This window comes from Bacillus sp. JJ1533 (assembly GCF_036965045.1).
Taxonomy (GTDB): Bacteria; Bacillota; Bacilli; order Bacillales; family Bacillaceae_L; genus Ferdinandcohnia.
The window spans coordinates 1-57,671 of sequence record NZ_JBALOV010000007.1 but is presented as its reverse complement, the minus strand read 5'-3'; the positions used below and the strand labels follow the sequence as shown (position 1 = coordinate 57,671).

The following is a 57,671-nucleotide window of genomic DNA, read 5'->3' as shown; positions in this document are numbered from 1 at the left end:
ATTATTAAGCTCGACCACTGATTGTGGTTCAATGAACAATGTTGCACCTGATGAAGATTGGTCATGTACGATACCACCATATGTTCCGCGGTATTCTTGTTTTACTGGGATCACATAACGATCATTACGAATCGTAATAATCGCATCCGAGAGTGTTTTTTGAGCGGATGATGAACGAATTATATGCTCAAGCTTTTCCCTAATTCTCGCTTCACTACTGCGGAGCTGCACACGGATTCCACGTAATTTGTCACTCGCACCATCTAGTACAACTCCATTATCATCAATACAGTTTTTTATTTTTTGTTCAAGTTCAAATAATGGAGTAATGCTTGTGATCAGTTCCCCTAGTATTGGTAGAAGAATATCATCCTCAATCATGCCTTCAATAAATTTCTTCATTTGCCGGCCAGCATAAATAGTGCCTGCAATATCTAATAGCTCCATCGTGTTTAGAGCTCCACCAATGCTAGCACGTTTAATAGAAGCTCTGATATCTGTTAAACCACCTAGTGGAACATTCCCTTTTAATCGCAATACCTTAGCAGCTTCATCTGTTTGTTCCTGTAGAAAAATAACCTCTTCTACATCTGTAGATGGTGTCATTTTATCTACTTTTTCTCTTCCCAATGAAGAGGAGACATGTTGCTTGAGCTGCTCCTTTACTTTATCAAACTCTAGTACTTTTAAAACTCGTGGTTGCATGCTGTAACTCCCTTCTTGCACCAACTGCTATTAACATAAAGGATTCTTATAAATTCTAAAAATTTCGTTTTAAATAAGCGATTAGTTCATCTTTATCCCATGTATTAATGACATTTTCCTTTTTAATCCACCCTTTTATTGCAGCTGAAACGCCATAGCCCATATCCTCTAGCATGTCCATATTATGCGCATCTGTGTTAATGACCAGCTTTACACCCTTTTCTTGGGCCTTTTTAATATATTCTGAAGAAAGGTCCAATCTATTCAAATTTGCATTTAATTCTAAAGCCGTATTCGTTTCCTTTGCTAGTTCAATTAACATATCTACATCAACGTCATAGCCTTTTCTGCGCCCGATGATCCTTCCTGTAGGGTGTGCAATGATATCGACATGTAGATTTTCTAAAGCCGTTTTTAAGCGCTCCATAATTTTTTCTCTAGGCTGTGAGAAGCTAGAATGAATGGATGCAATCACTACATCAACTTCCCTAATGATCTCGTCATCATAATCAAGTCTACCATCTGGCAGGATATCCATTTCAACACCGGTAAATATCGTGAAATCATCATATTTTTCATTTAATCGTTTAATTTCTTTGTGTTGTTCTAGTAAACGCTCTGGTGTAAGTCCGTTTGCCACACGTAAGTATTGGGAATGGTCTGTAATCGCCATATAGCGATAGCCTTTTTCCCTGCATGCCTCCACCATCTCTTCGATTGTATAGGCACCATCACTCCAAGATGTATGCAAATGGAGGTCACCTTGTATATCTTCGAGGTGAATATGTTCAATTTTCTGTTGGAATGCTTCTACTTCAGAGCCATCCTCTCTAAGCTCTGGTGGGATGAAGGTAAGACCAAAATAGTGATAAAATTCCTCTTCTGATTCAAATGTTTTTATTTCACCCGTTTCACTGTTTTCAACACCATACTCACTAATTTTTTCACCACGTTCTTTTGCTAATTGTCTCATTCTCACATTATGTTCTTTGCTTCCCGTAAAATGATGAAGGGTGGTTGCAAACTCATGGGGTTTCACAAGACGAAAATCGACTGAAATGTCATAGCTGTAAGAAATTTGCACAGAAACCTTTGTATCGCCACTTGCAATGATTCCATTTATCCCGTTTAATTGTAAAAGCTGTTCCCTTACTTTTTCAGGATCATTGGTTGCAATAATAAAATCAAGATCTTTTATTGTTTCTCTCATACGGCGGAGACTGCCGGCACGTGAGAATGTCACGATTCCTTCCATCGCACGAAGCTGTTCCTCGATTTCTTCAGCAAGTGCAAGCATTAATGCAATCGGCAGGCGATCTGGTCGTTTGCCATATTCCTCAATAGAAGCGAGTATTTTTTCTTCTGTTTTCTTTCCGAAACCTGCTAAATTTTGAATTTTTTCATTTAGGCATGCTTGTTTTAGCATTTCCATATCCTCAATACCTAGTTCTTGATAAAGCTTAGCTATTTTTTTACCACCTAGGCCCGGCAAATTAAGTAAAGGGATGAGGCCTTCTGGTACTTTTTCTTTTAATTCATTTAATACGGTTGATTCTCCTGTTTCGATATATTCTGTAATCACCGCTCCTGTACCCTTGCCGATGCCAGGTAATGCCGTGAAATCCTCGATTGTCGATAAGCTTCGTTCATCATTTTCCAGGGCTGCTGCTGCTTTTCGAAAGGCTGATATTTTAAATGGGTTGTCCCCTTTTAATTCCATATAAATTGCAATTGTTTCTAAAAGACGGATTACATCCTTTTTATTAATTGTCATAGTTACCACCTACCTATATTCCATACGTTTATCTATCCAAAATGATACAGATTTTTTGCAAAAAAGTCACTAATTGTGGGTTTCCTTGTCTAGTTCATAAAAAAAACTTCTCTATAAGAGAGAAGTTAGATCCACATTTCCTTAATTTTACCGGTAAAGAATGGTGTATGTTGGACAATCATTTTAGCCATAAATGAATCATTGAGATTCGATTGAACAACTTCTACCGGAAGTAGTGCGCCGATATAAAGCACGATAAATACAATTAAGTACACTTCAACAAAGCCTAGTAAACCGCCACCCAAACCATTGATTTGTTTTAAAATTGGTAGATTTGCAAGGAAATCAAGCATTGAACCAATGATTTGCCATAGAAACTTTGTTGCAAAGAAAATAATGGCAAAGGCAATGGCACGGTAATAAGCTGTTTCTAAATTTGTACCCTCAAATAAAAACCTCATTGTTTCAGCGTCACCGAATGTTGGATAGGGTATCCATAATATTAATTTTGGCATAAGTTCATCATAATAGAGGTACGCAACGATAAATGCAACAATAAATCCAGTAAGATGAACGATTTGAAGGATAAATCCTCTTCTTAAACCTATTAAGAATCCCATTACAAGGATGATTATTAAGACTAAATCGAACATATCACGTCAATCCTTTTCATTTTTTGCTTGTTCTAAACGTTTTTCAAGCTCTTCATATTCTTCTTTTAATTTTAAATGTTCATGAACAATATTAACCGCTGTTAATACTGCTAATTTATTAATATCAAGTGTAGAATTTTTACTGCTTATTTCTCTCATTTTATCATCAACAATTGAGGCCACAAGGCGTATATGGCTTGTGCTCTCAGAACCGATAATCGAATATTGCTGCCCATATATATCTACAGTTGTTCTTGTTTTTTGTGGCTGTGACAAGTAGTTGGCCTCCATTCTAGTCAATCCTATTGATAATAATACCATGAACACGATATTTATGGAAAGAAATCTCAACAAACGTTATGATAGAATATGTAGATTTTAATCTAATTTTAAGTAGGGGTTGTTATTTTTGTCTAATGCTGTATTAAAATGTACCCTAAAAACGATTGAAAAGATGAAGACGCATTATAAAAGTCAATTGCAGGATAAAATTCCACAGGGTGGAGTATTTGTTGCCAAACTTCCAAGCTGTACCATTACAGCATATAAGTCTGGGAAAGTATTGTTTCAAGGTAATAGCGCTACAAGCGAAGCCCAAAAATGGGGTAACTCGGAAGTGACAACTACTACTTCTACAAGGAAACCTGTTCCAAAAAATAGCGGCTTACCACCTAATATCGGAACCTTATCAATGATCGGTTCTGATGAAGTTGGGACTGGTGATTATTTTGGCCCAATGACAGTCGTTGCTGCTTATGTTTCTAGTGATAAATTTGCTTTATTGAAGGAACTTGGGGTAAAGGATTCAAAAGATCTTAATGACAAACAAATTTGTGAGATAGCTGAATCGATTATTCATGTGATTCCATATAGCCTATTAATTTTACATAATGAAAAATACAATGAGCTTCAAGCAAAAGGTATGACTCAAGGAAAAATGAAGGCATTGTTACATAATCAGGCAATTGGGCATGTACTAAGAAAAATTGCTCCCGCTGCTCCAGATGGTATTTTAATCGATCAATTTGCTGTTCCTGATGTGTATTTTAAGCATTTATCTGGTCAAAAAGAAATCATTAAGGATCATGTATATTTCAGTACGAAGGCAGAAGGTGTCCATCTTTCAGTTGCTGCTGCCTCAATCATAGCCAGATATGCTTTCATTAAAGAGTTTGACAAGCTAAGTGAAGAGGCTGGACTTGAATTAAAAAAAGGTGCTGGAGCGCAAGTGGATGTAGTTGCAGCTAAACTTATCAAAAAGCTAGGAATAGGAGCGCTACGCCATTTTACTAAGCTTCATTTTGCCAATACAGAAAAGGCAAAGAAAATAGCTGGAATCTAAACAGGAGTGGGCAAAAGCCCACTCCATTTTTTTATGAACGCAATGTTGCATTGAATTTTTCAGCAACAGCTTTTAAGACTTTATCATGCGCTTTCGTTACTTCTTCCTCAGTTAAGGTGCGATCAGGATCAAAATACTTGATTGAGTATGCAACTGACTTTTTACCAGGTTCCATACGCTCTCCTTCATAAAGGTCAAAGATTGTAACATCGCGAAGTAGCTTACCACCTGCTTCAATAATAACTTGCTTCATGTCACCTGCAGCCACTGATTGATCTACAACAAGTGCAATGTCACGAGTCATAGACGGGAATCGTGGAATTGGTTGATAAAGGATTTCTTCTACATCTGCTTCCAGTACATCCTTCAATGATAATTCCGCCACATAAGTTGGCGTTAAATCTAAGTCCTTTTGGATAGTTGGATGAACTTGACCAATAAATCCAATTTCTTTGTTATCTAATAACACGGCAGCTGTACGTCCAGGATGCATCCCTTCCACTCTTGCTTGTAGGAATGATGTTCGGTTTTCAAGACCTAGCTTTTCAAAAAGTCCTTCTAAAATTCCTTTTACCACATAGAAGTCTACTGCTTTTTTCTCTCCTTGCCATGTTGGTGATAACCATGAACCAGTAAGAGCAATCGCTAAGTGTTCCTTTTCGTCTGGCAGTTCTTGGTTCGGTCTGGTAATGAATACAGAGCCCGTTTCATAAGTTGCTACACTATCAATTTGACGTGCAAGATCATGTGACACAACCTCTAATAAGTGTGGAAGTACGCTTAATCTTAATAGACTACGTTCCTCACTCATCGGCATAGCCAAACGAATTGGCTCACTTCGTTCGAGCGCATATCTATTTACTTTTTCAGCACTTGTAAGTGAATATGTGATGCTTTGATATAATCCAACACCCTCTAAATATCTTCTTACTATGCGGCGCTTTGCTTGGTAATTCGTTAATCTGCCAGGATTTGATTCTCCAACTGGAAGAGTTGTTGGTAATTCATCATATCCATATAAACGTGCTACTTCCTCGATTAGATCTTCTTCAATTGTAATGTCCGGTCTGCGAGTCGGTACAGTAACAAGGAATTTGTCGTTATCAACAGTAAATGAGAATTTTAGATTTGTGAAAATCTCTTCTACTGTTTCTTTTGAAATGGCAGTTCCTAGTACTTTGTTGATTCTCTCAAGTGTTACGGAAACATTCACAGGTTGAATGTCAAGATTGTCGACTGCAACTGCACCATCAAGAACAACACCGCCTGCAAGCTCAGCCATAAGCTCAGCCGCACGGTCTGCAGCTTCTCGAGTGCGGTTTGGATCAATTCCTTTTTCAAAACGAGCACTAGCTTCACTTCGTAAACCATGATCTTTAGATGACCTACGAATTGTGCTGCCTGTAAAATAAGCAGACTCGATTAATACAGTTGTTGTGTCGTTTTTTACTTCAGAATTTGCTCCACCCATTACACCCGCAAGTGCCACTGGAACTGTTCCATTAGTAATTACAAGATGCTCATTGGTCAAGGTACGCTCTGCATTATCTAATGTCGTAATCTTTTCTCCGTTATTCGCACGTCTTATGAGAATTTCTTTAGAATCTAGACGATCATAGTCAAACGCGTGTAATGGTTGACCATATTCTAATAAAATATAATTTGTAATATCGACAACATTATTATGAGGACGGATTCCTTCTGCCATCAGACGTGTTTGAAGCCATAATGGGGATGGACCTATTTTTACGTCCTTCACTACTCGTGCTACATATAATGGATTGTCTTCTTTGGCTTCTACTGAAATTGAAATATAGTCTTCTGCTTTTTCCTCTGAAGTTGTCACTTTGGGTTGTGGGAGTTTTACGTCTTTTCCTAAAATAGCCGCAACCTCATAAGCAACCCCCATCATACTCATAGCATCAGCACGATTAGGTGTTAATCCTAACTCAAGAACTTTATCATCAAGATTTAATTGAGTAATAGCGTCTGTTCCTGGCTCAACATCATGTGGGAAAACAAAGATTCCTTCCGCATATTCCTTTGAAACAAGCTTTGATTCAAAACCGAGTTCTTGTAGAGAACAAATCATCCCATTTGATTCTTCGCCACGAAGCTTTGCCTTTTTGATTTTAAAATTACCCGGTAAGACAGCCCCTACCTTTGCGACTACGACCTTCTGGCCTTTAGCAACGTTTGGTGCACCGCAAATAATTTGAACAGGCTCATCTTCACCTAGATCAACAAGACATTTATTTAATTTGTCGGCATTTGGATGCTGCTCACATTCTAATACGTGACCTACGACAATCCCGCTAATGCCTTCTCCTAAATGATCGACACCTTCTACTTCAATTCCGCTTCTCGTAATTTTTTCTGCTAATTCTTCTGCTGTTACTCCTGATAAATCAACGTATTCCTGTAACCATTTATATGAAACAAACATTGTCTTATTCCCTCCTTAAGCCCGATTAAATTGTTTGATGAAACGATTATCATTCGTGTATAAATGACGAATATCATCAATACCATATTTCAACATTGCAATACGCTCTGGGCCCATACCGAACGCAAATCCTGTATATTTCTTTGAATCAAAACCTGACATTTCAAGTACATTAGGGTGAACCATACCAGCACCTAAGATTTCAATCCAACCTGTTTTCTTACATACATTACAGCCATCCCCTCCACACTTAAAGCAAGAGATATCCATCTCTACGGAAGGCTCAGTGAATGGGAAAAAGCTTGGGCGCAGACGGATTTCACGGTCCTCTCCAAACATCTTTTTCGCAAATGCATTTAACGTCCCCTTAAGATCACTCATACGAATGTTCTCATCAACAACCAATCCTTCAATTTGTGTGAATTGGTGAGAGTGTGTCGCATCGTCGTTATCACGGCGGTACACTTTACCTGGACAGATAATTTTTACAGGGCCTTTCCCTTCATGTTTTTCCATTGTTCTCGCTTGAACTGGAGATGTTTGAGTACGAAGGAGAATATCCTCTGTAATATAAAATGAATCCTGCATATCCCTTGCTGGGTGATCTTTCGGTAAATTTAATGCTTCGAAATTGTAATAATCCTTTTCAACTTCAGGTCCTTCCGCAATGGAATAACCCATTCCGAGGAACAAATCTTCAATTTCTTCAATAACCTTCGTAAGTGGATGTGGTCCACCTACTTTAATCGGTCTTCCTGGAAGTGTGACATCGATTGTTTCAGATGCTAATTTTTTTTCAACTTCGGCTTTTTCGAGTAGTTCTTGTCTTGCCGTTAATTTTTCAGTGATTTGCTCTCTGACTTCATTAACAAGTGCCCCCATTTTAGGACGCTCTTCGGCTGATAGCTTGCCCATTCCTCTAAGTACTTCTGTAATAGGACCTTTTTTACCTAAATAAGCAACACGAATATCATTTAATTCTTTAAGATTCGTTGCAGCTTCAACTTTTGCAAGAGCTTCCTCTTTCAGCTCAAGTAATCTTTCTTGCATTAATAATTCCTCCTTTTTCTTAGAAAAGCCCAAGGCGCCCGGGTTGAGGAACATCGACTAATTACCGCCACGTCCTGTGGCGAACGTCGATGTCAGCACTTCCTGTGCAAGTCAAGCACAAGACGAGCACTGACAGAAGGCGCTTTTTGCCTTTAGAAGTGATTGGCTTGTAACCTCGAGCCGATGGCGCCTGGAGCTAGACATTAAGACAAAATAAAAAACCTCCATCCCAAAAAAGGGACGAGGTTTAGATTCGCGGTACCACCCTTGTTAACAATTACAAATTCATAATTGCTCACTTCGTTTCGATAACGGCAAATGCCGGTACACCTTTACGTCCTTGCTCAGACGGTCCAAGTGCCAACTCAAGAGGTGAATTCACTTTCTTCTTCTATAAAAATGCTTGCAGTCACGGCATTTTCTCCCTGAATAGTGAGTGGAAAGTTACTGGTCTCTATCATTGTTTTTTACTATATGTAAATGCATATAAATTATATTATACGTATCTTCGAGGTGCAAATCAAACCCATTTTAATTCTTTTTACTTAAAAAGGGGAGATAGAGAATAAAAAACATGATTAATGCGACTACTTCTAAGGATAAGATATACCACGGGTATGGACCAAGAAAGTCGATTAGGCTCGGGTTCATTGGTTTTCGGGCAAGAAACATATAGTTTCCACCTGTTGCTTTGTTAACGAAAAAAACGATGAATGCAATGACATTCAATGCTGCAAATGCCTTCCAAATCGACTTCAAAGTCGGTCTATAATTCTCGTACCAAAGCATGTATAAGCTTGATAAAATAATCGCGATATGGGCTAGGAAAAAGTGAAAATAACGATAATGCGGAAAGTCATAGGCAAGCTCCGGAGTAAGCATCGCTTGAAGGGCACCACCTATGCCTAAAAAATAGGTCACTTCAAATAATAAATAACTTCGCGTGATAAGCATGATGATACTTAAAAACAATGAAATTGAGCAAAGCTGAAATGGCAGGGAATCAATCGGATCCCATACTCCCGTATTCACGTACCAAAGATAAAGGGATAACTCACTAATTAATAGAAATATCGCGATTGTATAGCGAATAACCGAATTTCCTTTTTTGACTCTTGCCCTAAAAAGAAATAACAGAACACCCGAGACGATAAGCAGGCCAAACATCACAACATGCGAAAAAGATAACCAATGAAACGGTTCACCTATAATCGAACCCCCAAAATAGTCGTTTATTTTACTCCCCCCTATTTAACGCAAATGATAAAGTAAAATCCCCGCTGCTACAGCAACATTTAATGACTCGCTTTTTCCGTAGATTGGGATATAGAGATTTTGATCGGTTTTCTCTAATAATTCAGGGTCTACCCCATTTCCTTCATTTCCGACCAGTATAGCAAAGGAATCCTGCACAGAAGCCTGTTTATAGTCAACTGCATTTTTTAAAGATGTTCCGTAAACTTTAATTCCACTTCGCTTAAGTTGATCAATCATTTCATGTAAATTTGCTTTTATTATAGGTATATGAAAAATCGATCCCTGTGTCGAACGAATCACCTTCGAATTGTAGACATCAACGCTTCCTTCACCAACGATCACAGCATCGATGCCAGCTGCATCTGCAGTCCGAATCATGGTTCCAAGATTACCAGGGTCCTGGACTGCATCTACTAATAATACCTTCGAAACCATTCCGCCTTCCTGAACAGTATACTGTTCACAAATAGCAGCAACTCCCTGTGAGGTATCCGTATCACTTATTTCCTTCATTATTTTTTCGGTCACAATCGTAATCGATAAATGATCTATATTCCAGATTGATGGGATGTCTATTGTTTCACTTATGATTAATTCTCTTATATTAACATTACTTTTTAGAGCCTCTTCGACTAAATGAAATCCCTCAATCAGGAAGGTTCCCATTTTATCACGTTCTTTTTTGGTATGTAGTTTTTTCCATTGTTTGATTTGGGGATTTTTATTTGATTCAATTCGCTTCAAGTTACTAATTGCTCCTTTTTGCTAATTCTTTTTTCCATTATATCCTAACGAAGATACATAAAAAAGGCAGATAGCGTAAAAGATACTAAAGAAAAGTTACATAGGAAAGGTGTGCATGTGAATGAACTTGAACTTAAGACACGCTGTTAAGCACAATGTCTCTGGAAATTCTCAAGCTGAATTAGAAGATACAATCGTAGATGCGATTCAAAGCGGTGAAGAAAAAATGCTCCCGGGATTAGGAGTATTGTTTGAGGTGATTTGGCAAAATGCAAGCGAAGAGGAAAAACAAGAGATGCTCACAACATTAGAGCAAGGATTAAAGCAATAAAAGAAGAAAAGCCGATGACTTGGACTTACGAATCATCGGCTTTTTATTATCAATCAAATTTAATTTTATTAACTGTCTCTTCATCTAGACGTTTAATCACTTCTGCAATAAGTTTCACGGCATTTTCATAATCATCACGGTGAAGAATACCAGCATGTGAATGAATATAGCGCGTTGCGATTGTAATCGCTAACGCTGGGACACCTTCAAGTGAAATGTGGATGGATCCTGCATCTGTTCCACCACCAGCAATTGCATCAAATTGATATGGAATACTTAGTTCATCTGCTACTTCCACAACAAAGTCCCGCAATCCTTTATGTGAAACCATAGAAGCATCATATAAAATGATTTGTGGACCCTCGCCCATTTTACTTAACGCTTCTTTTTCAGAAATACCAGGAGTATCACCGGCAATTCCAACATCAACAGCTATTGCAATATCAGGCTTGATCACTGTTGCAGCCGTTTTTGCACCGCGAAGCCCCACTTCCTCTTGAACGGAACCTACGCCATAAACAATGTTTGGATGCTCTTCATTTTTTAAATATTTTAATACATCAATTGCTATCGCACAGCCAATCCGGTTATCCCATGCTTTTGCCAGTAGCATTTTTTCATTATTCATCACCGTGAATTCAAAATACGGTACGACTTGATCACCCGGTTTTACACCGAATTCAAGGGCTTGCTCCCTACTCGCTGCACCAATATCAATGAACATATCTTTGATTTCAACAGGCTTCTTCCGTGCATCAGCAGATAAAATATGTGGAGGTTTTGAACCAATTACACCTGTAATATCTCCTTTACTTGTAACAACGGTTACTCGTTGCGCAAGCATTACCTGTGACCACCAACCTCCAACCGTTTGGAATCGTAAAAATCCTTTTTCATCAATTTGTGTTACCATGAAGCCAACCTCATCTAAATGCCCAGAAATCATGATCTTTGGACCAGTTGCATTGCCTTCCTTTTTCGCGATTAAACTTCCTAAACCATCGTACAAAATTTCATCAGAATATGGAGCTATGTATTTTTTCATGACTTCACGAGGCTCTCGTTCATTACCGGGAATTCCTTTTGCATCGGTAAGATCTTTTAGCATCGTTAGTGTTTCATCAAGCTTTGTCATCAGTAAACCACCTAACTTTCGTGAATTTGACTATTTCATTATACAGAAAATAGTGGTAATGGAGCAATTTTCTGGGGAATTATTTGGTCCCGCTTGACCCAAATCCACCTTCTCCTCTTTCTGAAGCAGCCACTTCATCAACCTGAAGCAAATTCACCTGAGCCACTGGTGCAACCACCATTTGTGCAATCCTCATTTGTTTTTCCACGAGAAATTCTTGTTTCCCATGATTAATTAAAATAACCGCAATTTCTCCACGGTAGCCTTCGTCAATTGTACCTGGACTATTTAAGACTGTTACCGAATGTTTAAGTGCTAGTCCACTTCTTGGTCGTACTTGTGCTTCTGTTCCTGGTGGTAATTCAATTTTGATACCCGTTTTGATTAATTCAGCCTCACCTGGTTTAATTAATTTTTCTTCTGCAGAAAATAAATCTAAACCTGCATCACCAGGATTCGCTTGCAATGGAAGCCTAGCATCCTTGTTTAGTAACATTACCTTCAAATTGTATGTCATATAAATATCCTCCTCTAGAAAAAAATTATAACAAATTTAAAATAACTTGAAACCTTTTGTCGGGGTTACTCGTATATGTTGGCAGATTGAAAATGGAGGGAGCCCTCTTATGTTTGTTTTACTTATTCGTTTTGTCATCTTACTTCTAATTATTTTCTTATTATATCGGATTTTTAAGTACGTACTAAATCCAAAGAGGAAGCTTGAGCTCGCTCAAGACAAAAAAGAATTCTACTTACTTGATGACATCACAAATGTCCATAAAAATTTTTTATTAACGTATAAGGGAGTTTTATTTGAAGGAGAAAAATATTTAGGATCTACGAAGAAATCATTTGAGGTTGTCTCTATTTTTGTATGGGCCAAAACTGATAATTTAAAGGGATTAACCTATACGGATTTCCAATACATTGAACGTAGAATTAAAGAATTTTATCCAGATTCAAAAATTGATTGGAAAAGTCCAATAAAGGAATTAATAAAGGAAAACAGTCGCGAGCGGTAAACTCACGACTGTTTTTTCATTGATAAGACCTGCCTGCTTTCGGGTTGAAAAATTCATGCCATTTGATAATGACTTGTTTTTCTCTTAGTAGATAGAACAAAAGGGTGAGTGCAAGGAGTATTGCAAGAATTACAGTCGTAGAAAATTCACGAATAAATTGACCAAAAACAGTGTATAGAAGGGCTACTGGGATATTCGTATGAAAAGAGGCTTTGGCATATTCTCGAAAATTTCTAGTGACATCAAGGATGCACAATGATAAAAGATGAAAATTAATAAAAGGAATAAGTCGTAGAATTGCAATTTGACCAATAGTGAAATTCACTTTTTCACCCAACCATTTTTGCTTGAGTGTATTAATTTTTTTGGACAGTCTCGGAACTTGCCTGTATAAAAAATAAAAAAGAATGCTGAGTATCGTTAATCCAAGTATAGAATAGATTGTGCCGAATACAGAACCGAATAAAATCCCCCCGACGATACATATAACAGGAACTGGTATGAAAAAGAAAGGACGGATCAGATGTATCGCTATAAAAATGATGGGGGCAAGCAGTCCAGTGGATTCAATAAAAACGAACAGCAGTGTCATCGTATCATCCAAATGTACAACTCACCTCTTTCGATTAGAACCTAAGAAAAGTGCTATTTAAACATATACAATCGTACAAGTAGTTATGACAAGTGACCCAAAATATATATGTAGAGGCCAATTGTAAGTACAGTAAGTATAGGTAGAAGAATCACAAATTGCATATGCTTTGTCTTATGTCGAAATTGCTTCATTCCAACAGTTGCTCCAAGAGCTCCGCCTAAAAGGGCGACAACCCAAATATGTTTTTCAGAAATACGCCATTTGTTGTTTCTTGCCCTGTTTTTATCGATGTACATGAGTAGGAAACCGTACGCATTTAGAAGTACAAAGATTAAAATAATATAAGTCATCATTATTCCCCCATAGTTAACTAAAAAAGGTTACTCTCATTTTACAATGGGAGTAACCTTTTTACCTACACTTATTTGCTTAGGTTGTTTTTTGCTACAGTTGCTAATTCTGCGAATGCCTTTTCATCGCTAACAGCAAGGTCAGCAAGCATTTTGCGGTTTACTTCGATACCAGCTACTTTAAGTCCGTGCATTAAACGGCTGTAAGATAGACCATTCATACGAGCAGCTGCATTGATACGAGTAATCCATAGCTTACGGAAGTCGCGTTTCTTTTGACGACGGTCACGGTAAGCATACATTAATGATTTCATTACTTGTTGATTTGCAACTTTATATAAAGTGTGTTTTGAACCGAAATAACCTTTAGCTAATTTTAATACCTTTTTACGACGTTTGCGTGTAACAGTTCCGCCTTTTACTCTTGGCATTTTGTTTCCCTCCTAGAATCTATATCAATCAATCAACGATTATTTAATGTTGTCTAACATGTGGCGAATACGTTTGAAATCGCCTTTGCTTACTAGTGAAGCTTTACGAAGCTTACGCTTTTGCTTTTGAGATTTATTTCCGAATAAGTGGCTTGTATATGCATGTGAACGTTTAAGCTTTCCAGATCCTGTTTTCTTAAAACGTTTTGCAGATCCACGGTGTGTTTTCATTTTTGGCATAGGGAGTTCCTCCTCAATTCATTACTTTTCGATTTTAGGTGCTAGTACTAAAAACATACTTCTTCCATCCATTTTCGGGTGGGATTCAATAGTAGCTACTTCAGCACAAGCTTTAGAAAAACGATCTAAAACACGTTGACCGATTTCTTTATGTGTAATCGCACGACCTTTAAAGCGAATAGATGCTTTAACCTTGTCACCTTTTTCAAGGAATTTAATTGCGTTACGAAGCTTTGTATTAAAATCATGCTCATCAATTGTCGGACTAAGTCTAACTTCCTTAATATTGATAACCTTTTGGTTTTTACGAGCTTCTTTTTCTTTCTTTTGTTGCTCAAATCGGAATTTACCGTAGTCCATAATACGGCATACAGGTGGTTTCGCGTTAGGTGCAACCAATACAAGATCAAGATTTGCTCTAGCAGCAATTTCTAATGCTTCACTTTTGGATTTAATTCCTAGCTGATCACCATTTTGACCAATCAAACGAACCTCACGGGCACGAATGCCATCGTTTACCATCATGTCTTTGCTAATAATTAGCCACCTCCAAGGTTTTTTAACTTACTCTGACTAGCCTCAGCGCCCGGCAAGACGCTTTAAGCCTTTCAAATGAATGCCTCGTTTGAAATCTTGCGCATTTTACAGATTTGAGACAAATAAAAAAGTGTGAATGCATACACACCCACACCATTACAATTCATTTACATACGAATGATTAATGAACGTAAGACCTACCAACTGCAATTTGCGTCAATCAGGTGAGAAGCGGGTGCTTCTACTTTCTCAAACAAGTATTCAATTACCTTAGAAAGTATAACATTTACGATGGTATCTGTCAAACGGTGCATGACTAGAATAACACAACGAAATTTATTCTAGCATGCACTTTTATGTTTGACAAGCACTTTTTACTTTTTAACTTCCTGTAAAATATTTGCAAGGAATGTATCGAAAGACATTGTCTCAGATTTCTGTTCGCCATAACGGCGTACATTCACTCCTTTTTCCCCCACTTCATTGTCCCCTACAATAAGCATAAATGGAACTTTTTGCATCTGAGCTTCACGAATTTTATAGCCGATTTTTTCATCACGATCGTCTATTTCTACGCGTAGACCTTCAGCTTGAAGTTTCTCTTGAACGCTCTTCGCATATTCTAAATGAACGTCTGGAGAAACCGGGATCACTTGAACTTGAATAGGTGCTAACCAAGTTGGGAATGCTCCCTTATATTCTTCGATTAAATAGGCAACAAAACGTTCCATTGTTGAAACTACACCACGGTGAATGACAACTGGACGATGCTGTTTTCCATCTTCACCGATATAAGTTAAATCAAAGCGCTCTGGTAATAAGAAGTCTAGTTGAACAGTTGAAAGAGTTTCATCTTTTCCAAGTGCTGTACGAACTTGAACATCAAGTTTCGGACCATAGAATGCTGCTTCACCTTCGGCTTCAAAATAATCGAGACCAAGGTCATCCATAGCAGCCTTTAACATAGATTGTGCTTTTTCCCACATGGCATCATCATCAAAGTACTTTTCAGTATCAGCTGGGTCGCGATAAGATAGACGGAAGCTGTAGTCTTGAATATCAAAGTCCTTATATACTTCTAGAATAAGGTTGACCACGCGTTTAAATTCTTCTTGAATTTGATCTGGACGAACAAAGATATGCGCATCATTTAGAGTCATTCCTCTAACACGTTGAAGACCAGATAATGCCCCACTCATTTCATATCGGTGCATGGTTCCTAATTCAGCGATGCGGATAGGAAGCTTGCGATAGCTGTGAATGCCATTTTTATAAATCATCATGTGATGTGGGCAGTTCATTGGGCGAAGCACAAGCTCTTCATTGTCCATTTCCATTACCGGGAACATGTCGTCTTGATAATGGTCCCAGTGACCAGAAGTTTTATAAAGATCGACATTCGCTAGGACAGGTGTATACACATGGTCATAACCTAATCTAACTTCTTTATCCACGATATAGCGTTCGATGACACGACGAATTGTGGCACCTTTAGGAAGCCATAATGGCAAGCCTTGACCCACTTTTTGCGAGTTTGTAAACAGGCTAAGTTCCTTACCTAATTTACGGTGATCTCGTTCTTTTGCTTCTTCAAGAAAATGAAGGTGTTCTTCAAGGTCAGCCTTTTTGAAGAATGCAGTTCCATAAATACGTTGAAGCATCTTATTGTCGCTGTCACCACGCCAGTATGCACCAGCAATACTTAATAGCTTAAATTCTTTAATTTTTCCTGTAGAAGGAACATGAACACCGCGGCAGAGGTCAAAGAATTCACCTTGTTCGTAAATAGTTAATGTATCTCCTTCTGGAATATCTTGAATCAGCTCAAGCTTAAGCTCGTCACCAATCTCTTCATATCTTCGAATCGCATCATCTCGCGAAACCTCAACACGGTGAATTTCAAGATTTTCATTGACAATTTTCTTCATTTCTTTTTCAATTATCGGCAAATCTTCAGGTGTTAATGACTTTTCCATATCAATATCATAGTAGAAGCCATTTTCAATAACTGGCCCCACTCCAAGCTTGACGTCTTTATAAAGACGTTTAATCGCTTGAGCCATTAAGTGAGCTGTACTGTGTCGCATAATCTCTAATGCTGCGTCAGTATCTTGGGTAATGATTGCAATATCACCATCTTCATGGATTTCAGTTCGCAAATCGATTTCTTTGCCATTAAATTTACCAGCAATCGACTTTTTCTTTAGTCCTGGGCTGATTGAGCCTGCAATTTCTTCTGTTGTTGTACCTTTTGGAAACTCCTTCACTGCTCCGTCTGGGAATGTAATTTTTACTACATCTGACATCAGTTTTCAACTCCCTTTTTTAATAAAAATAAAAAATACCCGTCCCTATAAAAAGGGACGAGTATTTATATTAAATATCGTGGTTCCACCCAAGTTCCCATGCTAGACTTAAGTCTATTCATGGCTCAAGAAATAAATAACGGTTAACCCGTCAGTAATTACTGCTTCGATAAACAAAGGTTCACTACTGAAGTTTAGAGGTGGTAAAAGTATCATTCGTGTTAGGAAGCTTCCAGCCTTGTCTTCCCTCTCTGAAAACCGTAATCATACAATCGTGTCCTCATCATAACTTTTAAATTATTGACTACTCATTATATGAGTATTTGTAATATGTAGGTATTATAGTCTTAATTAAAAGTTAAATCAAGGGCACTTTACATAATTTAAATTTTTTTTGCTTTTAAGCGTCTATTTTCAAAGGATTTCTTTGTGTAAATCGTGACATTTTCTAAAAAAATATTATGAATGGTTTGGATCATTCCATTGTCAATCTGATCCGTGTAAATTGAAATAGATTTTGGTGCAATCGACACTAAGGGTGCCAAAACAGCAGAATCAATGTACATTGGCTGGTGCAAAATTAATTTTCGGTCGATAAATTTAAAAAGCTCATCTCGCTTAATTTCAGTAAACGTGTCATTAAAAAAATAAAATTGCTCGTCATGTAAAATATGTAATTGGTCTAACTTCGGTTCACGCTTTTCTCGAAATTCTCGCAATCCCTGGATAAATGTTTGATACTCCTGCTCCAGCTTGTACTCATCAATAGCTGACTCAACAATTTGGAGCAGTGCCTCATTATACGAACGCATGCGAAACTTTAAAAACGATTCGAATGAAAAAGAAATAGGAGTTTTCAGGAAATCATGAAGTGCTTCTGCAATCAATTGCTCCCGTGGAACGACTTCCTGCACCGCAGGAATATCGGGGTTATTCCCATCCATTAATGCTTTTGTAATTTCCAAAATTTGTTTCTTCTCCTCGTAATCGGTAAAGTAAAATAAGTTTTCAATATAATGGAGAATCCAATGATCCTCTTTGTTTTTGATAATGAATTCGGTCATCACAGGAATGATTACGACCTGAATCACATATTGTATTTTTTTCGATGTGAAAACAGATACCACATTTTCTTCCTCATTTACAACCTCTATGTAATCTATAGAAAGAGCTTTTGCCTTTTTAAGCAAGCCCTCATACATGTTTTGTGCATCTGTTATTTCTTGAAAATGCATTTCAATCAAGCTAGTCCCCCCCTAATAGCCAATACCATTACCCTGTTAAATGTATATGGCAAGTAGGACAACTTTAGAATATAAAAAAATAGCTATCCCTTTTTTGAGATAGCTATTTATTCAGTAGCGACGGTTTTTTCCTTTAAGTTCAACTGGTTTCGCTAAATATTTAATTCGTTCCATAATTCTAGCTGCTTTTACTTTTTCCTCTTCACCACGCTGTGTATAAGATAAGTGGTGTTCGAGACCTTTAAAATCAAAATTTGAAGTAAAGAAGGTTGGCAGGTTTTCAAGCATACGATATTGGAGAATACTTCCAAGAATATCATCTCGCATCCAGCTGGACATGGATTCTGCTCCAATATCATCAAGCATTAAGACTGGCACCTTTTTAACTGCATCAATTTTTGAATTGATGGATTGATCCTGTAAGGATCCCTTCAACTCCCTCATGAATTCTGGTACATACACCAGCATTGATGCTACCTTTTTTTGGGCCAAACCATTTGCTAAGGCTCCTAGAAAATAAGTTTTTCCAATTCCAAATGAACCGTGCAAGTATAGTCCTTGCATCCGTTTACCAGGCTCATAATGATCAAGAAATTCTTGAATTAACAAAATGGCATCAGAACGCCCCTCATCAAATTCAATGGATGCAAGGGAAGCATCTAGAATATCCTTTGGCACATACATACTTTTAATTAATGATTTATACTTAACTTGTTCATCATACATGACCTTTTTCGGACATCTTTCATAGCTTAAATCAATTGCATTTCCTTTAAGTTCAAGATGAGGATGATATCCCTTGAGCATATTTTTACATGTATCAAGGCTTTCACATTTCGAACATTCCTTGCTTTGGTTAATATACTCGTAGAGTTTCACAAGACTTCTATTAATCGTATCATTCGAGATTTCGTCTTGATGGTCATTTATAAAGTCCCTTACCTCAGGATGATTCAATACTTCATGCTTAATTTGTTCATAGCGCTGCTGAAAGCCAGTATTATTTGATAGATTTTTTAAAGAATCCTGAATCGGCTTCATCTTTTCACCCCCACCTTAATTGTTACTTTTTTTCAGCCTTTCCTCAAATAACCGTTTCTTTTCTTCAAACAATGGATCATGTGTTTCCTCAGGTTTTGAATTTTCTATATTTGATCCTTCTTCTTCTTGCTTTAACCAATCAGGCAATAATTCTTTACGAATCGGCTGCCTTTTATATTTATTTGCTTTTTTATCAGCAGTCCAATTATGCTTCTTCGCTGTTTCCATTGCCTCTTTTACGGTCTTAATATTCAAACGCGCCCAGTTGCTAGCGATGGTTTCAATATAGGACTTCGTAAGTCTCATATCCGATTTTAACATGACATAATACAACAGTACATTCACAACACCCGGAAGAAGGTTTTGCCGGAACATGACCTCTTCAATGATTTTTAATTCCGAAACAGACGGCTGCGCCCCTCCAGATACATCAATTAGAAACTCTTTTGGTGAGATTCTTTCAAGTTTTTGAATTAACTCCTCTTCTTTTGTTTGCGGAATTTTATTTACCATCGTTTGATTTGGTAATGGTTGAACTTTTTCCGTTAGTGTAGGTAATTCATTGCCTGTTTCAAACTGATACCAGTCCCTTGAAGCCCTTCGCAACTTCTCAATATCAATTTTTTCATTTGGGTCAAGAGCACTCATGACAATCCCCTGCATGTCAATTGGATCAATTCCGTAGAGGAAGGAAAGCTTTGTGATTGCTTCCTTGACTCTAGGGGTAATCGATTTTTTAGGGATCATCACCTCTGAAATCCCTGCAAAGAACAGCTCAAAATTAAAACGTTCATTTTCAATGAAAAGCTTTTTCTCTTCATTTCGGTCCATGAATTCTGTATTTTTATCCCGTTCTAGATTTTGATTCATTTCATCACTAATCGTGGAAATCATTTGCGAGACTCTAACTGATTCAAAAACTTCACTGAAGGCTTTTGTAATAGGTTTGTACGAATCCAAATCTACTTCATTATCGGAAAAGAACTGTTTAAGTTTAAAGAATTTACTCTTACCAAGCCGGTTATATAAGTAAACGTTGAGTACACCATCCGTAAAAAAAGCTCTCGGTGAAAGAGGTGATTGTAGCTCGTAGATAAAACTTCTTGTATCCTCATCAGACTTCACGAATGTTTTTAAAAGGCCGATGCCTTCAAGCTTTAATCGTTCTTGATAAATCTCTTCTAAATTCGTTTGAAGAAGTGCCATTAACGTATAATGGGTGCTTTCCTCACTCCAAAGTCGGTTTTGCTCCAACTCACTCCACAGGGTCATATAAAGACTGAAGGCTTTCATTCCAATTAGAGGCTGGTATAGCAATGATATAATTTTCCGATCATAGTCATGTAAAAGGTCTGCAGCATGAACCATATAGCGATCAACTGGTACTAATTCCTTCCAATGCTCCATTTCATCAATGCCTTCCATTTCTTTATCATTTCTCTCTTATAGTTAAAAAAAGAGCTTAAAAAGATTCTTAAGCCCTTAGCGTTCCCGTTTAATTAATTCTTTTAATTCATCAATAAAAACATTTATATCTTTAAACTGGCGGTACACGGAAGCAAAGCGGACATATGCCACTTCATCCACTTTCGCCAAATGATTCATTACATACTCACCAATAATATCACTTTGCACTTCTGCAATCCCTTGACTACGAAGTTCCTTTTCAACCTCATGGGTGATATCCTCTAACTGCTTTAAGGAAACTGGACGTTTTTCACAAGCTTTAATAAGCCCACGCAGCATTTTTTCTCTGCTAAATTCCTCACGTGTTCCTTCTTTTTTAACAACAATTAAGGGGATTTCTTCCACTTTCTCGAATGTTGTAAAACGGTATTGGCATTTTTCACATTCGCGTCTTCTACGGATTGAACGACTATCATCAACTGGACGTGAATCCAATACTCTTGTTCCATTATGATGACAAGTTGGGCATCTCATTGGTAACAACTCCCTTCCGAGGAGATCTCTATGTATTTATCTTATAAGAAAGATTTTTAGAGGACAAGGGTTTTTACTCACAAATCATGATTCTCCCTTTCCAATTAGCGGAAGCTCTTTATCTAAGTGTTTGTATAAATTCGTAATTACCTTTCGGCTATAGCCAAAGTCAATTGGTAACAATAATGTTTCCGTTGTAACTGCAAAATCAATGGCTGTCTCAAATGGCCTAACGGAAACAATGGTTGCTACAACAAAGGCTTTTCTTCCTTTTTTAACTGAGATGCTCATTTCTCCGCGTTCTTCAGAAACAGAATTGAGATGGTATCCATCTAAATTGTTAATCACTTTCTTGACGGCTTCAATCGCTTTTTTGTTTGTAGTTTTATAATAATGACTTCTTAACAGCTCGTCCGAGTGTTTATCTCTCGTTTCACTATGATTCGTAAAAAACGTTTGCAATCCCAAATTTCCCACTCCTTATGTAAAATCTTTATTATTAAAAAATGATAGTAGTTAATGATGTAAAAAAAGAGGTGTAATTTATACACCTCTTTCTATTTTAGTTGATTCGTATTTATTTTTAAAGTACTTTAACTTGTGCTGGCTTTACTTGCACTGGGCCCATGCCCCTTGGGAGTTCAATGTTCTCGCGTGTTTGAGCACCAAGAGCCTCTGCAATATGGTCTGCAGCAATGTTTGGATCTAAATCTCCACAGGTGTAAACATCAATACTTGCGTATCCATGTTCAGGAAAACTGTGGATGGTTAGATGTGATTCCGAGATGATTACAACTCCACTTACACCTTGTGGGGCAAACTTGTGAAAAGCTACCTCACGAATTTCTGCACCTGACTTAAGTGCTGCCTGAACAAAAGTTTCTTCAATACCTTGCACGTCGTTTAATTTTTCGAAATCGCAACCCCATAGTTCTGAGATTACATGACGTCCCATCGTTTCCATAATTTAATTGTTCCCCCTCTTACAATGATTTCGGGTGAGTTCTTCGCGTAAAGCATGAGCATAACTACCACGGGGGAAAGTTAGTCCAGAGAGGTCCTAACCCTTTAAGTAGTTACAAAAGCATAAGCCTTTAAGAAGTTCACGAAACTTAGTATACTTTGTTTATTTACTTTTAGCAATAACTTTATAAATAATAAAATAAAAACCTTCCCGCAATTGGGAAGGTTTTACATTAGCCGACTTTGACTTCTTTTTTTTGGACGATTTTTGCTCCTACATACTTAACCAAATCTACAACCCTACAAGAATATCCCCATTCATTATCATACCAAGCTAATACTTTTACCTTACGTTCTCCAATGACCATTGTTGATAGGCCATCAATAATAGATGAATGTGGATTTGTATTGAAATCAATTGAAACTAATGGCTCTGTCGTAAAATCTAGAATTCCTTTCAATGATCCCATTGAAGCAGTGATAAACGCTTCGTTAATTTCTTCAATCGTTACGTCCCGCTCAACATCTACTACTAAATCAACTAACGACACATTTGGAGTTGGTACACGAAGTGCCATTCCATGCAATTTTCCTTTAAGTTCAGGCAATACCAGTGATAATGCTTTTGCTGCCCCAGTTGATGTAGGAATAATGGATTGTGCACAAGCTCTTGCTCTTCGTAGGTCCTTATGTGGATTATCGATATTTTTTTGATCATTTGTATAAGCATGAACGGTTGTCATTAAACCGTTTACAATTCCAAACTGTTCATTTAACACCTTTGCAACGGGTGCTAAACAATTTGTTGTACAAGATGCATTTGAAATAATAGCATGGTTGTCAGGATCATACTTATCCTCGTTAACACCCATTACAATTGTAATGTCTTCATTCTTACCAGGTGCAGTTAAGATTACCTTTTCTGCTCCAGCCTGTAAATGTAAGTTCGCCTTTTCCTTTGAATTAAACTTTCCTGTTGCCTCAATCACAATATCTATATTTAATCTCTTCCAAGGAAGCTCTAAAGGATCACGAGAACTAAGAAGTTGTACACGCTTTCCATTCACGTATAGAGAATCTTCGCCTGGTATGACCTCCGCATTGAACTTTCCATGGTTTGTATCATATTTTAAGAGATGTGCTAGCGTTTCAGCTGGGTAGCTTGCATTGATTGCAACTATTTCTAAAGAATCATCCATAATTGCATTTCTAAATACCATTCTTCCAATACGGCCAAATCCATTAATTGCGATTCTTGGCTTCATTACAACCCCTCCAGGATATATGTTATACTCATCACACTCGATATTCACAATTAGTATAACACATTAGAGAGGATATGTAATATTATTATTCTATTTTTTATAAAAAATGGTCATTTATACACCTCATGCATCTTTTTTAAACATAAAAAAGGCATCCCATTAGTAGAGATACCTGAATTTCGTTTTATGATGCTTTATTTTAAATACCCCATTCTTTGCAAATTTCATGAAACTGATCCTTTGTCTTTTCAATTGTGCCATTATTATCAATAACCGCATCTGAAAGTTGAATTTTGTCCTTCAGTGGCATTTGAGAATGAATTCTCGCCTCTGCCTCTTCTTTGTTAAGATTATTGCGATTCATAAGACGCGCTAACTGGATTCCATAATCAACATAAACGAGGAGGGTTCGATCGACTAATGAGGTTAATTTGCTTTCAAATAATAATGGAATATCTAATACAACTGTTTCTTCACCGTTCTTAATATGCGCTTCCCTTTCCTTCAGCATTTGTTTCCGAACGGCCGGATGAACAATTGAATTTAATAATAGACGCTTTTCTTCACTAAAAAAGACGACCGACCCTAACTTTGGACGGTCAATTGACATGTCGGGTAATAATATATCTTTGCCGAATGATTCAACAATTTGTTCATATGCCTCTTCGCCAACTTCCACAACTTTACGTGCAATAACATCTGCATCAATTACAACAATTCCAGCTTCCTTAAACATCTGGGATACTGTACTTTTTCCACTCGCAATTCCACCTGTTAATCCGATTGTTAATGCCACGTATTTTCCTCCCTGCTGTGTTTTTTAAAATTTCCATAATCCAATTAAAATCAGTAAGATTCCAGGTAAAAATGAAAACTTCTGGATCCATCTTTTCTTGGAAAAAACAGAACCACTTCTGATACCTGTATAAACAAAAAGTGAGCTCATGAAAGCAACCAATAAAGCCATTACCCATGGCGAAAATCCTAGTAAAGCAGCACCAATTCCTGCACCAAAAGCATCCAGCGAAAGGGCAAGGCCTAATAAAAATGCTTCAAGCCCTGTAATCGTACCTGATTTATCAAAGTCTGCAGCCATAGGCTTCTTCAAAATATTTATAACAAGTCCAAGTGACTTTATTTCTACCTTCACTAAGAGTTTTTCTTCGTTCAGATCGGAAGCTTGGGATGCTGGACGAAAAAACTGAAACAATACCCAGGCACCAATTAATACGAGTACGATTCCGCCAAGACGGTCGGCAGTTGCAGGAGATACAAATATTGCAATCGATTTACCTACCCCCATAGCAGCTGCCATCGTTACCGCAGAACAGCATGCTATCGTTATAATGGATTTGAATGGTAATTTCATTTTCCTTATACCATATGTGAAACCAACACTAAAACTATCCAAACTAACTGCAAATGCTAATAAAACGAGTGACGCGAACTGGGACATCTCATAGAGCTCCTTCCTATCTATTGCTAAAATAGTATATGGAGAGAGCCCATTTCATGTGAAAATTGAAAAGCGCAAGCGCCTTGCTATTATCTCTTTTGGCATTTTGGGCAGTAATGGGTGCCCCTTCCGCCGACGACGGTTTTTTCTATTTCTGTTCCACACTTTTGGCATGCTTTTCCGTTTTGACCGTAAACGTAGAGCTGTAATTGGAACATGCCGATTTCACCTTGTGTGTTAACATAAGAGCGAATTGTACTTCCACCTTTTTCAACAGCCTCATTCAATGTTTGAATGATTTCATGGTGGAGTTTCTTCATTTCCTTTTTAGTCAGTGAATTTGCTTCACGTTCTGGATAAATCCCAGCCCTAAACAATGCTTCATCCACATAAATATTCCCAAGTCCGACAACTTTTGTTTGATCGAGAAGAGCAACTTTTACTTTTCGACTCGTCTTTGATAGCTTTTCTTCTAAATAATTCAGTGTAAATTCTTGTGAAAAGGGTTCAGGACCTAATTGGGATAAAGGAAGGCTCCCCTCTTCTTCCCCTTTACTAAATAAATGCATCGTTCCAAATTTCCGAACATCTCGATAGCGAAGCTCAGTTCCATCTGTAAAAGTAAATAAAACATGGGTATGTTTATCATATGGTTCGTCTTTATCATAAAGGCCATATCTACCTTCCATGCGTAAATGAGACACCATCACATAATCATCCAATATAAACTTTAAAAATTTACCTCTTCGCTCTACATCATGAATGGTTTGATCACGAAGAGCGTCACAAAATTGTTCAGGCTCTTCTGGTTTTTTGATGATTTTTGGCCATAGTACCGTCACATGATTGATTGTCTTTCCATTAACAAGCTGAGTTAATGTGCGTCTAACGGTTTCGACCTCTGGCAGCTCAGGCATTTAATCACTTCCTAGTTTTTACAATAGATATTATTTCGCATCATACCAGGTCTTTCCGTACGCATAATCGACCTTTAATGGTACTTTTAAAGAAATTGCATTTTCCATCACTTCTGGGACAATCTTTTTCAATACTTCAATTTCTTCTTCAGGTGCTTCAAAAATTAATTCGTCATGCACCTGTAAAAGCAACTTTGCTTTAAGCTTTTCTTCTTTTAATCTGGCAACCATATCAATCATTGCTTTTTTGATGATATCAGCGGCACTCCCTTGAATCGGAGTATTCATCGCGGTTCTTTCTGCAAAGCTGCGAACATTAAAATTACGAGCTGTTATTTCAGGAATATATCGTCTTCTGTGAAGAAGGGTCGATACATACCCCTTTTGTCTGACATCCTCAACGATATCCTCCATATATTCCTTCACACCTGGGAAGCTTGTAAAATAGCGCTCAATAAAATGTCCCGCTTCTTTTCTTGTTATGCCAAGGTTTTGTGACAATCCAAAATCACTTATTCCGTACACGATTCCAAAGTTAACAGCTTTTGCCTGACGCCGCATATTGGATGTAACCTCATCCTCCTTTACATGAAATACATCCATTGCAGTCTTTGTGTGGATATCCAAATCATTCGTAAAGGCGTGGATTAGATTTTCGTCATTTGCAATATGTGCGAGCACCCTTAGTTCAATCTGAGAATAGTCAGCTGCAAACATTAACCAATCCTTTTTCGAAGGAACAAAAGCTTGTCTTATTTTTCGTCCTTCCTCCAAACGAATTGGGATGTTTTGTAGGTTTGGATCTGTTGAACTGAGTCTTCCAGTTTGGGTTAAAGCTTGTTGGAATCGAGTATGAACCTTGCATGTATCTTCATGTACAACCTTTAATAGCCCTTCAATATAAGTAGATTGAAGCTTTCCAACTTGTCGATAATGCAAAATATAATCAATAATCTCATGCTCTTTAGCCAGCTTTTCAAGAATATCAGCAGAAGTTGAATACCCTGTTTTTGTTTTCTTGTACACGGTGAGTTGAAGTTTCTCAAAAAGAATGACACCGAGCTGCTTTGGTGAGTTAATATTAAATTCCTCTCCAGCCAGCTCATATATCTTTTGTTCAAGCTCTTGAAGATGTTGCTTTAATTCTTCTCCCATCGCTTTTAGTCGTTCAACATCAACCTTAACACCTGTTGCTTCCATATCAGCTAATATGAGCGATAACGGCATTTCTAACTCCGTGAAAAGCTCAGATTGTTCATTTTCCTGAAGTTCTTGTTGGAAAGTATCTTTTAGTTTATTGAGAACAACCGCTTTTCTCACTAGATGTTCAGAAAGAACCTCTTCACCAGGTATGCTTTGCTTCGCACCTTTTCCGTAAACAACTTCATCATTTTGCACGTCTGTTATTCCCTTTAATTTCGCTATTGCTGCAATATCCTCTGTCGAATCAGAAGGATTTAAAATGTAGGAGGCAATTAAACAATCAAAATCGATTCCTTGTAAATCGATTCCTTTCCATCTCAATGCCACAATTGATTTCTTTGCATCAAATACCGTTTTCTTTTTTTCTATGTCTTTTGCCCATTCCTTAAAACCTTCGGATTCAAGTGCGACCTTTGTTGGAATATAATAATTCCCATTTTTGTTTGAAATCGCAATTCCTTGGATGTCTGCTCTATGGTAGCTTTCATCGAGCACTTCCACAATTAAAGAAGACTCATCTGTTAACATGTCACCTGTAACTTCATCCACGCTCTTAAATGAAACCTCTTCTAAGGGCTTGTCTTCTGTTTTTTCACTTGTCTCTACTTTATCGAGTAGCGAGTTAAATCCAAGCTCTTTGAAAAGCTTTATTACTTCATCGCCATCATAGCCGTTATACTCAAGCTCAGAAATACTGATCTCGATTGGGGCCTCACGATAGATAGTAGCAAGCTTCTTACTCATAATTGCTTGGTCTTTATTTTCTTCTAATTTTTCTTTAAGCTTCTTCCCGCTTACTTTATCAATTGAATCTAAAAGTCCTTCCAATGTATGGAACTCATGCAGTAGCTTTAGTGCTGTTTTTTCACCTACGCCTGGAACACCTGGAATATTATCAGAGCTATCTCCCATAAGTCCTTTCATATCAATAATGCGTTCGGGTGTAATTCCATATTTCTCTTTGATGAAATCCGGTGTGTACGAATCAACATCTGTAATCCCTTTTTTCGTTATATCAACAGTGACATGGTTTGAAGCAAGCTGTGTTAAGTCTTTATCCCCTGAAATAACCTTAACCTCAAAGCCTTCTTTTTCAGCCTGAAGTGAGATTGTTCCAATAATATCATCGGCTTCATAGTTTTCTAATTCATATCTGGCAATCTTGTAAGCATCAAGGAGCTCTCGCAAAAACGGAAATTGCTCTGAAAGCTCAGGAGGTGTTTTTTGCCGACCTCCTTTATATTCACTAAAAGTACTATGTCTAAATGTTGTTTTCCCTGCATCGAAGGCTACTAATATATGTGATGGTTTTTCCTGTTCAAGAATTCGGTTCAGAATCATCGTAAAGCCATAAATGGCATTCGTATGTACACCCTTATCATTATTTAACAGCGGTAAAGCAAAAAATGCTCGATACGCAATACTATTTCCATCGACTAATACAATTTTTTTATCCAAGAAAAATCCTTCCTTTCTATGACAACTTGGACCAACCTATTAAAACATATAAAATAGCCGTCTCTTCCTACTGTTCATTTTAGCATGTCATGAACAGAATGAAAAATAACGGCTACTTATGAAGATTTATTAGTCAGTGTATCCCATTAACAATCTAGCGTACGGAGAGTCAGCTGGTAATATGATAACTGTTTCTCCATCAATTGTAGTTTTATAGGATTCTAACGTACGGAACAAATTGTAAAACTCTGGGTCCTTTGAGAAGGCTTCATTATATACACGAGCAGCTTCTCCTTCCCCTTGACTTCGAATAATCTCCGCTTCTGCTTGTGCTTTCGCAATAATTTCTTTTACTTCTCTGTCAGTTTCAGCTTCGATTTCGTTTTTCTTAGCATCTCCCTCTGACAGATAGTTTTGTGCGGTTGACTCACGTTCGGAAATCATTCTTGTATACACCGATTGTTCGTTTTCAGCTGGTAAATCCGTACGCTTCATACGAATATCAGTTACAACGATTCCATATTTGTCTTCCTCAAGGTTTTTATTTACGATATCTGTTATACGATCATTTAGACTACCACGCTCAGATTTCTCATCGTTAATAATTTCATCATAATTCAATTGGCCAAGCTCAGTTCGAATGGCAGAATAGACAAATTCATCAAGCTTTGCTTCCGCATTTACGACTGTTCTCGTTGTGGAAATCATTTGTTTAGGGTCTTCAATACGCCAAATCGCATAATTATCAATCATCATTCGCTTTTTGTCTTTCGTGTTTATTTCTGCCTCTTCCACATCATAAATCATTTGATATTTTGGTAATGTTTCAACAGACTGAATGAATGGAATTTTATAAGAAAGACCAGGCTTCTCAATAATTCGAACTACTTCACCGAATTGACGAACTACTTTGTATTCACCTTCTCTAACAATAAATAAATTCACCAAAACAATTCCAATTAGAATCAAAACGACAAGGATTGAAATACCACCCTTTGTGTATTTACCAAATTTATTTGAAGCTTTTTTTTCATTTAAATCAACAACGTTTTCACTCATTGGTTACCACTCCCTTCTGTTTCTACAGGAGGAACCTGCGCTTGACTTCCAGCAGGACGAATAGGCAAGTATTTCATGGTATTGCCGTCATCCTTCATAATATAAATCTCTGTATTTGGTAATACTTCATCTAATGTTTCTAGAACGAGACGTTTTCTTGTAATCTCAGGGTTTTTAACATATTCATTGTATAATGCGTTAAATGTTGCGACATCCCCACGAGCAATTTCAATACGAGCTGCTTTATCCCCGGTAGCACGAGAAATAAGGGCTTTTTCCTCCCCTTTTGCCTCATTCAATTTTTGGTTACGGTATTTGGTAGCTTCGTTTACTTTTGTATTCCTTGTTTCACGGGCATCTGTTACATTCGTAAATGCCTTTCGAACCTCATCATTCGGCAATTCAACATCCTGCAATTTAACAGCTGTTACCGAAACTCCAACATCATATTTCTTTAAAAGGTCAGTTAATAAATCTCTTACCTCGGCTTCAATTTCAGCCTTACCAGATGTTAAAGCATCATCAATTTTAGAACTACCAATAATACTTCTTAACGATGCAGAAGTCGCATTATATAAAATTTGCTCTGGATCCTCTGAATTAAAAAGGAATTTAGATGGATCGGTAATTTGCCATTGAACAACCATGTCAGCGAGAACAATATTTTCGTCACCAGTTATCATTTTTGTATCCTTAGGGACATCGGTGATCTCACCATCTTTTTGGTTATATCCAAACTGCAAACTATACGTTGTTTTTGGCAGCGTCTCTACATCTTGGATTGGCCATGGCATTTTGAAGTGAAGGCCAGGCTCTGTAATTCCTTCATCTGCTTTCCCAAAAGTTAAAATAATTGCTTGCTCTGATTCATCAACTGTATACCAGGATGTGAAACCAACCACACCTAAAATCAGCACAAGCACACTTAGTCCAATGATTGTATAAATTCGTTTCAAACTAACCATGCTTTCCCCCCTCAAATTATATCTACAATGTTGTATACGAATATATCCTAAAAAGGTTTCAGATTCATTAAAAAAAAGACAAGGATATTACGTCCTTGTCACAAAGTTTGGCCTTCTAAAATGAAGGGGTTCTCATTAACATCATAAGGTTCAGATATTAAGACAATATGATTCCTTTGTAAACATTTTGTAAATTAGGACACTTTAATGATTAGCGGATGTTAATTTCTTTTTTAAACGAATCATAAATGTAGTCCCTTCCCCAACCTTACTGTTTACTTTTACAACCCCTTCATGTGCCTCGATAATATGCTTTACAATGGCAAGCCCTAAACCAGTGCCCCCAGAATTTCTGCTTCTAGCTTTATCCACACGATAAAATCTTTCAAAGATTCGGGAGAGCTCGTTTTCTTCAATGCCAATCCCAGTATCAATAATTTGAATTTCAACATATTCTCCCAGGTTTTTTGCTTTTACAGCAACCTTGGCTTTATTCGGAGAATACGACAAACTATTATTTATCACATTGATAAAGACTTGCTTCAGTCTGTCTACATCACCATCTATTACCGTTTTTTCCTCATCTACAGTAAGCTCGAGCTGAATGTCCTTTTCCTCGGCTTTTGATTTAAGCATTCGTAAACTATTTTCTAACAGTTCTTTCACATTAACGCGTGAAAGGTTAAGCGAAAAACCCTTATTCTCCATCTTTGATAAATCCAATAAATCTTGAATGAGAACTTGAAGTCGATGACTCTCATTTAGAATAATTGTTAAAAATTCTTCTAAGACTTCTCTATCATTCATTGCACCATCTAATAATGTCTCGGCAAACCCTTTAATAGAAGTAATTGGTGTTCGAAGTTCATGGGAAACATTTGCAACAAAGTCCTTACGCATTTGTTCAAGCCTTTTCAAATCTGAAATATCATGAAAGACAAGAACAACACCCTTCCATTCCACATTTGCTCCTAATATTGGTGAAGCATATACTTCAAAATCCTTTTGTTCGTTACCAATCATCAAGTGGATTTGTCTTCGTATGTTTCGCTCGGTCATAAAAATTTCTTCTACCAAGTTTACAATTTCTTTGTAGGTAAAGGCCTCATAATAGAGTTTCCCCATTAGATTGTCTTGGTCCATTTTGAATATGTCATTGATTGACCGATTGAAAATATTAATATAACCTTTGCTATCAATAAACAATAATCCGCTTCCCATATTTTCAATCAAGGTATGTAACCGGTCATGTTGCATTTCATAGGACTTCGTCATTTCTTCAATATTTCTTGCCACAATATTAATGGATTGTCCCAATATACCAGAAGCACTTATATGATCTTCATAGGTTCTTGCTCGATAATCTCCCTTTGCAAGTTCTTTAACTGCTTTGGTTGCAGCATCAATTGGTTTTGTATAGGTGGTCGTGATTCTTACAATCAGCGAAAGAATGATAACTAATGCGATACCAAGACAAATGATGAGAGCCATCCAAACCTCCTGGACTGTTCTTTCAACAGATGTTCCATGTATCGCGCTATTCGTGATAAGACTACTAATGAATTGCCCCAACACAAAACCCATACAAAGAAAAACGATGATAATTAAAAAAATAATTGCAAATAGAAGTCTCGAGTGAAATTTATTCATTGAGTTTTGGCTCCTCAAGCTTATAGCCTAATCCCCTTACCGTTTTTATCATACTTGGTTTTTTCGAGTCTTTCTCAATTTTTTCTCTTAAATGGCTGATATGAACATCGACAATTCTTGTATCACCAGCAAAATCATAATTCCAGACTGCACTTAAAAGCTGGTCCCGACTTAGAACTCTTCCTTTATTTTTTGCTAAATAAGCAAGAAGTTCGAATTCTTTTGGTGTGAGATCAAGAGCTTCCTCGTGAATATACGCCTCGAAATTATCAGGTAAAATTCGAAGGGATCCAATCGCAATTTGCGTAGTAGTTGCAGTGTCTTCTGAGTTGACTTCTTTCATACTTGTTCTTCTAAGAATGGCCTTCACACGAGCCACTACTTCTCTAGGACTAAATGGTTTTGTCATATAATCATCAGCCCCAAGTTCTAAACCTAAAACCTTATCAAATTCATCGTCCTTAGCAGTTAACATTAGGATTGGTATATCTACTTTATTTTGACGAAGCTGCTTGCATACTTCGATCCCATCCAGTTTTGGCAGCATTAAGTCAAGAACGATAATTTGCGGTCTTTCTGCTAGGGCTTTCTCTAAGCCTTCTTCTCCGTCCATAGCAGTAATAACCTCGTAGCCTGCCTGTTGAAGGTTATACTGAAGTAATGTAATAATCGACCGTTCATCCTCCACAACCAATACTTTTTTGTTCATTGTCTTCCTCCATCAAAATATGATAAACCCCATCAATTTTCTCTCTATCTAAAATCATTATAGAATAACATTTCTGGACTTGCCATGAAAATAAAAAAAAGAGAGGCTAAGCTCTCTAAAAATTCTCCAGTATTTTCCCTTCCAGTGGCGTGATCCGATGTGGAGGACAAACGAGTAATTTGCCTTCAATTGCCCTTGATTCACCTTCATCGAATGCGGTAACTGAAATTTCAACAGTATGATCATGAAAATTAACTTTTGTGACCTCAAATAGAAATTGAACGGTGTCGTAGTGATACAAAGGCAGCAAAAATTCAATTTCCTGCTTAAGAATATGACTGCCAGGGCCAGGTAGATATTTTGATACAGCGGCTGATATAATACCTGTTAGCATAACGGTTGGAACAATTGGCTTTTTAAATGGGGTCTGAGATGCATAATCATGTTGGATATACAGTGGATTTGCATCATTTGTCAAACCTAAATATAATAGTAAATCTTTATCCTCAATTTTCTCAGTTAATGTTAATTTTTCACCAACTGTCATTTCTTCAATCATTCTGCCTAGTTTACGCTTTTTCCCTAATAACATGAAAAAGGTCACACCTCCGTGAAATTGAAAACGATTACAAGATTATGTATAAAAAATCCGGGGAGACCCCGAATCTTTTTAGTTTATGATTAGGCAAGGATATTCATGACGTTTTTTACGGAATCCGCGGATTTTGCGAGCTCTGCTTTTTCTTGTTCTGTAAGTTCAAGCTCAATGATTTTTTCAATACCATTTGCACCTAGGATGGTTGGTACTCCTAGATAAATTCCAGTAAAGCCATATTCACCTTCTAAATATGCAATAGCAGGTAAGACACGGCGTTGGTCTTTAATGATAGCTTCAACCATTTCTACTAGAGAAGCTGCTGGAGCATAGTATGCACTGCCATTCCCCAACAGGTTGACAATTTCACCGCCACCCTTACGTGTACGTTCTACTATTGCGTCTAAGCGATGTTTTGGAATTAAAGTTTCGAGTGGAATGCCTCCTGCATAGGAGTAACGAACTAGTGGCACCATGTCATCACCATGACCCCCTAGAACAAATCCAGTAATATCTTTTACCGATAAATTTAGTTCCTGGGCAATAAATGTACGGAATCGAGCAGTGTCAAGTACGCCTGATTGGCCAATGACACGGTTTTTTGGGAAACCAGATTCCTTGAACACAGTATATGTCATAGCGTCAACTGGATTTGTTAAAACAATGATATAGCTATTTGGAGAGTGTTTGACAATTTCCTGGGCAACACTTTTCATTATTTTTTGGTTGGTTTGAACAAGATCATCACGACTCATCCCTGGTTTACGTGCAATGCCAGCAGTAATAACAACGATGTCGGATTCAGCGGTATCCTCATAATTAGCTGTACCGGTAATATTTGCATCAAACCCTTGAACAGGACTTGCTTCTAGCATGTCTAAAGCCTTTCCTTTTGTAGGGCTCTCCATTTGTGGAATATCAACTAAAACGACGTCTCCTAATTCTTTTTGAGCAAGTAGAAAAGCTGTTGTAGCACCAGTAAATCCACTACCAATTACAGAGATTTTTTTCCGTTTAAATTGACTCATTCTATATCCTCCCATATGCAAGTAACTACCCTAGAAGGGTAGTTACTTATATTTATGATTAGCCTAAGTTTTTGATTAATTCGTTAGCAAACTCTGAACATTTTACTTCTGTTGCACCTTCCATTAGACGTGCGAAGTCGTAAGTTACAACTTTAGATTCAATCGTTTTTTCCATTGAATTCATGATTAGAGTTGCAGCTTCATTCCAACCAAGGTGTTCAAGCATTAATACACCTGATAATAGAACAGAGGATGGGTTGACTTTGTCTAAACCAGCATATTTAGGTGCAGTTCCGTGTGTAGCTTCGAAAATTGCATGTCCAGTTTCATAGTTAATATTAGCTCCCGGCGCAATTCCAATTCCACCAACTTGTGCAGCTAACGCATCAGAAATGTAATCACCGTTTAAGTTCATTGTAGCTACAACATCAAATTCACGAGGACGTGTTAGGATTTGTTGTAAGAAGATATCAGCAATTGAATCCTTTACAATAATCTTGCCTTCAGCTTCAGCATCTGCTTGAGCTTTATTAGCTGCATCTTTACCTTCTTCTTCAACGATACGGTCATATTGAGCCCAAGTGAATACTTTATCGCCAAATTCTTGTTCAGCAAGCTCGTAGCCCCAGTTTTTGAAAGCTCCTTCAGTAAACTTCATGATGTTACCTTTGTGAACTAGAGTTACAGACTTACGTCCTTGTTCAATTGCATAGTTAATAGCAGCACGTACAAGACGCTTTGTTCCTTCTTCAGATACTGGCTTGATACCAATTCCAGAAGTTTCTGGGAAGCGGATTTTGTTAACACCTAGTTCAGTTTGAAGGAAGTTAATAAGCTTCTCAACTTCTTCTGAACCTTTTGCATATTCGATACCCGCATAGATATCTTCTGTGTTTTCACGGAAAATAACCATATCTGTATCTTCTGGACGCTTAACTGGTGAAGGTACACCTGTGAAATAACGTACCGGACGAAGACAAGTAAATAAATCTAGTTCTTGACGTAATGCAACGTTTAATGAACGGATACCGCCACCAACTGGCGTAGTAAGAGGTCCTTTAATAGCAATTATGTACTCGCGAATAAGATCTAATGTTTCTGCTGGTAACCATTCGCCAGTTTGATTGAAAGCTTTTTCCCCTGCTAGTACTTCTTTCCAAACGATGGACTTTTCGCCGTTGTATGCTTTTTCAACAGCTGCTTCTAATACACGTGACGCTGCTGCCCAAATATCTGGACCAGTTCCATCACCTTCAATAAAAGGAATAATTGGATTGTTTGGTACGTTTAACACGCCATTTGATACTGTAATTTTTTCTCCTGCCACTAGTATTACCTCCTAAAATTCTTAAGAAGTATCTCAGGGAGAATTTCCTCATGAGACACTTCTCCATTTTACTATATATTGTATTGATTTATTAACCTCTTTGGTTGATCGGAACGTACTGTTGCATTCCTGGTCCAGTATATTCGGCACGTGGACGGATTAAGCGGTTGTTATCATATTGTTCTAGAATATGAGCTAACCAACCAGAAACACGGCTAACTGCAAAGATAGGAGTAAATAAATCATGATCAATACCTAAGCTATGGTATACAGATGCTGAGTAGAAGTCAACATTTGGTGGTAACGGTTTCTCACTTGTAACAACTTCTTCAATTTTCGTTGACATGTCATACCATTTTGGTTCACCTGTAATAGAAGTTAGTTTTTGAGACATCGCTTTCAAGTGTTTAGCACGTGGGTCACCTTTACGGTATACTCTGTGTCCAAATCCCATGATTTTTTCTTTGTTTGCTAATTTTGTTTTAATATAATTTTCAACGTTATCAACTTCTTCGATTTCGGTAAGCATTTTCATAACTGCTTCATTTGCACCACCGTGTAGCGGACCTTTTAGTGCTCCAATCGCAGCGGTAACACCCGAATAAATATCAGAAAGAGTTGCTACACAAACACGAGCTGTGAAAGTCGATGCATTAAGTTCGTGATCAGCATGAAGAACTAACGCTTTATTAAATGCTTCTTCTGCAATTTCACTTGGCTCTTGGCCGCTAAGCATATATAAAAAGTTCGCTGCAAAGCTAAGGTCAGTGCGAGGCGCAACTGGCTCTAATCCTTTACGTACACGAGAAAAAGCGGTAACAATTGTAGGTAATTTAGCTTGCAGGCGAATCGCCTTACGATAGTTTGCTTCTGGATCCATTACGTCTGCTTCTTCATCATACAGTCCTAATAGTGATACTGCTGAACGAAGCGCTGCCATAGGATGTACCTTATCGATAGGATATGTTTTGAAATGAGTTAATACTTCTTGAGGTAGACTCGCATTATCAGCAAGTTGCTGCTTTAGTTCAGCTAACTCCTCATTAGTTGGAAGTTTGCGGTGCCATAATAGGTAGACAACCTCTTCAAAACTAGCATTCTCAGCTAAATCATCGATATCGAATCCTGCATACGTCAGTGTGTCATCAATAATTGAACTGACTGAAGATGTTGTTGCTACAATTCCTTCAAGACCCTTTGTTGCTGTCATAAGACCCTCTCCTTTTTTTATATTCCCCTACCCCCTTAAGAGGTAAAATGAGCGCATGCTCAAAAATAAAACAAATTTGCACAGTATCGAGTATGCGTTAATTACCCTTCATTTCGTGAAGTAAATGCTTTCATTTTTGAGGAAATCACTCTAAGCCACAAATATCAAAATAATATTGTGACATTTCAACGAATTAGCAAGTGATATGTAGAAATGTTGTTACCCTCGACTCTATTATAATAAAAAATCAGACTTTTGTGAATCAAAAGAGACTAATTTCCTTAACAAACTATTATTACACAAAAATATTTTCACTAGGTTTACTTATGAACAGAGCCGAACACTAAAACAATCATCTAAAATAGATTTTACTATTTATGGGGTATTTTGCAGTTTGTTCACGAAATTTTTTCACTCACTCTTACGTATAATATCATATTTATCATTTTTTCTCCATAATTGGAAACTTTATTATTCATTTCTTCGTATTTACTTTTAAAGTCTTCTTAGGGATTGTAAAATAATAGATAAAGATTAGCTAGGGAGGAAAAAGGTTGAACATTAACTATGTATACGGTTTTCTTCGATTTCTGTTAGTTTTTGCATTGGTAGTAATTGGCATCGTATTATTTTATTTTTTATTTAAACTTACCTATCCGTTTATTTTTGCTTTATTAATTGCGTTTCTCATTAACCCGCTAGTCAATTTTTTCGAACGTAAAGGAAGAATGCCTAGAGGATTATCTGTATTTATAGGGATATTCATTGTGTTTGGGGTTGTCACGGGGCTCCTTACCTTATTAATTGCAGAAATTATTTCAGGAGCAAATTATTTGGCAAAAGAGGTTCCGCAGCATTTTGAAAAACTAGTGGTTTACTTTGAAGATTTAATAGTGGGTCAAATAATTCCTCTATATGAAAGATTAACGAGTATGTTCGATAACTTAGATCAAGGCCAGCAACAAACCATTATGGATAATATCAGCAATGTTGGTACAACCATTGCAACGAATGTTGGGGAGTTTGTAAAAGCGTTCTTAGAAAACATCCCTAAATTTCTAGGCTGGTTGCCGAATGCAGCAACTGTTATTGTATTTTCACTACTAGCAACATTTTTCATTAGCAAGGATTGGAATAAATTCATCATTATGGGGCGGAAGTTTATCCCTGTAAAGGCCAGAACGAGTGGAAAATCTGTGTTTGTAGAATTAAAGAAAGCGTTGTTTGGATTTATTAAAGCACAAGCAACTCTTATTTCAATTACTGCAGGAATCGTATTAATTGGTTTACTCATTTTAAGAGTTGATTATGCAATTACAATTGCGTTGTTAATTGGGCTTGTTGATCTTCTTCCGTATTTAGGAACAGGTCTCGTATTTGTTCCGTGGATTATATACTCCGCATTTAGCGGGAATATTCCACTAGCAATCGGCCTAGGTATTTTATATATTGTGGTCATCGTCCAGAGGCAGGTTATGGAGCCCAAAGTCATCTCGTCAAGCATTGGACTTGATCCTTTGGCAACCTTGATATCGCTTTTTGTTGGGTTTCAATTATTTGGTTTCATCGGATTAATAATCGGACCTGTAATCTTAGTCATCATAAAAACATTATATTCAACAGGGGTATTTCAAGATTTATGGTATTTTATTATCGGAAAAGAAACGTAAGACCAAAAGCGTAAGCGCCTTGATACGAACATCGACTAAAAACTGCCACGTCCTGTGGCAAACGTCGATGTCAGCACTTCCTCGAAAATGCATTGCATTTTCTTCGTGCGATGATTATGCTTCCGAAGCATTCCTTTTCCTGTGCAAGTCCGACAAGCATAAGAAAAGCTGGCGAGAAGGATGTACTTTATCCTTCTTGACAGATTGGCTTATGACCTCGAGCTGCTCAAAGCACTAAGGAAGGCTTCCTTGCGTAATCCTCGCAGGGACAAGCTATGCTTGTTCAGAAGCTTCTCGCAAGATACTCGCAGAAGCATATTCGAGGTGAAAACTGGCTAGGCGCTGAAGCTGGACATGGATACACCAATTAAAAGAGTTATCCGCAAAGATAAATGTTTAGAATTTCTTAAAGCAAGAAAAAGCCATGCGTAAGCAATGGCTTTTTCCCTTCTTTACCAACGGCGTATCACTGTGAATTGTCCTCTATCCATTCTCCGTCTAATCCAGTTCGCAATAATCGGTTTAATAAAATTTCGTGTTACAGGAAAGATTAGTAGAAAGCCCGTCAAATCAGTAACGTAGCCGGGAGTGAAAAGCAAGATAGCACCAAGTAGAATACATATTCCATCCATTATCGCTTCACCTGGTACTACCCCTTGATCCATCTGTTGTCTTGCCCTTCTTATTGCTTCTAGGCCTTGTTTTTTGGCTAGCCATGCACCAATCACACCTGTAAGAATGATTAATAGGAAAGTAATTGGAACCCCAAGTGTCTTACCCGAAAAAATAAGGACACTGATTTCTAATGCCGGTACAATGATTATCAATGCTAGTAAAACTCTCATATAAGATCCTCCTCAAAGATGAAGGCTTTTCCTCTATTATACGTTTCCTGTTCTTAAAAAAGTAGTGCTACAGAAAAAAAGAGAAGGTTACCCTTCTCTTTTTTTATAGAACATTTGCATGTCCTTCGTATATAACCCCACGAGATGAATCAACTGTAATATCTTGTCCATCTTTTAAGAGTGTTGTTGCTTTTTCAACTCCCACAATCACAGGAATTCCCAGGCTTAATCCAACTACAGCTGCATGGCTAGTTAGACCGCCTTCTTCCGTAATTAACGCAGAAGCTTGCTCCACGTATTTTACCATGTCACGGTCAGTAGAAGGTGTTACAAGGATTGCTCCATCGTACATCTTTGCTTCAGCTTCTGCACTATTATGAGCGATTACCACTTTTCCAAAAGCTGACTTTCTACCGATTCCTTGTCCATTTACAATCGTGTTTCCAACCACATGAATCTTCATAATGTTAGTTGTTCCACATTCTCCAACTGGTACTCCAGCTGTAATGACAACTAAATCACCAGGTTTGATAATTCCAGTATTTAATGCCACATCAACGGAATTATCAAGCATTTCATCTGTCGATTTTGCCACGTTTCCTGTTTGTGGGTATACGCCCCAAACAAGTGAAAGCTTTCTAGTTGTTGATTCATTTGCAGTTACAGCAATGATCGGTGCCTTTGGACGGTATTTTGAAATCATTCTTGCAGTATGTCCACTTTCAGTAGGTGTTACAATTGCAGAAGCATCTAGGTTTAGTGCAGTATGAGCAACCGATTGACCAATTGCATCTGTAATTGAAATACCGGAAATTCTACTACGTTGAGATAAGATTTCACGATGAACTAAAGCGTCTTCCGCACGTGACGCAATATTATGCATTGTTTGTACAGCCTCAACTGGATATGAACCAGCAGCTGTTTCACCAGATAACATAATGGCATCAGTACCATCAAAAATCGCATTCGCAACGTCACTAGCTTCTGCACGAGTAGGTCTAGGGTTACGCTGCATAGAGTCTAGCATTTGAGTTGCTGTGATTACTGGTTTACCAAGTGCATTACACTTCTTAATTAAATCCTTTTGAACGAGTGGTACTTCTTCAGCAGGGATTTCAACACCTAAGTCACCACGGGCTACCATGAGTCCGTCAGAAACTTCTAGGATTTCCTCGATGTTATCGACACCCTCTTGGTTTTCAATTTTAGGAATAATTTGGATAGCTTTACCATTATTTTCTTCCAGTAATTCTCTGATTTCTAAAACGTCTGAAGCACGACGAACGAAGGATGCTGCGATGTAATCAACATCTTGTTGGATACCGAAAATAATGTCCTTTGCATCTTTTTCAGTAATACCAGGTAAATTCACACGTACGCCTGGTACGTTTACACCTTTTTTATTTTTCAATGTTCCACTATTTAATATTTTTGTTAGAATTTCACGTTTCTGATGATTGATTTCTACAACTTCTAGTCCGATAAGTCCATCATCTAAGAGAATTCTGGAGCCTGGATGTACATCCTCAATAAGACCCGGATATGTAATTGAGAATTTCTCCGGTGTACCCACCACTTCTTCCATCGAAATAGTTATATTTGATCCTTCATTTAATTCAATTGCACCATTTTCCATTGTATTCGTACGGATTTCTGGGCCTTTTGTATCTAATAAAATCGCAATATTTTTGCCAGTTATTTTAGAAGCTTCGCGGATATTTTTAATACGTGCGCCATGCTCTTCAAAATCACCATGCGAAAAATTCAATCTTGCTACATTCATACCAGCATTGGCTAAAGCAACAAGTTTTTCGATACTTTCACTTGCTGGTCCTATCGTGCATACTATTTTTGTTTTTCTCATTACATTTTCCTCCTCTATAATCGCTTTTTTCAATCTGAGCGATTACCAACACTTCCACAAAGAATTATACCGAAGTCTTAACTAAATTGATAGTTCTTGCGCCAGGTTATACATTTTTTCGTCAACTGTATGTTTACGATCTAAGATTTCCATAATATCGTGATCGACTAATTGGTTCTGTTGGATTCCGACAGCTCTTCCACCTTTTCCTTCTAGTAAAAGCTCAACAGCTTTAGCTCCTAGACGACTAGCTAATACTCTGTCTGTTGCAGTTGGAGAACCACCACGTTGAATATGTCCAAGCACACTCACTCTTGTTTCAAAACTTGTAGCTTCTTGTATTTTCTTCCCTATTTCTACACCGCTGCCTACACCTTCAGCGACAACAATAATGCTATGTTTCTTTCCACGTTCATGGCCACGGTTAAGCTTTGCGACAACTTCATTTAAATCATGTTCTACTTCTGGGATTAGAATGGTTTCTGCCCCACCAGCTAATCCAGCCCATAATGCAAGATCACCAGCATGTCTACCCATTACTTCAATTACATATGTACGTTCATGTGAAGTTGCCGTATCTCTAATTTTATCAATTGCATCTATTACCGTATTAAGTGCAGTATCAAAACCGATAGTAAAATCAGTACCAGGAATGTCATTGTCAATCGTGCCTGGTACACCTACACATGGAAAACCTAATTCTGTTAATTTTTGAGCACCGCGGTATGAACCATCGCCACCGATTACAACTAAACCTTCGATTCCTAATTTTTTCAGTTGTTCAATACCTTGTTTACGGCCTTCTTCTGTCTTGAATTCCACACATCTTGCCGTATAGAGCATTGTACCACCACGATGAATGATATCACCGACATCTCCAATTTCTAACTTTTTAATCTGTCCACTTATAAGCCCGGCATATCCCTGATAAATTCCATATACTTCAACATCATGATAAATCGCTTTACGTACAACAGCACGAATAGCAGCGTTCATTCCTGGTGAATCTCCACCGCTTGTTAAGACACCTATTCTTTTCATTTTTCCACCTCTATGTAAAAAATAATCGTGAATTAGCATATTATTTCGCTAATACTATTCTTTCGCAATATGTATAAAATAACACTAATATATAAGTAAAACAAGTTGCGATACCGTAATAATTTTAGAAAAAAGTGTGAAAACGTGTCAAAAAATCAAAAAATATTAGGAATTTTGGGAGTGGGATTCGAACATAACGTCCCTTCTAACATAATTATGTCGAATTTTTGAAAAGGGCACAATAACTCCTTTATGAACAAGCAAAGTAAAACGTGCTCTACACATTGGTAGATGCACGTCTACTGTATTCACTGAACTCCGATATACTCTTCTTCAGCTATATTGAATTGACCAATCTGTTTATATTTTTGATAGCGCTGCTGAATTAGCTCATCGTTGTTTAATTTAAGCAATTCCTTTAAAGACTGTAAGAGGACGGTATCGATGGAAGATGCTTGTTCTGCAACATCCTTATGTGCTCCGCCTCTAACTTCAGGAATGATTTCATCTACAATTCCAAGTTCTTTTAAGTCTGGTGCAGTGATTTTCATTGACTCTGCCGCTTTTTTCGCAAGTCCTGCATCTTTCCATAATAATGCAGCTGCACCTTCAGGTGAAATAACTGAATACGTTGAGTTTTCTAGCATATGGATGTGATTCCCAACACCTAATGCAAGAGCCCCACCACTTCCACCTTCGCCGATCACAATACAAATGACAGGAACGGTTAAGCTTGCCATTTCAAAAAGATTTTTCGCAATCGCTTCACTCTGTCCACGTTCTTCTGCCGCTTTACCTGGATATGCACCCTTTGTATCAATAAAACAAATAATGGGACGACTAAATTTCTCAGCCTGCTTCATCAACCGTAGCGCCTTACGATACCCTTCCGGATGTGGCATTCCAAAGTTTCTTCTAATATTTTCTTTCGTATCCTTACCTCGTTGGTGTCCAATGACAGTAACAGGTAAACCATGATATTTAGCGATACCACCAACAATAGCTGCGTCATCTCCGTAATAGCGATCACCATGACACTCGAAAAAGTTTGTAAAAATACGTTCAATATAATCAAGGGTTGTTGGTCTTTCAGGATGACGGGCAATTTGTACACGATCCCACGGTTTCAAATGACTATAGATATCGTTTTCCAGCTTTTGAAGTCTTGATTCTAGCTTTGAAATCTCGTCTGAAAGGTCTACATTTGAGTCACTTGTAAACTCTTTTAGCTCACCAATCTTTTTCTTCAATTCCACAACTGGTTTCTCAAATTCTAGTTCTCCTACCAATTAACTGCACCCCCGTTCATATGAATGTCTACGATATTTGCCAATGTATCTTTTAAATCATGACGGTGGATAACTGCATCTAATTGACCGTGTTTTAATAGAAACTCAGCTGTTTGGAAATCCTCAGGAAGTTCTTCGCGAATGGTTTGCTCAATAATCCTTCGACCTGCGAACCCAATTAATGCACCTGGTTCTGCAAAATTAAAGTCACCTAAGGATGCAAAGCTCGCAGATACACCACCTGTGGTTGGATGAGTCATTATCGAAATAATCAGTCCGCCTTGATCACTAAAAAGCTTTAAGGCTGAGCTTGTTTTTGCCATTTGCATTAGGCTTAACACACCTTCTTGCATCCTTGCTCCACCTGAAGCTGTGAATATTAGAAAAGGAACTTTCTCTTCCTTTGCCTGTTCAATCGCTCTTGTTATCTTTTCGCCTACAACAGAGCCCATACTTCCCATTCGGAAACTTGAATCCATGATCGCTACTATAATACGATTTCCTTCAATAGTACCTTCACCTGTTACAACTGCTTCATTTATACCCGTTTTTTCTTGGTCCTTCTTTAACTTCTCAAGATAATCCGGGAAACCAAGCGGATTTTCGGATACCATGTCATGATTGAACTCAACGAAAGAACCTTCATCAAGCAAGCTTTCTACTCTTTCATAAGCAGTCATTTGATAATGGTAACCACAGTTCATACAAACCTTATTGTTTTTCATTAATTCCTTTGTATACATGATTTTCTTACAGTTTGGACATTTGCTCATGATTCCTTCTGGAACATCTTGTCTTGCCTGTTCTGATGGAATTGAAGCATATTTTTTCTTCTTTACAAAAAAGTCTTTTAACAAAATAAACCTCCTCACACATTTCAATCGAAATGGCTTTTTCGTTTAAATCTATCGCCTTATTGAGCTCGTTTTTAAGACAAAAAGTTGTGTAACGAAAAAAAGGAAAATCTCTATCTTCCTTCGTTTCCAAAAAAGCATGTACTTATACTTTACTGAATGTCTTCTTTATTTTTTGTAGGAATATGTCAATAAAAACTCGACAAATTCCTACAACGTGATTTTTTCGTAGGCAGATAAAGCTTTTGCCACATCTTTTTTACTAAGTGCGTCTACTAACTCATCAAAACCATCTTTGTTTATTACATGTGTCTGTTCTTCATGAATAAACTTCACATATTCATTAATAACGACCCAGATTCGCACTAAAAGTCGATTACCTGTTGCTTCGACAATTGTTTTAAAAAGGGATTCATCGGGATCACTAGCGTCCTTTATGATTCTCCTTAGGTCAGTGATTATTTCATCGTTCATCTTATGGCACGCTATTTCAATACAGGATTTTTCTAGAGTTTGTTTTGTTTCGAGGAGATCATCTTTTGTCTTATCTCCTTGGATAATAAAGGTACCAAGTAAATGAATCAATTGGTGATCCCCGAAGTCCTTTAAGAAGGTACCTTCACCCCTTCTTGTCTCAATTAAGCCTAACAATTCAAGTGACCTTAAGGCCTCTCTTACAGAGGAGCGCCCCACATTAAGACGGTCAGAAAGCTCTCGCTCAGAAGGGATTTTATCTCCAGTGGAAAGTCCATCATCTTGAATGATGGACCTAATTTGTTTCACAATTTCAATGTAAACCTTGGAATTTTGGGATGTCACATTCTCTCATCCTATCAGTTATTCAATGATGGCTAAACGTCTTGTCTTCTCAGCGACTTCTTCAGGATTTACAGTAATTCTTGCGACTCCTGTTTCCATCGCTGCTTTTGCCACACTTGCTGCAACTGCTGGGGCAACACGTGGGTCAAATGGTGCAGGAATAACATATTCAGGACGAAGCTCCTCAGGTGATATCAAGGATGCGATCGCTTCTACTGCTGCGATTTTCATTTGTTCATTAATATGAGTGGCTCTAGCATCTAAAGCACCTCTAAAAATCCCTGGGAAAGCAAGTACGTTGTTTACTTGGTTTGGAAAATCAGATCTTCCTGTTCCAACAACCTTAGCCCCCGCTTCAAATGCTGCATCTGGCATGATTTCAGGATTAGGGTTTGCCATAGCAAAAATAATTGGGTCCTGATTCATCGTTTGTACCATCTCTGCTGTAAGAGCACCTTCAACAGACACCCCGATAAAGACATCTGCATCCTGAAGGACATCTGCTAGAGAACCTTCTAAACGATTGCGATTTGTATATTTTGCTACTTCCGCTTTTACATCATTCATTCCAAAGGTACGCCCTTCATAAATGGCACCTCTAGAGTCACACATGATAATATCGCGAACCCCATAGCGATATAAGAGTTTAATAATGGCAATACCAGCAGCACCTGCTCCGTTTGCAACTACTTTTATTTCTGACATTTTCTTATCAACAAGTTTTAATGCATTCACCAGTCCTGCTACCGTAACTATTGCGGTGCCGTGTTGATCATCATGAAATACCGGAATATTTGCTTCTTTTTTAAGTCGCTCCTCAATGACAAAGCAATTTGGAGCAGCGATATCCTCTAAGTTGACTCCACCAAAAGTAGGCTCTAATAATTTTACAGTTTCCACAATCTTGTCAATATCTGTTGTGTTTAAACAAATCGGAAATGCATCTACGCCTGCAAAGCTCTTAAACAATACAGCCTTCCCTTCCATAACTGGAAGAGCAGCTTCTGGACCAATGTTTCCTAAGCCAAGCACTGCTGTTCCGTCTGAAACAACAGCAACCATATTCCCCTTCATTGTGTATTCATACACCTTGGACTTATCATCGTAAATAACTTTACATGGTTCAGCTACTCCTGGTGAGTACGCTAAACTTAAATCCTTTGCATTTCTTACTGGAATTTTTGATTTTGATTCAAGCTTTCCCTTATGAATTTGATGAATATGTAGAGCTTCTTCTCTTAGAGTCATTTCCTTTTTTCACTCCTTGTTATAAAGAAAACTTGGTAGCCAAAAAATTCTGGTACCAGTCATTGTCATAAAGGTTGTTAAAACATGTCCAACATTTTTCATGAAAACTAGTAAATTAAAATCGCCTAATTCAAATAAACATCAGTGGTATGGCCACTTCGCTTTTCTATTACAATATAACATATAAGCGGTTCCTGTAAAGAGTTTGTTATTGAAACACCACATTTTGCGGACCCATTAATTTTTCAATTTCAGTTAAAAATTGCGGATTCGGACTTACCCACAGCTCTTGTTGAAGCTGAATTGTTTTTTGAGATTCCTGGTAGTATACAACAACCGGTGTTTCCCCAGGATACTCTTTTAATAATTCTTTTAGGTCGATAAATACTTGTTCTGCTTGATGGCTCTTATCCATTCTGATAAACAGTTTCTTTTCTTCGTCTGGTACATCCACTTTATCAGGCAAAGCTTGAGCTTGATTGATGATGAGCTGCAGTTGGTTATTCCGACTCTCGACCTTCCCTTTTAGTAAGAGTAAAGCTTCATTTTTTAAAAGCTTTGCTGACTGATTATAGGTTCTCGGAAAGGCTACTCCTTCCATTTCACCTGTTTCATCACCTATTGTTAAAAAGGCCATTACTTCCCCTTTTTTAGTCCGTATCGTTCTCTCCTTTGTGATGAACCCTCCTATCACAATATTTTGATGAAGATAAGAAGAAGCTTCCGAAATCGCAATGGCTCCGTGCCTCTTTAAATAAGTCGAATACGACGTAATCGGATGGCTCGATAAGTAAAAGCCAAGCGCTTCCTTTTCAAAGCGGAGTTTTTCCATTTCCTTAAACGGTTCAACTTCAACGTATTTTGGTTTAAGCCCAAAATCATCCTCAAAGAGCATTTCAAATTGGTTTTCATCATCTTTAGGTCGGACAAGTTCTGCATGTTCAAGTGCAACGTCTAGAGTTGCTAAAAGAGTTGCCCGGTGTTCCCCAAATTCATCAAATGCTCCAGAACAAACTAACGCTTCTAATGTACGACGGTTTATACTTCTCATCGAGGTTCTAACACAGAAATCAAACAGGTCTGAGAAAGGCTTAACCTTTCGTGTTTCGATAATCTCTTTTAATGCGGCAACCCCTACACTTTTTATACCTGCTAAACTAAATCGAATCGCTTTTTTTTCTACAATAAATGGGTAATAGCTTTTATTAATAGACGGTGGCAGAATGTCAATCCCGATTTGTTTTGATTCACGAATATATTGTCCCAGCTTATCATCGTTGCCAATGACACTTGTGAGTAATGCAGCCATAAAATAGAGCGGATAGTTTGCCTTTAAATAGGCAAGCTGATATGCAATCATACTATAAGCAACGGCATGGCTGCGGTTAAAACCATAGTTTGCAAATCTGACAATTAAGTCATAAATTTCATTTGCTGTTTTTTCAGTATATCCTTTGCTTAAACTACCTTGAACAAAATGCTGCCGCTCCTTATCTAGGACCTCTTTCTTCTTTTTACTGACGGCTCTTCTTAAAAGATCTGCCTCACCAAGACTAAATCCAGCCATTTTTGAAGCAATCTGCATAATTTGCTCCTGATATACAATAACTCCATATGTCATTTGCAGGATCGGTTTAAGGTCTGGATGAGGGTAGAGAACGGCTTCTTTTTTATGTTTTCGTGCAATATACAATGGGATATTTTCCATCGGACCAGGTCTGTACAACGCATTTACCGCGACGATATCTTCTAGGGCATTGGGCTGAAGCCTTACTAAAACACTCCTCATCCCGCTAGACTCTAGCTGGAATACTCCAGTTGTATCTCCTTTACTTAACAAGGAGAAGGTTTTTTGATCGTCTAATGGAATTGTTGAAAGGTCAATATTCTTTCCTGTACCACGCTTAATCATGGACTTAATATTATCGATCAGCGTCAAGTTTCGAAGTCCTAGAAAATCCATTTTTAAAAGGCCGATTTCCTCGAGTATATCCATCGGAAACTGTGTCAAATATACATCATTATGGCCCTCTTGTATGGCGATTAAGTCCGTCAATGGCTGTTCACTAATGACAACCCCAGCAGCATGTGTGGAAGTATGTCTTGGTAGACCTTCTATTTTTTTCGCTGTTTCAAAGATTTTGCGGCCGATTTCAATGTTTTGAATATAATCCCTTAACCCTTGTGATTCTTCATACGCTTGTTGTAGTGTAATTCCTAGCTTACTAGGAACTTGTTTGGCAAGAAAATCGGCTTCTTTAGGCGATATCCCCATTACTCTTCCAACATCACGAAGTGCTGCTCTTGCTGCTAATGTTCCAAATGTAATAATTTGCGCGACATGGAGTCTTCCATATTTTTTCGATACATATTCAATCATTTCATCACGTCGGTTATCAGGAAAGTCAATATCAATATCTGGCATGGATATTCTTTCAGGATTCAAGAACCTTTCAAATAACAATTGATGTTCCAGTGGATCAACATTCGTAATATGTAGTACGTATGCAACCAATGAACCCGCTGCTGAACCCCTTCCAGGTCCCGTCACAATGCCGTTCTCATGGGCATATTTCATAAAATCCCAAACAATTAAAAAATAATCACTAAAATTCATTTTTTTGATGACTTGGAGCTCATATTGGAGTCGTTCCAGCTGTTCATCAGTAGGATGTTGATACCTTTCTTTTAGTCCTTGAAGGCAGAGTCGTGACAAATAATCCTCAGCAGATTCGTGACCCGGAACTGGATATTTTGGCAATGCAAATGTACCTAAATCAATCTCGACATTACACTGCTGTGTAATATGTAATGTATTTTCAAGAACGACTGGAGTTTCAGAAAAAAGCTCAGCCATTTGCGTAGGAGACTTTAAATAATATTCCTTGCTAGGCAGAACAACTCGATCTTCGTCTGAAAGCTTATTCCCATTTTTAATCGATAATAGGCATTCATGAGCAAATGAATCTGTTTGCTCTATATATTGAACATTGTTTGTCGCAACCAAAGGTATATTTAATTCTTCACCGATTGCCATAAGCTTGTTGTTCATTTCAACATTTTCTCGCAAGCCATGGTCTTGTACAGATAAATAAAAGCTTTCTTGTTCGAAGATTTGTTTATAGGAATTAGCCCTCATTGTGGCTTCCTCGAAATTTCCATTCTTTAGACTCTGCTCAACGTCCCCATTAAGGCCCGGTGATATCCCGATTAATCCCTCGCGATACTGGAATAGCCATCTTCTAGGGATTCCATTCTTTGATTTAGTTTGAATGGCACTGCTAATTTTTAACAGATTTTGATATCCTTTGTTATTTTTCGCAAGTAATACTACAGGATATGAGGTGTTCTCTTCTGCTTCAGACAACACCGAGGCAGTCAAGCCTATAATTGGCTTGATTCCACGCTTCCTGCATTCTTTATAAAAAGCTATTGCGCCATACATTACGTTTTCATCGGTTAATGCCAATGCCTTAAACCCGAGGTTACTTGCTTTCTCAACTAAAGCTTCAACTTTCGCGGCACTTGATAAAAGGCTGTAGGCGCTTTGCACCTGTAGATGAACAAAAGGCAATGAAATCACACCTTATTCCTTTATTTTTTCGTCCTATTCGATACTTCAATTATAGACCTATTTATAAAACAAGCAAAACAAAACTCATAGTTTCAACGGTTTGTCCATATACATGTATTAGATCGTTATGAAGATTGATCAATAAAAAAAGAGGGTGTCCAAATGGAAATAAAAGACGCTTTTATGCCTGCATTTATTCATAGTTTCTTCATTGCCCTTGGTGTTCTTTTAGGGGGATCACTAATTGGAGGGCTAGGTGCTTTTATTTCGGGTCAAGCACCGCTATCCGAAATCTATTCAGTCGCCAGCAAGTTAAAAATATGGGCCCTTGTTGCTGCAATAGGAGGAACATTTGATACTTTTTATAGCTTTGAAAAAGGAATTTTTCTTGGACAGACAAAAGATGTCTTTAAACAATTTCTTTTAATTATATCGGCAATGGGAGGGGCACAGTTCGGCTGGAGGATTATTGAGTGGTTTACACAGGAGCATATTACCTAATGAGAGTCCCTCCTTATTATCAAAAACCTGGATGGCAGCGATTTTTCGCCGGTGTTGTAATCGGTGCCTTAATTAGTTGGATTGTGTTTTTGTTTCAGTTTGGGGTGTTGCAGGATAACCAGATAAAAAAAATTACACAACAGGAAGATGAAATTAAAGATTTACAAAAAAGTAAAGAAATTCTGATTGAAGATGCAAAAAAGGTAAATGAAGACAACAAAAACAAGCTCAAAATCCAGGACTTCGAAGTAACGTTTGCAAATCGAAAGAAGGTTGAACTTAGTTCACTTGATCTCCACCATATAAAAACAGCTGTAATCGAAGACCTTAACACTTTAATTGGACATGATATTCAAACTTTATCCAAAAACAGAGAGCTCCTTTATAAGACAATAGAAAATAGGGATTTCGAAGTGAATGATAAAACATATAAACTAAAGGTACATTCTGTCTTTGTTGATACAACGCTTGAAATTTCACTTACTATCGAACTTGTAAAATAACTAAAGCCTCCTTTTTGTGAGGCTTTTTCGATTGAAAAGTGAAATTTTTGTTACATCCGTGATACATTTTTAGAAAATTTTAAATTTTGTGTAGCATTATTAGGCTAAAATGAAATAAAATAAAAAGAAACGTATAAGGAGGGAAAATATGTATATTAATCGCAGAAAAATGTTAAATGAGAAAATTGCTTATTTGAAGAATGGATATTCCACTTATGCCGAATCACCAGATGTCATAAATGCGATAAAGAAAGAAATACAAGCATTAAACCTGGATGTTTTTGAAGAAGTCACTGACTTAGGTTCGTGGTTCATCCCCGTGAAGGTTGAGAGCTAAAAAAAGTCGCACAAAAATGGAGCGACTTTATTTTTAGGGATTTAGGTTGCATACATCTTGCAAATCAGCAATTACCTGTTCTACCTCTTGCCAAGAATAGATGGTAGCTCCTGATGCAAGGGGATGCCCACCACCATTATACTTTTTGGCAACTCCGTTAATGACCGGCCCTTTTGAGCGTAGGCGAACTCGAATTTGATCCTTTTCCTCCACGAAAAACACCCAAGTCTTTATGTTTTCGATATTACCTAAATTACTTACCAGTTGCGATGCTTCTGATGGCGTTACTTTGTATTCTTTGAGAATAGCATTTGTAATGGCCATCCAGCCTACGCCATCATCAGTAACCTTATAATTCTGATAGACATAGCCACTCAGACGTGCTACGTTCTCTTTTGTTTTATACAGGTTCTCGTAAACTTGAGGAAACTGAAAATCGTATTGAATTAATTCTCCAACATATGTAAATGTCTTCGGGTTTGTATTTGGAAACAAAAATCGACCTGTGTCTCCAACAATTCCAGCGAATAGAAGTCTAGCAGCTTCATTCGATAGTGTAAATCCTTGGTTTTTCCCTTGTAGGTACAGTTCATAAATCATTTCACTACAAGAGCTTGCATTTGTATCCACCCATATATATTCACCATACGGGTCTTCATTTGGATGGTGATCAATTTTAATTACCATTTTGCCACGATTGTAACGCGCATCTGAAATCCGTCCCTGGTTCGCAGTATCACAGACAATCACTAATGCGTCTTCATACATTTCATCAGGAATCTTGTCCATTTCCTTAAGAAAAAGTAAAGATGGTTCATCTTCGCCAACAACAAATATGTTTTTTGTTGGAAAGGAGGCTTTTAGGATTTCCGCTAACCCACATTGTGAACCGTATGCATCTGGGTCCGGCCTTACATGGCGATGAATTATAATCGTTTCAAATTCAGTGATCGTATCAAGTATCTTTTGAATCATTTAATTTCTCCTTTTCAACCTATTTCTTCACATTCTATTCACTAGCATTTTGGATTCGTTCTAGTTACAATAGGAATAGCAATCTAGAATTGGAGGAAGCCTCTTATGCAAATACTTGTTATTTTAATCATTTTTGCACTTGTATTTTATTTTTATTATAAAACAAAATACTTCCGCACAAGACGTCCAATTGAAAAGCAATGGCTCTCAGCGAAATCTAGCATAGCACTTGGACTATTTGTTGCTTTGTTTGGGTTAAATGCATTCTTCGTTCATCCGTCTACCATTTCAACTGTAATCGGTATAATCCTTATTTTAGTTGGTGGCGGTAGTACTTGGGCAGGATTCCGCGCCTATAAGCATTACCTGCCATTAGTTATGAAAGAAGCCGAACAACAATAGGAATGAAAAAGGACGCGTAATAGCGTCTCTTTTTTTGACTTTCTTCATACAATTAAACCATTTATCTTTCCATTAGCTGTGCCATCATCATTGCTTTTCCAACAACGACTCCGCCGTTGAAAACTTCAACATCAACCTTACCAAATCGTCTTCCAACCTCTAAAACTCTTGGATGAATTTCCATCATACTATCAATTTGAACAGGCTTCATAAAATAAACCGTCATATTTTCAATAACAAGATCACCTTTTTTAAAAGATTTAAGCACCCTGCTAGCAGCTTCTGTCACAATTGTTGTAAACACACCGTAAGAAATGGTTCCCAGGTAATTTGTCATCTGCGGAGTTACTTCACATTGATAGATGGCCTCACCATCTGCAGACATATCCACTAGCTGACTTGTGACAATATCATCAATTGTTTCTCCTACCTGTGGTTGGCGGCCAACCATCTGAAGGGCTTTTAAGACATCTTGACGACTAATAATTCCTTGTAATCGATTTGATTGATCCACGACAGGCAGCATTTCAATTCCCTCCCATACCATCATATGGGAGACAGATGCAACAGATGTTTTCTCATTTACAGTCATTGGATGCTTTGTCATCACTTTTTCAATGAGTAAATTTGGGTCCTGTCCCATGATATCCTTTGCGGTCACCATTCCTACGACCTTTGATTGTTGATCAATTACAGGATAACGTCCGTGACCAGTTTCCGAATTATGTTCATACCATTTTTCAACTTTATCCGAAATGTGAAGGCTAACGGTCTCGGTTTTTGGAGTTAAGATATCCTCGACCAACACTATCTCCTTTTTAATAAGCTGATCATAAATTGCACGGTTAATCATCGTTGCAACCGTAAAGGTATCGTAGCTGCTAGAAATAATAGGTAACTGTAGCTCATCAGCAAGCTTTTTCACATCATCTTCGGTATCGAAGCCCCCCGTGATTAATACAGCAGCTCCTGCATTTAACGCATATTCATGCGCCTTTGTACGGTTACCAACAATCAAAAGATTTCCGGCTCCGGTATAACGCATCATTGCCTCAAGTTTCATCGCACCGATTACAAACTTATTTAAAGTTTTATGAAGACCCGCTTTTCCTCCGAGCACTTGTCCATCAACAATATTGACAACTTCTGCGAAAGTTAGCTTTTCAAAGTTTTCCTTCTTCTTTCGTTCAATTCGAATCGTTCCCACTCGTTCGATGGTACTTACATAACCCTTATTTTCGGCATCTTTGATGGCACGATAAGCAGTTCCCTCACTTACCTTCATATCCTTTGCAATTTGTCGAACCGAAATTTTCTCACCAATCGGAAGTGTGTCAATATACTGTAAAATTTGCTCATGCTTCGTCGCCAAGCTCTTCACCCTCTATAATCATTCTTTGTCTATTTCCGTTGTTTTCTTATCTCTATTATACGGGTGAAGGGCGCTTTATTCAATTTTATTGGTAGTGTCGCATTTTTGGTCGACGTTTAGCGGCAACTTCTTGTGGGTTTGTCGCTTTTTGTGAAAGTTTAGGATTATACAGTAAGCCTATTAAATTTCCACTGATCACAATCAAAGCAAAAACAAGCCAGGAAATCGAAAAAATGCCTTCCAATCCTTCCGCTCCAATTGTTAGTCGTGGTACCCCATAATAAAGTAGGACACCGCAAAGCAATAAACAAAGTAATAATCTATTATGCAATCCATTTCCTCCTTTACCTATGCTTGTTTCATTCTATGACGCCATCATAAAAAAAAGACGTGAAACCTCACGTCTTTGTTACAATTACAATTCGATTGAGTCTCCTGCTGATAATACTTTCCCTTCCGCCGATGTAAGTCTTGAGACAAAATCGTGTGCATCCTGTTTGATAACAGGAAATGTATTATAGTGAATGGGCACAATTGTTTTTGCCTTTAGCCATTCAGCAGCAATCAAAGCATCATCTGGCCCCATCGTAAAATTATCGCCAATTGGCAAGAAGGCAACATCAATATCGTTAAGTTCTCCAATTAATTTCATGTCATAAAATAATGCTGTGTCCCCTGCATGGTAGATTGTTTTTCCTTCAGCAGTAAACAAGATCCCCCCAGGCATACCTGTATACACAAACTCGTTCTTCTCAGGAATTTCTACACTTGAACCATGGAAAGCAAGAGTAAATTTCACCTTTCCGAAATCAAATTGGTGAGCGCCTCCAATATGCATCGGATGTACATTTAATCCCTGCCAACCTAAATAAACAGCAAGTTCATTTGGAGCAATAACTAAGCTCGAGTTGCGCTTAGCAAGTTCTACAGTGTCCCCAACATGGTCTCCATGCCCATGTGTGAGTAAAATGACATCAATTTTTTCTTCAGCTGCATTTAAATCTGTATTTGGGTTTCCTGTAATAAATGGATCAATAATAATTGTCTTTCCACCCGTTTCAATTTTTACTACTGAATGCCCATGATAGGATACCTTCATCTGTATCTCCCCTTTTTTAGTAATAGTTGAACCTCTTACTATATATCTTCTTTTCATTTCTTTACTTTCCTTCTTTTTATATCCTTTTCTTTCATTAAACAAACCTATTAAAAACGAAGAACTTCATCGTGAAAGTTTACTTTTTTTATTGAAATTGCTACTCTTAATGTATCTTTAATAAGGATGTGTCATATATGAATCAACGATTACAACAGCTTTCTGGTTGGTTAAAGGAAAAGGATATTACTTGTGGTTTCATTACGTCTACTCCCAATGTATTTTACTTAACAAATTTTTATACAGATCCACACGAAAGACTTCTTGGGTTATTCGTTTTTCAAGATGAAGAACCTATCTTAATTTGTCCACAAATGGAGCTTGCCCAAGCACGCAATGCTGGCTGGCAATATGAAATCATTGGATTTAGCGATACAGATAATCCATGGGAACTTATTCAACAATCACTTTCAAAACGAAATATTACGGTCTCTACATTAGCTCTTGAAAAAGAACATTTAACCGTTGACCGGTTTGAGCAGATTCAAAAACTTTTCCCATCTTCCTCTTTCGTTTCTGCTGAAGAAAAATTACATACACTGCGAATGATTAAAGATGAAAAAGAAGTTTCCATCCTCCAAGAAGCCGCAAAGTTTGCTGATTATGGAGTCGAAGTTGGCGTACATGCAATCGCAGAAGGAAAATCAGAATTAGATGTACTTGCTGCAATTGAATTTGAATTAAAGCAAAAGGGAATCCGACAAATGTCCTTTGATACTATGGTATTAACAGGGCTTAAAACAGCTGCCCCACACGGAAAGCCTGGTCTGGAGACGATCAAAAATGGAGATTTTGTCCTTTTTGATCTAGGTGTTGTGCTTGATGGATATTGTTCGGACATTACAAGAACTGTCGCATTTGGAGAGATTACTGATCAACAACGTAAGGTTTACAATACTGTATTAAAGGCCCAATTAGCGGCTGTTGATGCATGTAAACCTGGAACCAGAGTTGGAGATATCGACGTGGCTGCACGTTCCATTATTTCGAACGCTGGATATGGGGAATATTTTACACACCGAATTGGTCACGGGCTTGGAATTGATGTTCATGAATTCCCATCCATGAATGAAACAAATGATATGCTTTTACAAACGGGAATGGTATTCACGATTGAACCTGGAATTTATGTTCCAGAAATTGGCGGCGTTCGAATTGAGGATGACATGATCATCACCTCAGACGGCGCTAAAACATTAACTAATTTCCCTAAAGAACTTATTACGAAATAAGGATGAAAAGGACCCAATCGGGTCCTTTTTAATTTGTCTAGCTTCAGGCGCCATCGGCTCTCTGGTCTAAGCCAATCGCTTCGAAAGGTAAAATACACCTTCTGTCAGCGCTCGTCTTATGCTTGTCGCCTAAGTCTGAGCGCCTTGCACTTTTCTTAATTGATTGCTGTTTCTTTTCCTTCAAATTTTGAGCAAAGGTATTCAAACAGCTTGTGGTTAAAATTATCCTGATTTCGAACATAATCAAATAAAATATCATATTGCTCTTTATTATTCTGTAAACCATGCAATACCTTGAAAAATAATTCCCTTTGTTCTGCGATGCTATCTGCGATTTTCTGATCTTTTTCGTCGTTTTCTTCAAAGTGTTTTGAAATGGTTTCATTTTTTAACTCATGTTTTTGTAAGGTGGCAATAATTTGATCAAATTGCTCCTTCACAAGATTTATATTCTCAGAAACTTTGTTGTTAAAGATTTCTTGATTTCGAACAATTTGCCCTAAAATCTCTAGCTGGTCTTGATGCTCCACTTGCTGCTTGGCTGCTGTCTCATTGTACTTTTCCTGTTTTTTCATAAAGCCAACAAATACCTCCAATACATTTTTCTGTTCTCTAATCCTCTTTGACAGCTTTTCATCCTTCTCCAATTGATTCTGTTCATGATTAAAAAATAGGCGCTGTAATCCCTTTTGTTCCTCCGCCAATTTTTTGATTAGCCCTTCATTGCTCTTTATATATTCTTTAATGGTTTCATTGTATTTTTCCTGCAGTTTTAAATGCTCAGATACAAAATTTGAATAATAGGTTGATTGATTCAGATTTTCTGCAACTGGAGTAGTTGGTCGGTGAACAAGTCCGGCTAGTGAACCATTATAATAAACCGATGAACCCATTCTTGTGCACTCCTTTACGATTTAGTAGACATATTACACTATTTGACTTTTCTTTATCCTATTTTTATGCCTAAAAATTGGTGACAATGATTAATGTGCTTGTAAAAAGGAAAAGGATACCTAGCTAATAAAATGTACCCTATAGAA

The 57,671-nt window shown here is 37.6% G+C and carries 57 protein-coding genes and 2 other annotated features (1 of these 59 running past the window's edge); of the genes, 9 read left to right on the top strand and 48 right to left on the bottom strand.

Annotated elements, in window-relative coordinates:
- From V7138_RS04510 to zapA, 4 genes are all read right to left on the bottom strand, one after another.
- Positions 1-705, bottom strand: the start of a protein-coding gene (locus V7138_RS04510) for an endonuclease MutS2 (protein WP_335394559.1). 1,656 nt of this gene lie to the left of the window's left edge; only the first 705 of its 2,361 coding nucleotides appear in the window; the start codon lies at positions 703-705; its stop codon lies off the left edge, out of view.
- 55 nt (positions 706-760) lie between these two features.
- A complete protein-coding gene (gene polX, locus V7138_RS04505; protein ID WP_335394558.1) occupies positions 761-2,479 on the bottom strand; it encodes a DNA polymerase/3'-5' exonuclease PolX in 1,719 nt (572 codons plus the stop codon).
- Between the two features lie 125 nt (positions 2,480-2,604).
- On the bottom strand, positions 2,605-3,132 hold the full coding sequence (locus V7138_RS04500) for a CvpA family protein (RefSeq protein WP_335394557.1): 528 nt from the start codon (positions 3,130-3,132) through the stop codon (positions 2,605-2,607).
- A 6-nt stretch (positions 3,133-3,138) separates the two neighbouring features.
- Complete coding sequence (gene zapA, locus V7138_RS04495) at positions 3,139-3,408, bottom strand: cell division protein ZapA (RefSeq protein ID WP_335394556.1); 270 nt, start codon at positions 3,406-3,408, stop codon at positions 3,139-3,141.
- 133 nt (positions 3,409-3,541) lie between these two features.
- On the opposite strand from zapA, the gene rnhC reads away from it, so the two are divergent.
- Positions 3,542-4,474, top strand: coding sequence for a ribonuclease HIII (gene rnhC / locus V7138_RS04490; RefSeq protein ID WP_335394555.1), 933 nt, complete (start codon positions 3,542-3,544; stop codon positions 4,472-4,474).
- A gap of 31 nt (positions 4,475-4,505) precedes the next feature.
- Here rnhC and pheT read toward each other — a convergent pair whose 3' ends face one another.
- The 4 genes from pheT to V7138_RS04470 form a co-directional block, all read right to left on the bottom strand.
- On the bottom strand, positions 4,506-6,920 hold the full coding sequence (pheT, locus tag V7138_RS04485; RefSeq protein ID WP_335394554.1) for a phenylalanine--tRNA ligase subunit beta: 2,415 nt from the start codon (positions 6,918-6,920) through the stop codon (positions 4,506-4,508).
- 15 nt (positions 6,921-6,935) lie between these two features.
- The gene (pheS, locus tag V7138_RS04480; RefSeq protein ID WP_335394553.1) at positions 6,936-7,970 is read right to left on the bottom strand and encodes a phenylalanine--tRNA ligase subunit alpha; all 1,035 of its coding nucleotides are present in this window, start codon (positions 7,968-7,970) and stop codon (positions 6,936-6,938) included.
- A 233-nt stretch (positions 7,971-8,203) separates the two neighbouring features.
- Positions 8,204-8,440: a binding site (T-box leader), on the bottom strand.
- 61 nt (positions 8,441-8,501) lie between these two features.
- Complete coding sequence (locus V7138_RS04475) at positions 8,502-9,179, bottom strand: YwaF family protein (protein ID WP_335394839.1); 678 nt, start codon at positions 9,177-9,179, stop codon at positions 8,502-8,504.
- Positions 9,180-9,221: 42 nt separating this feature from the next.
- Positions 9,222-9,971, bottom strand: a complete 750-nt coding sequence (locus V7138_RS04470) for a TrmH family RNA methyltransferase (protein ID WP_335394552.1) — start codon at positions 9,969-9,971, stop codon at positions 9,222-9,224.
- Positions 9,972-10,092: 121 nt separating this feature from the next.
- Between V7138_RS04470 and sspI the strand changes: the two genes are divergently transcribed.
- A complete protein-coding gene (gene sspI / locus V7138_RS04465; protein WP_335394551.1) occupies positions 10,093-10,302 on the top strand; it encodes a small acid-soluble spore protein SspI in 210 nt (69 codons plus the stop codon).
- A 49-nt stretch (positions 10,303-10,351) separates the two neighbouring features.
- On the opposite strand, the gene V7138_RS04460 is transcribed toward sspI, so the two are convergent.
- Both V7138_RS04460 and dut read right to left on the bottom strand, forming a co-directional pair.
- Positions 10,352-11,437 (bottom strand): M42 family metallopeptidase, encoded by a 1,086-nt coding sequence (locus V7138_RS04460; RefSeq protein WP_335394550.1) that lies wholly within the window; start codon positions 11,435-11,437, stop codon positions 10,352-10,354.
- Between the two features lie 79 nt (positions 11,438-11,516).
- The gene (gene dut, locus V7138_RS04455) at positions 11,517-11,954 is read right to left on the bottom strand and encodes a dUTP diphosphatase (RefSeq protein WP_335394549.1); all 438 of its coding nucleotides are present in this window, start codon (positions 11,952-11,954) and stop codon (positions 11,517-11,519) included.
- 109 nt (positions 11,955-12,063) lie between these two features.
- On the opposite strand from dut, the gene V7138_RS04450 reads away from it, so the two are divergent.
- Entirely contained in the window at positions 12,064-12,459 is a 396-nt protein-coding gene (locus V7138_RS04450) for a sigma-w pathway protein ysdB (RefSeq protein ID WP_335394548.1), read from the top strand.
- 16 nt (positions 12,460-12,475) lie between these two features.
- Here the strand turns inward: V7138_RS04450 and V7138_RS04445 are convergent, their stop codons facing one another.
- From V7138_RS04445 to citZ, 25 genes are all read right to left on the bottom strand, one after another.
- Positions 12,476-13,063, bottom strand: a complete 588-nt coding sequence (locus V7138_RS04445; RefSeq protein WP_335394547.1) for a TVP38/TMEM64 family protein — start codon at positions 13,061-13,063, stop codon at positions 12,476-12,478.
- A gap of 71 nt (positions 13,064-13,134) precedes the next feature.
- Positions 13,135-13,404: a DUF1294 domain-containing protein gene (locus V7138_RS04440; RefSeq protein WP_335394546.1), complete on the bottom strand. Its 270-nt coding sequence runs from the start codon at positions 13,402-13,404 to the stop codon at positions 13,135-13,137.
- Between the two features lie 71 nt (positions 13,405-13,475).
- Positions 13,476-13,835 carry a 50S ribosomal protein L20 gene (rplT, locus tag V7138_RS04435; protein WP_335394545.1) on the bottom strand — a complete coding sequence of 120 codons (360 nt, stop codon included), beginning with the start codon at positions 13,833-13,835 and terminating at the stop codon, positions 13,476-13,478.
- A 39-nt stretch (positions 13,836-13,874) separates the two neighbouring features.
- Positions 13,875-14,075, bottom strand: a complete 201-nt coding sequence (rpmI, locus tag V7138_RS04430; protein WP_116351718.1) for a 50S ribosomal protein L35 — start codon at positions 14,073-14,075, stop codon at positions 13,875-13,877.
- A gap of 21 nt (positions 14,076-14,096) precedes the next feature.
- The gene (infC, locus tag V7138_RS04425; RefSeq protein ID WP_335394838.1) at positions 14,097-14,615 is read right to left on the bottom strand and encodes a translation initiation factor IF-3; all 519 of its coding nucleotides are present in this window, start codon (positions 14,613-14,615) and stop codon (positions 14,097-14,099) included.
- 115 nt (positions 14,616-14,730) lie between these two features.
- Positions 14,731-14,865: a sequence feature (ribosomal protein L20 leader region), on the bottom strand.
- A 121-nt stretch (positions 14,866-14,986) separates the two neighbouring features.
- Positions 14,987-16,918, bottom strand: a complete 1,932-nt coding sequence (gene thrS / locus V7138_RS04420; RefSeq protein ID WP_335394544.1) for a threonine--tRNA ligase — start codon at positions 16,916-16,918, stop codon at positions 14,987-14,989.
- Positions 16,919-17,301: 383 nt separating this feature from the next.
- The gene (gene ytxC / locus V7138_RS04415; RefSeq protein WP_335394837.1) at positions 17,302-18,153 is read right to left on the bottom strand and encodes a putative sporulation protein YtxC; all 852 of its coding nucleotides are present in this window, start codon (positions 18,151-18,153) and stop codon (positions 17,302-17,304) included.
- 120 nt (positions 18,154-18,273) lie between these two features.
- Positions 18,274-19,203 (bottom strand): primosomal protein DnaI, encoded by a 930-nt coding sequence (dnaI, locus tag V7138_RS04410; protein ID WP_335394543.1) that lies wholly within the window; start codon positions 19,201-19,203, stop codon positions 18,274-18,276.
- A 15-nt stretch (positions 19,204-19,218) separates the two neighbouring features.
- Positions 19,219-20,628 (bottom strand): replication initiation and membrane attachment family protein, encoded by a 1,410-nt coding sequence (locus V7138_RS04405; RefSeq protein WP_335394542.1) that lies wholly within the window; start codon positions 20,626-20,628, stop codon positions 19,219-19,221.
- Positions 20,629-20,685: 57 nt separating this feature from the next.
- Entirely contained in the window at positions 20,686-21,144 is a 459-nt protein-coding gene (gene nrdR / locus V7138_RS04400) for a transcriptional regulator NrdR (protein WP_335394541.1), read from the bottom strand.
- 84 nt (positions 21,145-21,228) lie between these two features.
- Positions 21,229-21,612 (bottom strand): cytosolic protein, encoded by a 384-nt coding sequence (locus V7138_RS04395; RefSeq protein ID WP_335394540.1) that lies wholly within the window; start codon positions 21,610-21,612, stop codon positions 21,229-21,231.
- A 115-nt stretch (positions 21,613-21,727) separates the two neighbouring features.
- Positions 21,728-22,108, bottom strand: a complete 381-nt coding sequence (speD, locus tag V7138_RS04390; RefSeq protein WP_335394539.1) for an adenosylmethionine decarboxylase — start codon at positions 22,106-22,108, stop codon at positions 21,728-21,730.
- Positions 22,109-22,340: 232 nt separating this feature from the next.
- Positions 22,341-23,372, bottom strand: coding sequence for a glyceraldehyde-3-phosphate dehydrogenase (locus tag V7138_RS04385; RefSeq protein WP_335394538.1), 1,032 nt, complete (start codon positions 23,370-23,372; stop codon positions 22,341-22,343).
- 199 nt (positions 23,373-23,571) lie between these two features.
- Positions 23,572-24,168, bottom strand: a complete 597-nt coding sequence (coaE, locus tag V7138_RS04380; RefSeq protein ID WP_335394537.1) for a dephospho-CoA kinase — start codon at positions 24,166-24,168, stop codon at positions 23,572-23,574.
- A 24-nt stretch (positions 24,169-24,192) separates the two neighbouring features.
- Positions 24,193-24,828 carry a sporulation membrane protein YtaF gene (gene ytaF, locus V7138_RS04375; RefSeq protein WP_335394536.1) on the bottom strand — a complete coding sequence of 212 codons (636 nt, stop codon included), beginning with the start codon at positions 24,826-24,828 and terminating at the stop codon, positions 24,193-24,195.
- 89 nt (positions 24,829-24,917) lie between these two features.
- The gene (mutM, locus tag V7138_RS04370; protein ID WP_335394535.1) at positions 24,918-25,745 is read right to left on the bottom strand and encodes a DNA-formamidopyrimidine glycosylase; all 828 of its coding nucleotides are present in this window, start codon (positions 25,743-25,745) and stop codon (positions 24,918-24,920) included.
- A 30-nt stretch (positions 25,746-25,775) separates the two neighbouring features.
- Positions 25,776-28,406: a DNA polymerase I gene (gene polA / locus V7138_RS04365; RefSeq protein ID WP_335394534.1), complete on the bottom strand. Its 2,631-nt coding sequence runs from the start codon at positions 28,404-28,406 to the stop codon at positions 25,776-25,778.
- A 129-nt stretch (positions 28,407-28,535) separates the two neighbouring features.
- Positions 28,536-29,465: a protease modulator HflC gene (hflC, locus tag V7138_RS04360; protein ID WP_335394533.1), complete on the bottom strand. Its 930-nt coding sequence runs from the start codon at positions 29,463-29,465 to the stop codon at positions 28,536-28,538.
- On the bottom strand, positions 29,462-30,430 hold the full coding sequence (hflK, locus tag V7138_RS04355; protein WP_335394532.1) for an FtsH protease activity modulator HflK: 969 nt from the start codon (positions 30,428-30,430) through the stop codon (positions 29,462-29,464). Before hflK ends, hflC begins: the two co-directional genes overlap by 4 nt.
- 204 nt (positions 30,431-30,634) lie before the next feature.
- Entirely contained in the window at positions 30,635-32,080 is a 1,446-nt protein-coding gene (gene pnpS, locus V7138_RS04350; protein WP_335394531.1) for a two-component system histidine kinase PnpS, read from the bottom strand.
- Positions 32,073-32,789 (bottom strand): response regulator transcription factor, encoded by a 717-nt coding sequence (locus tag V7138_RS04345; RefSeq protein WP_335394530.1) that lies wholly within the window; start codon positions 32,787-32,789, stop codon positions 32,073-32,075. The genes pnpS and V7138_RS04345 overlap by 8 nt, the downstream gene beginning before the upstream one ends.
- 115 nt (positions 32,790-32,904) lie before the next feature.
- A complete protein-coding gene (locus V7138_RS04340) occupies positions 32,905-33,381 on the bottom strand; it encodes a MaoC/PaaZ C-terminal domain-containing protein (RefSeq protein ID WP_335394529.1) in 477 nt (158 codons plus the stop codon).
- Between the two features lie 89 nt (positions 33,382-33,470).
- Positions 33,471-34,412 (bottom strand): malate dehydrogenase, encoded by a 942-nt coding sequence (mdh, locus tag V7138_RS04335; protein ID WP_335394528.1) that lies wholly within the window; start codon positions 34,410-34,412, stop codon positions 33,471-33,473.
- Between the two features lie 58 nt (positions 34,413-34,470).
- Positions 34,471-35,745 carry an NADP-dependent isocitrate dehydrogenase gene (icd, locus tag V7138_RS04330; protein WP_335394835.1) on the bottom strand — a complete coding sequence of 425 codons (1,275 nt, stop codon included), beginning with the start codon at positions 35,743-35,745 and terminating at the stop codon, positions 34,471-34,473.
- Positions 35,746-35,830: 85 nt separating this feature from the next.
- Complete coding sequence (gene citZ, locus V7138_RS04325) at positions 35,831-36,949, bottom strand: citrate synthase (protein ID WP_335394527.1); 1,119 nt, start codon at positions 36,947-36,949, stop codon at positions 35,831-35,833.
- Between the two features lie 554 nt (positions 36,950-37,503).
- On the opposite strand from citZ, the gene ytvI reads away from it, so the two are divergent.
- Complete coding sequence (gene ytvI, locus V7138_RS04320) at positions 37,504-38,619, top strand: sporulation integral membrane protein YtvI (RefSeq protein ID WP_335394526.1); 1,116 nt, start codon at positions 37,504-37,506, stop codon at positions 38,617-38,619.
- 452 nt (positions 38,620-39,071) lie between these two features.
- On the opposite strand, the gene V7138_RS04315 is transcribed toward ytvI, so the two are convergent.
- The 8 genes from V7138_RS04315 to V7138_RS04280 form a co-directional block, all read right to left on the bottom strand.
- A complete protein-coding gene (locus V7138_RS04315) occupies positions 39,072-39,464 on the bottom strand; it encodes an FxsA family protein (RefSeq protein ID WP_335394525.1) in 393 nt (130 codons plus the stop codon).
- Positions 39,465-39,567: 103 nt separating this feature from the next.
- Positions 39,568-41,328 (bottom strand): pyruvate kinase, encoded by a 1,761-nt coding sequence (pyk, locus tag V7138_RS04310; RefSeq protein WP_335394524.1) that lies wholly within the window; start codon positions 41,326-41,328, stop codon positions 39,568-39,570.
- A gap of 81 nt (positions 41,329-41,409) precedes the next feature.
- Complete coding sequence (gene pfkA, locus V7138_RS04305) at positions 41,410-42,369, bottom strand: 6-phosphofructokinase (RefSeq protein WP_335394523.1); 960 nt, start codon at positions 42,367-42,369, stop codon at positions 41,410-41,412.
- Positions 42,370-42,677: 308 nt separating this feature from the next.
- Positions 42,678-43,658 (bottom strand): acetyl-CoA carboxylase carboxyl transferase subunit alpha, encoded by a 981-nt coding sequence (gene accA / locus V7138_RS04300; protein WP_335394522.1) that lies wholly within the window; start codon positions 43,656-43,658, stop codon positions 42,678-42,680.
- On the bottom strand, positions 43,652-44,515 hold the full coding sequence (gene accD / locus V7138_RS04295; protein WP_335394521.1) for an acetyl-CoA carboxylase, carboxyltransferase subunit beta: 864 nt from the start codon (positions 44,513-44,515) through the stop codon (positions 43,652-43,654). The genes accA and accD overlap by 7 nt, the downstream gene beginning before the upstream one ends.
- Before the next feature lie 207 nt (positions 44,516-44,722).
- On the bottom strand, positions 44,723-45,331 hold the full coding sequence (locus tag V7138_RS04290) for a FadR/GntR family transcriptional regulator (RefSeq protein ID WP_335394520.1): 609 nt from the start codon (positions 45,329-45,331) through the stop codon (positions 44,723-44,725).
- Positions 45,332-45,349: 18 nt separating this feature from the next.
- Positions 45,350-46,579, bottom strand: coding sequence for an NAD(P)-dependent malic enzyme (locus V7138_RS04285; RefSeq protein ID WP_335394519.1), 1,230 nt, complete (start codon positions 46,577-46,579; stop codon positions 45,350-45,352).
- 208 nt (positions 46,580-46,787) lie between these two features.
- Entirely contained in the window at positions 46,788-50,153 is a 3,366-nt protein-coding gene (locus V7138_RS04280; protein WP_335394518.1) for a DNA polymerase III subunit alpha, read from the bottom strand.
- 162 nt (positions 50,154-50,315) lie between these two features.
- On the opposite strand from V7138_RS04280, the gene V7138_RS04275 reads away from it, so the two are divergent.
- From V7138_RS04275 to V7138_RS04265, 3 genes are all read left to right on the top strand, one after another.
- Positions 50,316-50,654 (top strand): YtrH family sporulation protein, encoded by a 339-nt coding sequence (locus V7138_RS04275; protein WP_335394517.1) that lies wholly within the window; start codon positions 50,316-50,318, stop codon positions 50,652-50,654.
- Positions 50,627-51,157 (top strand): sporulation membrane protein YtrI, encoded by a 531-nt coding sequence (ytrI, locus tag V7138_RS04270; RefSeq protein ID WP_335394516.1) that lies wholly within the window; start codon positions 50,627-50,629, stop codon positions 51,155-51,157. The genes V7138_RS04275 and ytrI overlap by 28 nt, the downstream gene beginning before the upstream one ends.
- 148 nt (positions 51,158-51,305) lie before the next feature.
- Positions 51,306-51,494 carry a hypothetical protein gene (locus V7138_RS04265; protein WP_335394515.1) on the top strand — a complete coding sequence of 63 codons (189 nt, stop codon included), beginning with the start codon at positions 51,306-51,308 and terminating at the stop codon, positions 51,492-51,494.
- Positions 51,495-51,527: 33 nt separating this feature from the next.
- On the opposite strand, the gene V7138_RS04260 is transcribed toward V7138_RS04265, so the two are convergent.
- Positions 51,528-52,469, bottom strand: a complete 942-nt coding sequence (locus V7138_RS04260) for a DHH family phosphoesterase (RefSeq protein WP_335394514.1) — start codon at positions 52,467-52,469, stop codon at positions 51,528-51,530.
- A gap of 105 nt (positions 52,470-52,574) precedes the next feature.
- On the opposite strand from V7138_RS04260, the gene V7138_RS04255 reads away from it, so the two are divergent.
- Positions 52,575-52,871: a YtpI family protein gene (locus V7138_RS04255; RefSeq protein WP_335394513.1), complete on the top strand. Its 297-nt coding sequence runs from the start codon at positions 52,575-52,577 to the stop codon at positions 52,869-52,871.
- A 61-nt stretch (positions 52,872-52,932) separates the two neighbouring features.
- Here V7138_RS04255 and V7138_RS04250 read toward each other — a convergent pair whose 3' ends face one another.
- From V7138_RS04250 to V7138_RS04240, 3 genes are all read right to left on the bottom strand, one after another.
- Entirely contained in the window at positions 52,933-54,243 is a 1,311-nt protein-coding gene (locus tag V7138_RS04250) for a CBS domain-containing protein (RefSeq protein WP_335394512.1), read from the bottom strand.
- Positions 54,244-54,328: 85 nt separating this feature from the next.
- Positions 54,329-54,574: a hypothetical protein gene (locus V7138_RS04245; RefSeq protein WP_335394511.1), complete on the bottom strand. Its 246-nt coding sequence runs from the start codon at positions 54,572-54,574 to the stop codon at positions 54,329-54,331.
- Positions 54,575-54,658: 84 nt separating this feature from the next.
- On the bottom strand, positions 54,659-55,342 hold the full coding sequence (locus tag V7138_RS04240) for a metal-dependent hydrolase (protein ID WP_335394510.1): 684 nt from the start codon (positions 55,340-55,342) through the stop codon (positions 54,659-54,661).
- Positions 55,343-55,536: 194 nt separating this feature from the next.
- Here V7138_RS04240 and V7138_RS04235 point away from each other — a divergent pair, with 194 nt between their 5' ends.
- Complete coding sequence (locus V7138_RS04235) at positions 55,537-56,631, top strand: M24 family metallopeptidase (protein ID WP_335394509.1); 1,095 nt, start codon at positions 55,537-55,539, stop codon at positions 56,629-56,631.
- 155 nt (positions 56,632-56,786) lie between these two features.
- On the opposite strand, the gene V7138_RS04230 is transcribed toward V7138_RS04235, so the two are convergent.
- Positions 56,787-57,524, bottom strand: a complete 738-nt coding sequence (locus tag V7138_RS04230) for a hypothetical protein (RefSeq protein ID WP_335394508.1) — start codon at positions 57,522-57,524, stop codon at positions 56,787-56,789.
- Positions 57,525-57,671 lie beyond the last annotated feature (147 nt).

Coding starts and splice junctions, on each gene's coding strand:
- nrdR (WP_335394541.1), bottom strand. CDS start 21,144: ATGAGATGCCCAACTTGTCATCATAATGGAACAAGAGTATTGGATTCA.
- V7138_RS04230 (WP_335394508.1), bottom strand. CDS start 57,524: ATGGGTTCATCGGTTTATTATAATGGTTCACTAGCCGGACTTGTTCAC.
- hflK (WP_335394532.1), bottom strand. CDS start 30,430: ATGGTTAGTTTGAAACGAATTTATACAATCATTGGACTAAGTGTGCTT.
- sspI (WP_335394551.1), top strand. CDS start 10,093: ATGAACTTGAACTTAAGACACGCTGTTAAGCACAATGTCTCTGGAAAT.
- pheT (WP_335394554.1), bottom strand. CDS start 6,920: ATGTTTGTTTCATATAAATGGTTACAGGAATACGTTGATTTATCAGGA.
- V7138_RS04275 (WP_335394517.1), top strand. CDS start 50,316: ATGGAAATAAAAGACGCTTTTATGCCTGCATTTATTCATAGTTTCTTC.
- V7138_RS04315 (WP_335394525.1), bottom strand. CDS start 39,464: ATGAGAGTTTTACTAGCATTGATAATCATTGTACCGGCATTAGAAATC.
- V7138_RS04450 (WP_335394548.1), top strand. CDS start 12,064: ATGTTTGTTTTACTTATTCGTTTTGTCATCTTACTTCTAATTATTTTC.
- V7138_RS04440 (WP_335394546.1), bottom strand. CDS start 13,404: ATGACTTATATTATTTTAATCTTTGTACTTCTAAATGCGTACGGTTTC.
- rpmI (WP_116351718.1), bottom strand. CDS start 14,075: ATGCCAAAAATGAAAACACACCGTGGATCTGCAAAACGTTTTAAGAAA.
- ytaF (WP_335394536.1), bottom strand. CDS start 24,828: ATGTCCCAGTTCGCGTCACTCGTTTTATTAGCATTTGCAGTTAGTTTG.
- hflC (WP_335394533.1), bottom strand. CDS start 29,465: ATGAGTGAAAACGTTGTTGATTTAAATGAAAAAAAAGCTTCAAATAAA.
- V7138_RS04260 (WP_335394514.1), bottom strand. CDS start 52,469: ATGATTCAAAAGATACTTGATACGATCACTGAATTTGAAACGATTATA.
- dnaI (WP_335394543.1), bottom strand. CDS start 19,203: ATGAAGCCGATTCAGGATTCTTTAAAAAATCTATCAAATAATACTGGC.
- V7138_RS04265 (WP_335394515.1), top strand. CDS start 51,306: ATGTATATTAATCGCAGAAAAATGTTAAATGAGAAAATTGCTTATTTG.
- V7138_RS04240 (WP_335394510.1), bottom strand. CDS start 55,342: ATGAAGGTATCCTATCATGGGCATTCAGTAGTAAAAATTGAAACGGGT.
- speD (WP_335394539.1), bottom strand. CDS start 22,108: ATGGAAACGATGGGACGTCATGTAATCTCAGAACTATGGGGTTGCGAT.
- V7138_RS04500 (WP_335394557.1), bottom strand. CDS start 3,132: ATGTTCGATTTAGTCTTAATAATCATCCTTGTAATGGGATTCTTAATA.
- thrS (WP_335394544.1), bottom strand. CDS start 16,918: ATGTCAGATGTAGTAAAAATTACATTCCCAGACGGAGCAGTGAAGGAG.
- V7138_RS04340 (WP_335394529.1), bottom strand. CDS start 33,381: ATGTTATTAGGGAAAAAGCGTAAACTAGGCAGAATGATTGAAGAAATG.
- V7138_RS04255 (WP_335394513.1), top strand. CDS start 52,575: ATGCAAATACTTGTTATTTTAATCATTTTTGCACTTGTATTTTATTTT.
- V7138_RS04345 (WP_335394530.1), bottom strand. CDS start 32,789: ATGAACAAAAAAGTATTGGTTGTGGAGGATGAACGGTCGATTATTACA.
- pyk (WP_335394524.1), bottom strand. CDS start 41,328: ATGAGAAAAACAAAAATAGTATGCACGATAGGACCAGCAAGTGAAAGT.
- V7138_RS04460 (WP_335394550.1), bottom strand. CDS start 11,437: ATGACAAAGCTTGATGAAACACTAACGATGCTAAAAGATCTTACCGAT.
- pfkA (WP_335394523.1), bottom strand. CDS start 42,369: ATGAAAAGAATAGGTGTCTTAACAAGCGGTGGAGATTCACCAGGAATG.
- pheS (WP_335394553.1), bottom strand. CDS start 7,970: ATGCAAGAAAGATTACTTGAGCTGAAAGAGGAAGCTCTTGCAAAAGTT.
- V7138_RS04235 (WP_335394509.1), top strand. CDS start 55,537: ATGAATCAACGATTACAACAGCTTTCTGGTTGGTTAAAGGAAAAGGAT.
- citZ (WP_335394527.1), bottom strand. CDS start 36,949: ATGACAGCAACAAAGGGTCTTGAAGGAATTGTAGCAACAACATCTTCA.
- V7138_RS04405 (WP_335394542.1), bottom strand. CDS start 20,628: ATGGAAGGCATTGATGAAATGGAGCATTGGAAGGAATTAGTACCAGTT.
- rplT (WP_335394545.1), bottom strand. CDS start 13,835: ATGCCAAGAGTAAAAGGCGGAACTGTTACACGCAAACGTCGTAAAAAG.
- ytxC (WP_335394837.1), bottom strand. CDS start 18,153: ATGCATTTTCAAGAAATAACAGATGCACAAAACATGTATGAGGGCTTG.
- mdh (WP_335394528.1), bottom strand. CDS start 34,412: ATGAGTCAATTTAAACGGAAAAAAATCTCTGTAATTGGTAGTGGATTT.
- mutM (WP_335394535.1), bottom strand. CDS start 25,745: ATGCCTGAGCTGCCAGAGGTCGAAACCGTTAGACGCACATTAACTCAG.
- pnpS (WP_335394531.1), bottom strand. CDS start 32,080: ATGAATAAATTTCACTCGAGACTTCTATTTGCAATTATTTTTTTAATT.
- V7138_RS04285 (WP_335394519.1), bottom strand. CDS start 46,579: ATGACTCTAAGAGAAGAAGCTCTACATATTCATCAAATTCATAAGGGA.
- dut (WP_335394549.1), bottom strand. CDS start 11,954: ATGACATACAATTTGAAGGTAATGTTACTAAACAAGGATGCTAGGCTT.
- polX (WP_335394558.1), bottom strand. CDS start 2,479: ATGACAATTAATAAAAAGGATGTAATCCGTCTTTTAGAAACAATTGCA.
- V7138_RS04385 (WP_335394538.1), bottom strand. CDS start 23,372: ATGAAGCCAAGAATCGCAATTAATGGATTTGGCCGTATTGGAAGAATG.